Raw genomic sequence first — 54931 nt, forward strand, 5'->3', positions numbered from 1 at the left:
GCGCCAGCGACAGGAGGGCGGCCTTGCTCGCGGCATACACGCTGCTGGTGGGCAGGCCGATGCGTGCGCTCACGGAGCCGCAGAGGATCACCGACGACGGGTTATTCAGCAGCGGCAGCAGCGCCTGAATTAAAAAGAACGGTCCCTTCAGGTTGATGCCCATCAGGCGGTCCCACGCATCCTCCTGCCAGGCTTCCAGCGGCGCGTGCGTCACGTCGCCAGCGTTGAGAAACACCGCGTCCAGGCGTGGCCAGCGGGCGGCGAGGGTTTCCGCCAGCGCTTTTTGCGACGCGATATCGCCTGCGTCGGTTGGGATCACCCAGGCCTTATCGCCCAGAATGCGCTCTGCTTCGGCGAGGGTGTCCGGGTTGCGTCCGGTCACGGCGACGCGCGCGCCTTCGGCGATAAACGCCTGCGCGGTGGCAAGACCAATGCCGCTGGTGCCGCCGGTAATCAGCGTATATTTATCGGTTAAACGACCCATGTTCTTCTCCTGAAATGTCACTGGAGAAAGCACTATAGAAACGTTAGTATCGAAAGGAAACCAGGTACCAAATGGATACTAACGAGGCAAGAGGTGTGCTATGGCAGAAATGCTGGAGGTGTGCTGCGAAAAAAAATCTGAGGCGTATACCTGCCCGATGACGCAGTTTGTCAACCTGATATCCGGTAAGTGGGCGATCCCCATTCTCTATCGCCTGATTGTGTTCAACACGCCCGTACGCTTTGGCGATCTGCTGCGTGCCGCTGCCCCCATCACGCAGAAAGAGCTGACGAAGCAGCTCCGCCTGTTTGAGCAGCGCGGGCTGGTGACGCGGACGGTCTACCCGGAGATCCCCCCGCGCGTGGAGTATCAAATTACCGAGCTGGGGTTAACCCTGCAGGACGCACTTTCGCCGCTGGCCGCCTGGATGAGCGAGTACGGCGACCAGCTTGAGCGTTAGGCTACTGTTTAACGTAGCGCGGTGCTGGAACCCCGGTGCGCGCGCTGTTAAACAGCTCAAGGCGCGCCGCTTCGTAGCGATCCCACAGGGCGGCGTCATGCATCGGCGGAATAGTGATCTGTTCGCCCTGATCCAGACCCGCCAGTGACGCATCGACCATATCGTCGGTGGTCATCACCGACCCTTCCTGCAGATCGTTCACCGTAACCCCTGAATGGCTCCAGATCTCCGTCGCCGTCGCGGCGGGCAGCACGGCCTGAATGCGCACGCTGCTATCGGCAAATTCTTCCTGCAGTCCGCGGGTAAAGCTCAGTACCCAGGCTTTGGTGGCGCTGTACAGCGCGCTGCCCGCACGGACATGGAGCGATAACACCGAGGCGATATTGATCAGCGTCCCGCGATTGTTCTGCGCCAGGCGGGGCAGGATGGCGTAGGTCAGACGCATCAGCGCCGTGGTGTTGAGGGTGTTGATGGCCTGATGCTGCGCCACATCGCCCGTGAGGAACGGGGCCATCTGCGCGGTGCCCGCGTTGTTTACCAGCGTATCGATGGCGGTATTGTGACGCAGTTCATTTTCCACGGCGCGGATCCCGGCTTCATCGCTGAGATCGGCCACCAGTATAGCGACGGCCACGCCATAGCGCGCGCGCAGGTCGGCGGCGAGGGTTTTCAGGCGATCCTCGCGGCGGGCGACCAGGACCAGGTTAGCGCCGCGCGCGGCCAGGCGATCGGCATAGACGGCCCCGATCCCGGAAGAGGCGCCGGTAATTAAGGCGGTGGTGATTTGCGTAGTCATTGTGTGTTACCTCAAAGCAAAGTGGGTTATCTGGTTTCAATATGAAACTGAATTAACTCTCTGCCATTTGGTTTTATAATGCAACCATTTTGCCGGGCATTTTGTGCTTTTGCCGTTGGGAACGATCAGGAGGGGAGTTTAGCCACGATCTCTTCAGGCGTCAGTTTGCGCCCATCGTCGGCGATAAGCGCCAGTTTACGCAGGGGTTTGCGCTGTTCGCTATCGACGAGAACGGTGCCGCATTCGTTTTCCGCGAACAAAAATTCATTGCCCCACTGGGAGAGAGCAACCAGCACCGTCTGGAGCGCGCGTCCCTTGTCGGTCAGAACGTATTCCTGCCAGGCGCTGCCGTCGGAGGCGGGCTGAAGCCGGAGGATGCCTTCATCGACCAGCAGCTTCAGCCGCGAGGTGAGCATGTTTTTCGCGATACCGAGGCTTTTCTGAAACTCGCCGAAGCGTTTAATTCCGCGCAGCGCGTCGCGAACGATCAGCAGCGACCACCAGTCGCCAATGATATCCAGCGAACGGGCGACGGGGCAGGTGCTCTCTTCAAGGCGGGTGCGTTTCACGGTCAGGTCTCCGGTGGGTGTGGTTTTATTATAAAACTAATTAGCGCCCACCGTAAGCACGTTAATCATCAGTTTGAGAAATGCTTCCCGAAAAAACTGTCACGAATCTGTCACACTCACTGGAACATTAAAAAAACGTGAGGAACGAGGGATGAGAAAAGCACTACTCGCAGTGGCCGTGGCAGGTACCCTTTCAATGACCTTTGGCGCACAGGCGCAGGAGACGCCGAAAGGCTATCAGCTGGAGCAGGTGTTAATCATGAGCCGTCACAACCTGCGCGCGCCGCTCGCCAACAACGGCAGCGTGCTGGAGCAGTCCACGCCGAAGCAGTGGCCGGAGTGGGACGTGCCGGGCGGTCAGCTCACCACCAAAGGCGGCGTGCTGGAAGTCTATATGGGCCATTACATGCGCGAGTGGCTGGCAGAGCAGGGGATGGTGAAGACGGGAGAGTGTCCGCCAGCGGATAGCGTTTATGCTTACGCCAACAGCCTGCAGCGTACTGTCGCCACCGCGCAGTTCTTTATTACCGGCGCGTTCCCGGGGTGCGACGTCCCCGTGCATCATCAGGAAAAAATGGGCACCATGGATCCGACCTTTAATCCGGTGATTACCGACAACTCGCCGGAATTCCGCGAAAAAGCGCTCAAGGCGATGGAGACCGAGCGGCAGAAAATGCAGCTTGGCGAAAGCTATAAGCTGCTGGAGCAGATGACAAATTACGCCGATTCCCCGTCCTGCAAAGAGAAAAAAGTCTGCTCGCTGGCAGACGCGAAAGATACCTTCAGCGCCGACTATGAAAAAGAGCCTGGCGTATCCGGGCCGCTGAAGGTGGGTAACTCGCTGGTGGACGCGTTCACGCTGCAGTATTACGAAGGTTTCCCGGCCGACCAGGTGGCCTGGGGTGAAATCAAGACCGACCAGCAGTGGCGCGTGCTGTCGAAGCTGAAGAACGGCTATCAGGACTCGCTGTTTACCTCCACCGAGGTGGCGCAAAACGTGGCGAAGCCGCTGGTGAAATATATCGATAAAACGCTGGTCACCGAACAGGCGAAAGCGCCTAAGATTACTCTGCTGGTAGGGCACGATTCGAACATCGCTTCACTGCTCACCGCGCTGGATTTCAAGCCGTATCAGCTGCATGACCAGCAGGAACGGACCCCGATTGGCGGCAAGATTGTCTTCCAGCGTTGGCACGACAAAAACAGCAATCAGGAGCTGATGAAAATTGAGTATGTCTACCAGAGCGCGGAGCAGCTGCGCAACGCCAGCGTGCTGTCATTGCAGTCACCCGCGCAGCGCGTGACGCTGGAGCTGAAGGGCTGTCCGGTGGACGCGAACGGCTTCTGTCCGGTTGATAAATTCAATGCGGTCATGAATAACGCGGCGAAGTAAAAGAGAACCCCCCGCTGCGGCGGGGGGAAACGCTTAGACGTTTTTACGTTCGATGGTTTGCTCGCCCCAGAAGAGCGAGTCTTTGTCCGTTTTTTCGAAGGCGCGAATCAGCACTTCATCGTTGCCTTCTTCCCAAATCTGCTCGGCCAGCTTTTCGTCGTAGTTCGCGACTTCAAAGATGGCTTCGGCAATCTCCGGAGAGGTGTTGCGTAAACTTGCCCATTCGCCCACGTGGTGAGCTTTGGATTCCTGTGTTGGCATACTTTTCCTCCTGTTGGGTTAGCCGTTCAGTTTTTTAGCGAGACCCGCGACGTATTCACCCTGATAGCGGGCGATAGAGAGTTCTTCATTGCTTGGCTGACGTGAGCCATCCCCACCGGCAATGGTGGTTGCGCCGTACGGCGTCCCGCCGCGCACCTGAGAAACGTCAAACAGCTCCTGCGCGCCGTAGCCAATTGGCACAATCACCATTCCATGATGAGCAAGGGTAGTCCAGGTTGAGGTAATCGTCTGCTCCTGGCCGCCGCCGGTGCCGGTAGAGCTGAATACGCTGGCGAGTTTGCCGTACAGCGCCCCGGATGCCCAGAGCCCGCCGGTTTGATCGAGGAAGGTACGCATCTGGCCTGACATATTGCCGAAGCGGGTCGGGGTGCCGAAGATAATGGCATCATACTCCGCCAGCTCCTGCGGGGTCGCGACCGGGGCATTTTGTGTTTTTCCCCCGGCTTTGGCGAACGCTTCCGCCTGCATGGTTTCCGGTACGCGTTTTACCACAACCTCAACGCCGTCCACTCTGTTTGCACCTTCTGCTACCGCGTGAGCCATGGTTTCAATGTGTCCATACATGGAATAATAGAGCACCAGAACTTTTGCCATTTTGCATCACTCCTCGTTGGTTTTTCTGACAGCGGATCGCTGCGTTCATTTAAAGATATGACATCACGGCCAGACTGCAAAAATGAACGGCATTTCTTTGATTTATAACAACATGGTTACAATAAGGTGCTGTAGCAAAATGAAACAACTTTCTCGTCGTCGAATTTTAAAATGATAAGAAAGGCTTATAGATTTCCGTCGCGTTATCTGACCCGAAAGGCGGATATCATGTTGCAGAATATTACCCGTGGCTTGCCGGATAGCCTCAGTCCACTAAGCTTAGTTTCACGCGGCACAGATAAAGGCCCTGTCCTTTAGCCGCGAGGTGAAAGAATCCTCTTTTACTGAATGCAATATGATGTCTAATGTTTCACACTCTGGAGGTTAGAGATGGCAAACCATCGTGGTGGTTCAGGTAATTTCGCTGAAGACCGTGAAAGAGCATCAGAAGCAGGTCGTAAAGGTGGCCAGTCTAGCGGGGGTAACTTCAAGAACGACCCTCAGCGCGCATCAGAGGCTGGTAAAAAAGGGGGTAAAAATAGCCACGGCAGCAATAAGTAGTACGCCGGGTTGACTCCCTGCCGCCGGGTTTCCCGGCGGTTTTTTTTATGTCTGCAACATTGAACTGTAACCAAAGGCAACGCACACTACAGAATTGATCTCACTTGTTGGTGTCGCATGTCCGTCTCACGCTTTAAATTCTCCATAAAACCGCAGGAAGCCATCCTTATTCTCATCACCATGTTCTGGGGCGGGACCTTTCTTGCCGTCCAGTACGCGGTGACCCTCAGCGATCCGTTCTTTTTTGTCGGCCTGCGCTTTGCGACGGCGGCGATAGCCGTGGGGCTGATCTCGCTTAAAACGCTGCGGGGTCTGACGCTGAAGGAACTCAAGGCCGGCGTAGCGATTGGAGTTGCGATAGCGATGGGCTACAGCCTGCAGACGTGGGGATTGCAGACCATCTCCAGCAGCAAATCCGCTTTTATTACCGCCATGTACGTGCCGCTGGTGCCGCTGCTGCAATGGTTATGCCTCGGGCGGCTACCGGGGGTGATGTCCTGCATTGGCATCGTGCTGGCGTTTATCGGCCTGATTTTATTAGCCGGGCCGGAAAATAACCTGCTGGCGCTGGGGCCGGGCGAGATCATTACCCTCGTCGGGGCCATTGCCATCGCGGCGGAAATTATTCTGATCAGCGCCTGGGCTGGGAAAGTGGACGTCAAGCGCGTGACGGTGGTGCAGCTCGCGACGGCGTCGCTGGTGGCCTTCGCGACGATGGTGCCAGCCGGGGAATCCGTGCCGCCGATGTCCACGGGGCTGGTGGTGGTCGCGCTGGGGCTTGGCATCTTCAGCGCCATTATCCAGGTGACTATGAACTGGGCGCAGCGCAGCGTATCGCCAACGCGGGCGACGGTGATCTACACCGGTGAACCGGTCTGGGCGGGGATTTTCGGACGACTGGCCGGCGAGCGTTTACCGCTGCTGGCGCTGGTGGGCGCGGCGTTTATTGTCGCCGGGGTGCTGGTGAGCGAACTAAAGCTCAGAAAGCGGGGGCGTGAAGCGAGTCATTTGACTGCTGAAAAAGGTTTAGATTGAAAAAAAGCGCAACGTTACTTAGGATGTGTACGGATTAAAACCGTACACGGTGATGTAAACCATGCCAGCACTTAAAAAACAGCGTATCGATCTTCGCTTAACGGACGAAGACAAAACAATGATTGAAGAAGCGGCGGCGATGACGAATCAAACGATCACCCAGTTTATGGTGAACAGTGCGTCAGAGCGTGCTGCAGAGGTCATCGAGCAGCACCGTCGTCTCGTGTTAAACGAAGCCTCCTGGAATGCAGTGATGGATGCCATCGACAATCCGCCAGAGCCAAATGAACGCCTCAAGCGCGCGGCAAAACGTCTTCGAAACATGGAGTGAAGCGTCTTGGCAAATCTCACGATTGAAATGTTATCAGAGGGAACCGACTATGATTTCGGGGATTTTGATTGTGGTGAACCCTCGCTAAATGCCTTCCTGAGAGAACACCTGGTGCGCCAGCACAATGGACGTATTCTACGAGCCTACCTGCTTAAAGAGCGCGACCATCCGCGCGTGCTGGGCTATTACACGCTATCGGGAAGTTGCTTTGAGAGAGCGATGCTTCCTTCTAAGGCTCAGCAGCGTCGGATCCCTTATCTCAACGTACCCAGCGTGACGCTGGGACGTCTGGCTATTCATAAAGAACTACAGGGAAACGAGTGGGGAACAACGCTTGTTGCACACGCTATGCGGGTGGTTTACCTGGCGTCGCAGGCTGTGGGAGTACACGGAATATTTGTTGATGCACTCAATGACCGGGCAAAACGATTTTATCTGAAGCTGGGTTTTATTCCGCTGACGGGTGAAAACAGCCATTCTCTTTTCTTCCCTACAAAATCTATCGAACGACTGTTTGATCAAGCGTGTTCTTACGGAACATAAAGGTCGGGTAAGGCATAGCCGTCACCCGACTTTGAGATTTCACGACTCCTGATGTACCACCTCGCCCTGCGGCGCAGCAGCCATCCGGCGGCTCAGCAGGGCGTTAAGCAGGATCGCACCGAAGGTCGCCGTGCCAATCCCGCCGATCGTAAACCCGCCCAGCGTCAGGGCAAAATCGCCCGCGCCCAGCACCAGCGTGACCGCCACCATAATCAGGTTGCCGTTCTGGCTGAGATCGACCCGATGCTGCACCCAGATGCGTGCGCCAGCCACGGCGATCAGCCCAAACACCACGATTGAGGCCCCGCCGATAACCGGTGACGGAATGGTGTGGATCAGCGCGCCGAACTTCGGCGAAAAGCCGAGCAGTATCGCCATCATCGCCGCCGCCACGAAGACCAGCGTCGAGTAGACTTTGGTCACCGCCATTACGCCGATGTTTTCGGCATAGGTGGTGACGCCGCTGCCGCCCACGGAACCGGAGAGCATGGTTGCCAGCCCGTCGCCGACGAACGCGCGGCCCATATATGGGTCCATGCTGCGTCCGGTCATCCCCGCGACCGCCTTCAGGTGGCCCAGGTTCTCCGCCACCAGGATTACCGCCACCGGTGCGATAAGCATCATCGCCTGGGTGTTAAAGGTGGGCGAGGTGATCTGCGGCAGGCCGAACCAGGCGGCCTGATGGAGCAGCGTAAAATCAACCGGCTTGCCGAGACCAACAACGTTCGCCAGCAGGGCATAGATCAGACAGGCGGCAATCAGCCCGACCAGGATCAGCAGCCGCTGGATCATGCCTCGCGTAAACACCGCCACCAGGCCGATGCACAGCACGGTCACGACGGCCATCCAGCTTTCAAACGGCGAGGCGGAGACGCTTTTCACCGCAATCGGCGCGAGGTTCAGGCCTATCGCCATCACCACCGCGCCGGTGACCACGGGAGGCATCATGCGCTCGATCCAGCGCGTGCCGATCTTCATTACCACCAGACCAATCAGGGTATACACCAGACCGCAGGCGATAATGCCGCCGAGGGCCACGCTCAGATTGGGGTTGATTCCCTGGCCGTTAAAGCCGGTGGTGGCGATCACCACGCCGACAAAGGCGGCGCTGGAGCCCAGATAGCTCGGCACGCGCCCGCCGGTGACAAAAAAGAACAGCAGGGTGCCGATACCCGACATCAGAATCGAGAGGTTGGGATCCAGTCCCATCAGCATCGGCATCAGCACCGTGGCGCCAAACATGGCGACCGCGTGCTGGACGCCCATCACCATCGTCTGCCCGAGCGGGAGTCGTTCATCCGGCGCGATCACGCCTGCTTCGGTGGAGGTCGATTTCAACTGCCAGTGGGGAAATCCGAACATGGTCTGTCTCCTTAGAGCGCCTTAACAGGCGGGTCGCATAAGCGCGTGGTAGCCGCGGTCAAACCACACCAGTCCTTGCGGCGCGGGGTGGCGAATAATTGAAACGATGTCGCAAAACAGAATGTCATGCGTACCGACGCTCACCACCAGGCTGATGCGGCAGTCAAACGAGGCCAGCGCATCCTCCAGGCGCGGGCAGCCGGTGTCGCCCGTCTGCCAGCGGGCGGCGGCAAAGCGTTCCGCCATCGGCGTTTTGCCGCCAAACAGATTGGATAGCGGCTCCTGTCCGGCGCTCAGGGTATTCACGCAAAGGGTGCGGTTTTCGCTGAACGTGGGCCAGACGGACGCGCCGCGGTTCAGGCACACCAGCAGGGTGGGAGGGGAATCCGTGACGCTGCATACCGCGCTGGCGGTAAAGCCCGCCATCCCCGCCGGGCCGTCGGTGGTGATAATGTTCACCGCCGCGCCGACGCAGGCCATGGCATCGCGAAAGGTTTGTTTATCCGGTGTCGTCATCATCGCTCCTTACGCCAGCCCGCAGGCATCGTCGAAGGTCAGGCGCGGCAGGCGCCCGTAAAGTTTGCCCGGGTCGCCGTAGCCAATATTGATCAGCAGATTGCTTTTAAGCGTCGTGCCGGTGAAAAAGGCCTCGTCGACCTTTTGTCGGTCAAAGCCCGACATCGGGCCGGTGTCCAGCCCCAGCGCGCGACAGGCGAAAATCAGGTAGGCGGCCTGCAGCGAGCTGTTGCGAAAGGCGGTCTCTTCCGCCAGCGCGGGGCTTGCGGTAAACCAGCTTCTGGCATCTCCGTGCGGGAACAGTTCAGGCAGGCGCTCGTAGAATTCACCGTCCCAGGCGACAATCGCCGTGACCGGGGCGGTGAGCGTTTTCTCCAGGTTGCCGCTGGAGAGCGCCGGGCGCAGCTTCTCTTTTCCCTCCGCGCTTCGCACAAACACAATGCGCGCCGGGGAGCAGTTGGCGGAGGTTGGCCCCCATTTCATCAGGTCGTAAATTTCGCGCAGCGTCTCGTCGCTGACGGCAATATCCTGCCAGCCGTTATGGGTTCGGGCGCCGGTGAACAGCGTTTCCAGCGCGGTGGGATTAATGGCTTCGCTCATTACAGCTCCTTATAAAGCGGGTTCATGACTGTGCAGCAGGCTGGCCAGCCCGTTCAGCAGCAGGGTGTTAAAGGTGTCCGGCTCGGTGACGTTGCAGGCATGTCCGCCCTGGCGCATTACCGCGCACTGGCTGTGCGGGATCGCTGCCTGCAGTTCTGATGAGCAGAGCGAAGGCACCAGCATGTCGTCGGCGGAACAGATAATCTGGATCGGGCAGCGGATGCGTGCGGCGTGGCGGCTAAAGTCGGCCTTTTTCAGTGCGCTGAGCCGGTGCAGCAGGTTGGCTTTTCCCTGAAAGTGGGCCAGCGCCAGCGCCTCTTCGGCCTCCAGACGGGGGGCGCGAGCGGCCATCCAGTCTGCCGGGTAGAGAAACAGGGGCTGCGACTCAACCCACGCCTGCGGGCCGCCGTAATGCAGCAGGCGCTCGCGGATCTGAAAGCAGCGGCGTGTATGGGCGTTGAGGGTTAACCAGCCGTTGACGCACACCAGCGCGGTGAGGGCGTCGGGTCTGTCGAGGGCCAGCTGCAGGCCGACCAGCGCTCCCAGCGCGTGGCCGACGATGCTGTAGCGCACGATCCCGGCCTCAGCCAGCGCCTGGGCCAGCTCGTCCGCCATCTGTGCCAGGCTGTAGCCTTCCGGCAGGGCGTCGGGGTTATTGCCCGTTCCGCGCTGGTCATAACACACCACCTGATACTCCGGTTCCAGCGCGGCCAGCTGGGGCAGCCAGTAGCTGCCGCTGCCGCCGAGGCCGGCAATAAGAACCACCACGGGTGCACCCTCATACGGGGGCGGTGAGACGGAGAGTTTCATGGCAGCCTCACTTCGCGATGTGCGCAACGGTGGCGATCTCAACCAGCGCCTCCGGCTTCACCAGCCCGCACTGAATGCAGAACCGGGCTGGCTTATCGCCGGGGAAGAACTCCGCGTAGATTTCGTTAATCGCGGCGTAGTTTTTCCAGTCGGTGATAAAGATGCTGTTGAAGGTCACATCCTCCATCGTGCCACCCGCCGTTTCGATCACGGTTTTGATCGTCTCCAGCACGTGGCGGGTTTGCGCCTTTGGGTCGTTGATAAACACCACATTGTTGTCTTTATCAAACGGCAGCGTGCCGGAAACATACACCACGCCGTCGGCAAGGGTACCGGGAACAAACGGGGCGATGGGCGTGCTGGTGCCCGGCGGGATGATTACGGATTTCGGCATCGTGTGTCTCCTCAGGCGATACGGGCGAGCGGAGGATTCAGGGCATCGCAAAACTCGGCGACGCTGCTGACCCAGCCAAAAAAGGTTTCGATATTGAACAGGGCCGCCTTCTGTGCGAATTCCGGCCCGGCCTGGTGGGTGGCGTCTTCCAGCACCACGCCGAAATACTCGAGGAAAAAGCCGTCGCGCAGGGTCGACTCCACGCAGACGTTGGTGGCAATGCCGGTGAACACCAGGTGGCGAATGCCCCGGCTGCGCAGGAGGCTGTCGAGCGGGGTGTTGAAAAAGCCGCTGTAGCGTGGTTTCGGCAGGACGATATCGCCCGCCTGCGGGACCAGCTCATCCACCAGCTGATAGTCCCAGCCGCCCTTCGCCAGCAGCTTGCCCTGCAGCTCGGGCCGCTTGCGCATGGTTTTCAGGGCGTTTGACTTGTGGAAGTTGGGCGAGCCGGGGCCGCCGGCCTCGACGTACTGGTCATCCCAGCCGTTCTGGAACCATATAATGAGCATGCCCGCAGCGCGCGCGGCGGCGACGGCGGTTTTGATGTTCTCGATCACAGGCCTTGTGGCGGAGACGTCGAACCCCGCCAGATCGAGATAACCGCCCTGGCTGGCATAGGCGTTTTGCATGTCCACCACGATCAGCGCGCTCTGCTGCGGCGCAAAGGTGATGGCTTCCGGGCGAGCGTTTAAGGTCGTCATTACGCCACCTCCTTCGTGACGGCAGGAACGTGGGCGCGGCACTGCATCAGCGGCTGGATGCGCTCGCCGAAGGTTTCTACGCCGGTGAGGAAATCATCGAAGGTCAGCAGGACGCCCTCCGCGCCGGGTACGGCAGCCACTTCGTCCAGCATCCTGGCAACGCTGGCGTACGAGCCAACCAGCGTGCCCATGTTGATATTGACGGCGGAGGTCGGGTCGGCCATCTGACGCACGTTGGTGTCTGCGCCGGAACGGGTGTCTTTCTGGCTCTGCTCGGTAAGCCAGCTCAGGGCTTCGTCGTCAGCGCCGTCCTTATACCGCTCCCATTTGGCGCGCGCGGCGTCGTCCGTTTCGTCGGCAATGACCATGAACAGCACGTACGAGCCCACGTCGCGCCCGGTTTTGTCGGCGGCCTCCTTCATGCGTGCCGCGGTCGGGGCAAAGGCGGCAGGGGTGTTAACGCCTTTGCCGAAGCAGAAGTTAAAGTCGGCGTATTTCGCGGAGAATTCCATCCCCGCGTCGCTCTGCCCGGCGCAAATCACCTTCATCGGCACCGACGGCTGCGGGCTGACGCGGCAGTCGTTCATGGTAAAGAAGTCGCCTTTGAAGTCGCTTTTGCCGGTGCCCCACAGGTCGCGCAGGACCTGCACGTATTCGGTCAGGTAGTCGTAGCGACGGGAGAAGTAATCGTCACCCGGCCAGAGCCCCATCTGCTCGTACTCCGGTTTTTGCCAGCCGGTGACCAGGTTAACGCCAAAGCGCCCGCCGGAGATGGAGTCGATGGTGGAGGCCATGCGTGCCACGATCGCGGGCGGAAGGGTGAGGGTGGCCGCGGTGGCGTAGATCTGGATCCGCGAGGTAACCGCTGCCAGCCCGGCCATCAGAGTGAAGGACTCCAAGTTGTGATCCCAGAATTCCGTTTTGCCGCCAAAGCCGCGCAGCTTGATCATCGAAAGCGCAAAGTCGAAATGGTAGTGCTCCGCTTTCTGCACGATGGCTTTGTTCAACTCAAAGGTCGGCATGTACTGCGGTGCAGTGGTCGAGATAAGCCAGCCGTTGTTGCCGATGGGTACAAATACGCCAATTTTCATCACGAACCTCTCTTCATTACGTCGCAGGTGTAACGGTGGTTTTGCAAAGGCAATGCCAGTTTTGAAAACGCTTGTGTTATTAATGTTTTAATGGGAAGTTGGGGAATTGATGCCGCTAAATGTGGACTAAATGGTCAAAAACATTGCACAGAAAACAGGCACTCATGCGCGATGGGAGTGCAGAAGGTCGTGGCGAGGCGGGGGTTTTGCTATGCTGAGCGCAGGAAAGAAAATGGAGAGCGGAAATGACACAAGGCGCAGTGAAAACACCCGGAAAACGTTCGCAGGCGGTGAGCGCCAAAAAGCAGGCGATCCTCAGCGCCGCGCTGGAGACCTTTTCACAGTTTGGCATTCACGGCACGCGCCTGGAGCAGGTGGCGGAGCAGTCCGGGGTGTCTAAAACCAATCTGCTCTACTATTACCCGTCGAAAGAGGCGCTGTATGTGGCGGTGATGCAGCAGATCCTCGATATCTGGCTGGCGCCGCTCAAGGCATTTCGCGAAGAGCTGGCCCCGCTGGTGGCTATCGAGGAGTACATTCGCCTGAAGCTCGAGGTGTCGCGCGATTACCCGCAGGCGTCAAGGCTGTTTTGTCTTGAGATGCTGCAGGGCGCGCCGCTGCTACAGGCGGAGCTGACGGGGGATTTAAAGCAGCTGGTGGACGATAAGTCGGCGATTATCGCCGGATGGGTTGCCAGCGGAAAGCTGGCCCCGGTCGACCCGCAGCACCTGATCTTTATGATCTGGGCCGCTACCCAGCATTACGCTGACTTTGCGGCCCAGGTCGAGGCGGTGACCGGTAAAACGCTTCAGGACGAGGCGTTTTTCCAGAGCACCCTCGAAAACGTGCAGCGGATGATTATCGAAGGGATCCGCGTGCGTTAATTGCCCGGCGGGAGAGGGCAGCTTAAGTCGCCCTCTTCACACTGCATCAGCGAGGCCAGAAACGCCTCGCGCTCCACGGTTTTTTCCGCCAGGCACTGGTTAACAATCATTGGCTGGACGCTCCCGCCTTCCGTCCCCGAACCGATAAACGCGCAGTCCGCGTCGCGCAGGGTAATCCACGCCTGTTGCGCTTTTTTCAGCAGGTCGCGCTGGGGGGCCGCCGCGCGTTTGATGGCGGCCTGGTAGGTCTGGTTGAGTTTTTTATCGGCTGCCTGGTACTGCTGCGCGCTACAGGTGTTCAGTTCAAGCTGCGTAGTGGCGTTGTCGCACTCGTTGGCCAGCGCGCTGGTGCTGAGCAGCAGTGCCGCACCGGCGATAAGATATCGTTTCATATACTCCCCAATAAAATAAGGCTCCGTCTCCGGAGCCTTATTAGCACAGCGTTAGCCGATTGTCATCAGGCTGGCGTTACCGCCCGCCGCCGCGGTGTTGACGCTGAGCGAGCGCTCCACGTACAGACGCTCCAGCAGCAGGTTGGTTTCCCCGCGGGCGAAGCCCTGCACGGAAACAATCGCCCCGCTGCGGGCCGCCACCTGCTCGCACAGCTCGCGCAGCTGGTCGGAATCACCGTGGTAGATCACCGCGTCAAACGGCTGGGTCAGCAGGGCATCGGCCTTCGCAAAGCGAATGCGGGCCGAAACCGCTTTCGGCAGCTGTTTGGCGAGATCGCGATGCAGCGCATCGTCCGGCCACAGCACTTCACACCCGGAGGCCATCGCCGCGGCTAGCTGTACCAGCGCGTCCTGCTCGTTATCCGCCACGCACAGTACGTGCTCGCGCGGCATCAGCGTCCAGGTGTTGCGCTCGCCGGTTGGCCCCGGCAGCAGACGCTGGGTACCGGCCTGCGCCAGCTCGCCGTACTGCTGGGCAACCGCACGCAGCTCAGGACGTTTTTCCGCCCAGGCGATCAGCGCCTCCAGCGGTTGCGTCAGCACGGTTTTCAGCTGCGCATCCACCGGATACTCCGCATCCTGACGCGCCAGGGTGACTCCCAGTGCGTTCTCAGGACGGTTCGCCAGCAGACGATACAGGTAGAGCGGGCCGCCCGCTTTCGGACCCGTACCGGAGAGGCCTTCGCCGCCGAACGGCTGCACGCCCACGACCGCGCCAACCATGTTGCGGTTGACGTACAGGTTGCCGACTTTGGCCGTGCCGGTGACCTGCGCAATGGTCTCGTCGATACGGGTATGTACGCCGAGCGTCAGGCCGTAGCCGGAGGCGTTGATCTGGTCGATAAGCGCGTTGAGGTTGTTACGGTTGTAACGCACCACGTGCAGCACCGGGCCGAAGACCTCTTTTTTCAGCTCGTCGAAGCTTGCCAGCTCAATCAGCGTAGGCGGCACGAAGGTGCCAGTCTGCCACTCGCGGGCATCTTCGCTGTTCTCGCGCACCGCCTGGAACACCGGACGGCCTTTGGCGCGCATGGCCTGAATATGGTTTTCAATGTTGGCTTTGGCTTCCGCGTCGATCACCGGCCCGATGTCGGTGGTGAGACGGCCCGGGTTGCCCATGCGGCATTCCGCCATCGCGCCGCGCAGCATCTTCAGCGTGTGGTCAGCCACGTCATCCTGTAAGCACAGCACGCGCAGGGCGGAGCAGCGTTGACCGGCGCTGTCGAAGGCGGAGGCCAGCACGTCAACAACCACCTGCTCGGTGAGCGCGGAGGAGTCAACAATCATGGCGTTCATGCCGCCAGTTTCGGCGATAAGCGGGGTAGGACGACCCTGCGCATCCAGACGGGTGGCGATGTTGCGTTGCAGCAGGGAGGCCACTTCGGTCGAACCGGTAAACATCACGCCGCGCACGCGGTTATCGGAGGTGAGTTTGGCGCCCACCGTTTCACCGCGCCCTGGCAGCAGTTGCACCACGCCCGCCGGAACGCCTGCTTCCAGAAGAATGTTGATGCCCTGGGCGGCAATCAGCGGGGTTTGCTCTGCCGGTTTCGCCAGCACGCTGTTGCCTGCGGCAAGGGCGGCGGCAATCTGGCCGGTGAAGATCGCCAGCGGGAAGTTCCACGGGCTGATACAGACCACCGGACCGAGCGGGCGGTGCGTTTCGTTGTCGAAATCATCGCGCACCTGACCGGCGTAGTAGTGCAGGAAGTCGACCGCCTCACGCACTTCGGCGATGGCGTTGCTGAAGGTTTTACCCGCTTCGCGCACCAGAATGCCGATGAGCTGCTGCATCTGATCTTCCATTAGCACCGCGGCGCGTTCCAGAATGGCGGCACGCTCCTGCGGCGGGGTGGCGAACCAGATTGGCGCGTTGTTCACCGCGCTCTCCAGCGCCTGTTCCACTTCCGCTTCGGTTGCTTCACGCGCGTAGCCGACGATGTCCTTCGGCTCTGCCGGGTTGATCACCGGCTGCATTTCACCGTCCTCAACGGACTGCTCAAGGATCGGTTTGGCCTGCCACTTCTGCAATGCGCTGTTGAGCAGGGCAGAGGAGAGCGACGCCAGACGGTGTTCGTTCGCCAGATCCAGGCCCGCCGAGTTGACGCGGCCCGCGCCGTACAGCTCGCGCGGCAGGGCAATTTTCGGATGCGGCAGACCAATCTGGCCTTCCTGCGCCGCCAGCTTCTCTACGGCCTGCACCGGATCGGCCACCAGTTCGTCAAGCGGCAGGGTGGTGTCGGCGATGCGGTTAACGAAGGAGGTGTTCGCCCCGTTCTCCAGCAGACGACGCACCAGGTACGCCAGCAGGGTTTCGTGGGTGCCCACCGGGGCATAGATACGGCACGGACGGTTCAGCTTGCCGTCCGCCACTTTCCCGGTGACCTGCTCGTACAGCGGCTCACCCATGCCGTGCAGGCACTGGAACTCGTACTGGCCCGGATAGTAGTTCTGCCCGGCCAGGCTGTAGATTGCCGCCAGGGTATGGGCGTTGTGGGTCGCGAACTGCGGATAAATCAGGTTCGGCACGCCGAGCAGTTTTTTCGCGCACGCGAGGTAAGAGACGTCGGTGTAGACCTTGCGGGTATATACCGGATAGCCTTCCAGACCTTCCATCTGGGCGCGTTTGATTTCGCTGTCCCAGTAGGCGCCTTTCACCAGGCGGATCATCAGGCGGCGACGGCTGCGGCTGGCCAGGTCAATCAGGTAATCAATGACGAACGGACAGCGTTTCTGGTAGGCCTGAATAACGAAACCAATCCCGTTCCAGCCTGCCAGCTCCGGTTCGAAGCACAATTTTTCCAGCAGATCGAGGGAGATCTCCAGACGGTCAGCCTCTTCGGCGTCGATATTAATGCCGATATCATACTGGCGCGCCAGCAGGGTCAGGGACTTCAGGCGCGGATAGAGCTCTTCCATCACCCGGTCATACTGCGCACGGCTGTAGCGCGGGTGCAGGGCAGAGAGCTTAATAGAGATGCCCGGACCTTCATAAATACCGCGACCGTTGGACGCTTTACCGATGGCGTGGATCGCCTGCTGGTAAGAGACCATGTAGGCCTGCGCGTCGGCGGCGGTCAGCGCCGCTTCACCCAGCATGTCGTAGGAGTAGCGGAAACCTTTGTCTTCCAGCTTGCGGGCATTCGCCAGCGCTTCGGCAATGGTTTCCCCGGTGACGAACTGCTCGCCCATCAGGCGCATCGCCATGTCCACGCCTTTGCGGATCAGCGGCTCGCCGCTCTTGCCGATAATGCGGTTCAGAGAGCGTGACAGGTTGGCTTCGTTATGGGTGGAGACCAGCTTGCCGGTAAACAGCAGACCCCAGGTGGCGGCGTTGACGAACAGCGACGGGCTGCGGCCAATGTGGGAGTGCCAGTTGCCGTTGCTGATCTTGTCGCGGATCAGCGCGTCGCGGGTAGCTTTATCCGGAATACGCAGCAGCGCTTCAGCCAGGCACATCAGCGCCACGCCTTCCTGTGAGGAGAGGGAGAACTCCTGCAACAGGCCCTGCACCATCCCGGCGCGGCCGGTGGCGGTTTTCTGGTTGCGCAGCTTGTCGGCTAACTGATACGCCAGGCTGTGCGCCTGGGCGGCAATGGCTTCCGGCAGGCGGGCCTGCTCCAGCAGCATCGGCACGGCGTCGGTTTCGGCGCGGCGGTAAGCCCCGGTAATGGCGGCGCGGCTGACGGACTGCGGCAGGATCTGCTCGGCAAATTCGAGGAACGGCTGGTGGTTTTCTTCCACCGCCGTCGCGGCGTCGTCGCTTTCGTTCGCTGCGCCCGCCAGCAGGGCAGGCAGCTCAGGCAGGCCATCTTCACTCTCCAGCCTTTCCAGATAGTTAAAAATCGCCTGCTTGATTAACCAGTGCGGTGTGCGGTCAATGCGGGTTGCTGCGGTCTTAATCCGTTCGCGGGTCGCGTCATCCAGCTTAACCCCCATGGTGGTCATCCCCATGCCAAAACTCCTGTTGTTCTGTAATAGCGTTCTGTTGATAGCGTGAAATATCTACCATGTTGCAACTTTGTGCAACCGTGTTAAATGTGACCTGGTTTGCAAGCTGGAAAATGAATGGATTGTTAACGATTAGTTAGCTGCGAAAAAGAACGCGCGACGGTTTACGAAGCCAGTTTTTATGCGGTGCTTAACACTTTTTAAAGGTGCAACCCGTAAAAGCGTGAGCGAGTGCAACCTATAGGAAAGACGTATAAAACCAGGGATGAAATTCATGTAAATGCAGTGTTAAATCGTTTGTCAGTGGGAAGCGTATACGGCAGGATAGCGCGCCCAACGGAAACACATACACACATCACTACGTTCCGGTGATGACATAACAAGGCAACCCGGACGGTTGTCGCTCGACATTTTGGAGAATTTGAATGGCTATTAGCACACCGATGCTGGTGACATTTCTCGTTTATATTTTTGGCATGATCCTGATAGGGTTTTTGGCATGGCGTTCCACTAAAAACTTTGACGACTACATCCTTGGCGGGCGCAGCTTAGGCCCAATGGTCACCGCGCTCTCTGCGGGCGCATCCGACATGAGCGGCTGGCTGCTGATGGGGCTGCCGGGCGCGATTTTCATCTCTGGTATTTCCGAAAGCTGGATCGCCATCGGCCTGACCGTCGGCGCGTGGATCAACTGGAAGCTGGTGGCAGGCCGTCTGCGCGTACATACCGAGGCCAACAACAACGCCCTGACGCTGCCGGACTACTTCACCGGACGCTTTGAAGATAACAGCCGCGTGCTGCGCATTATCTCCGCGGTGGTGATCCTGGTGTTCTTCACCATCTACTGTGCCTCCGGCATCGTGGCCGGTGCGCGTCTGTTCGAAAGCACCTTCGGCATGAGCTACGAAACCGCCCTGTGGGCCGGTGCGGCGGCAACCATCCTCTATACCTTCGTGGGCGGCTTCCTGGCCGTCAGCTGGACCGACACCGTGCAGGCGAGCCTGATGATCTTCGCCCTGATCCTGACCCCGGTGATTGTGATTTTCACCGTTGGCGGCTTTGGCGATTCACTGGAAGTGATCAAGCAGAAGAGCATCGAAAACGTCGATATGCTGAAAGGGCTGAACTTTGTCGCCATCGTTTCCCTGATGGGCTGGGGGCTGGGCTACTTCGGTCAGCCGCACATTCTGGCGCGCTTTATGGCGGCGGATTCTCACCACACCATCGTTCACGCGCGTCGCATTAGCATGACGTGGATGATCCTGTGTCTGGCGGGGGCGTGTGCGGTCGGCTTCTTCGGTATCGCCTACTTCAGCAACAACCCGGCGCAGGCGGGTGCGGTGAACCAGAACGCCGAGCGCGTGTTCATCGAGCTGGCGCAGATCCTGTTTAACCCGTGGATTGCCGGTATTCTGCTCTCCGCGATCCTGGCGGCGGTGATGTCCACCCTGAGCTGCCAGCTGCTGGTTTGCTCCAGTGCAATCACCGAAGACCTCTACAAGGCCTTCCTGCGTAAAAATGCGAGCCAGAAAGAGCTGGTGTGGGTAGGGCGCTTTATGGTGCTGGTGGTGGCGCTGGTGGCCATTGCGCTGGCAGCCAACCCGGAAAACCGCGTGCTGGGTCTCGTGAGCTACGCGTGGGCGGGCTTCGGTGCCGCGTTTGGGCCGGTGGTGCTGTTCTCCGTCATGTGGTCACGCATGACCCGCAACGGCGCGCTGGCGGGGATGATCATCGGTGCGGTGACCGTCATCGTCTGGAAGCAGTTCGCGTGGCTGGGCCTGTACGAAATCATTCCGGGCTTCATCTTCGGCAGCATCGGTATTGTGGTGTTCAGCCTGCTGGGTAAAGCGCCGTCTGCCTCTATGCAGAAGCGCTTTGCGGAAGCGGATGCGCACTACCACACTGCGCCGCCGACTAAGCTTCAGGCAGAATAATTTTCTCACGCAGTACCGTAGGCCGGGTAAGCGCAAGCGCCACCCGGCTTTTTTCTTGCCAAAATCCGTATTTTCCTGTGATATCCATGTGCTTATAACAATGAGGATAGCGACACATGACAATCAAAACAGGGTTAATGGCGGTGGCATTATTGATGCTGGCGGGTTGTAACACACCCTCGCAGCGTGCGGCGGTGGAGACCTGCAAAGCGGATAACCAGATGCAGCAGACCACGCTCTATTTTGGCTTGAATCGCCCGGCAGGGGCGCAGATTACCGACAGCGAGTGGCAGCAGTTTGTTGACCAGGACGTGACGCCGCGTTTTCGCGATGGCTTAACGGTGTTTGATGCGCGCGGGCAGTGGCTGGGGAACGACGGGAAAGTGGCGCGTGAATCCAGCAAAGCGTTAATGCTGATCCACGGTAAAGATGCGCAGAGCGAGAAGAACATCGAAGCGTTGCGCGGGATCTATAAGTCTCGTTTCGCGCAGGAATCGGTGATGCGTGTCGACCAGCCGGTGTGCGTGCAGTTTTAATAAAAAACGGCGGGATAACCCGCCGTTGTTGTTTTGTAGCAAAGCTATTTACAGCACTAATCCCGCAAAGCTCGCCGACAGCAGGCTCACCAGCGTCGCACCGTATACCAGGCGCAGACCAAACCGCGACACCACGTTGCCCTGCTGCTCGTTCAGCCCCTTAATCGCCCCGGCGACGATGCCGATGGAGGCGAAGTTGGCAAACGACACCAGGAAGACGGACAAAATACCCAGCCCGCGCGGTGACATTTCATGAGCAATTTTTTGCAACTCAATCATCGCTACAAATTCATTCGCCACCAGCTTGGTTGCCATAATGCTGCCCGCGTTTAACGCATCGCTGAGCGGAATCCCGATAAGCCACGCCAGCGGATAAAACACATAGCCCAGGATCTGCTGGAAGCTCATGCCGAATACGCTGGAGAAGAGGGCGTTAACGGCGCTGATGAGGGCGATAAAGCCAATCAGCATCGCCAGAATAATCATCGCCACCTTAAAACCGGCCAGAATATACTCGCCCAGCATTTCAAAGAAGCTCTGGGATTCGTGCAGTTTTTCCAGCTTGATATCCGGCTCGGCTTCCGGACGTACCGGGTTAATGACCGAGAGAATAATAAAGGTGCTGAACATGTTCAGGATCAGCGCGGCAACGACAAATTTGGCGTCGAGCATGGTCATATAGGCACCGACAATCGACAGGGAGACCGTCGACATGGCCGTGGCCGCCATAGTGAACAAACGACGCGAGGAGAGATCACCCAGCACGCCTTTATAGGCAATGAAGTTTTCCGACTGGCCAAGGATCAGCGAGCTCACCGCGTTGAACGATTCCAGCTTGCCCATGCCGTTCAGCTTTGACAGCAGCGTCCCGATGATTCGAATAAAAATCGGCAGGATCCGCCAGTGCTGGAGAATACCAATCAGTGCGGAAATAAAAATAATCGGACACAGCACGCCGAGGAAAATAAACGCCAGCCCTTTTTCTCCCATTCCGCCAAAGACGAAATTCGTTCCTTCCGAGGCAAATTTCAGCAGTGACTCAAAGAAGCCGGAAACGTATTTAATCAGGAATAGCCCGCTTTCGGCGTGCAGGAAAAAGAACGCCAGGGCAATTTCAATAACAATCAGCTGTAAAACATAACGAATGCGAATTTTTCGGCGGTCGAAACTCACCAGCCAGGCAAGCGCAAGAATAATCACCAGCGCCAGCAGGAAATGGACAATCTTAAACATGGAATATTTTCGGTTGGTTTTTGAGGCGGATATTTAGCCACAGCACTGGTTAACCGTAAATGGGCATTTTTATTATAACTTATAAACTTAACGGTAACGGTGGCAACTATTAACAGGCTTTGCGTTTACAACTCGTCATCAAATCACCACACATTTCGCTTGTGTTTCCTTCCGCCGTAATGATAATCACTATCACAAGAATTTACCTTTCTTTGCATCAGTTGACCGCGATAAACATTTAAGGTGTCGGCATGTTTGTTCCATTTCTCATTATGTTACGTGAAGGCCTTGAAGCGGCCCTGATTGTCAGCCTTATCGCCAGCTATCTGAAGCGCACCCAGCGTGGGCGCTGGATTGGCGTGATGTGGGTTGGCGTCTTCCTTGCCGCGGCGCTCTGCCTGGGCTTAGGTATCCTCATCAATGAAACCACCGGCGAATTCCCGCAGAAAGAGCAGGAGCTGTTTGAAGGTATCGTCGCCGTGATTGCGGTGTTCATCCTGACGTGGATGGTCTTCTGGATGCGCAAAGTTTCCCGCAACGTGAAGGTGCAGCTGGAGCAGGCGGTGGATAACGCCCTGCAGAAGGGGAATCACCACGGCTGGGCGCTGATCATGATGGTCTTTTTCGCCGTGGCGCGCGAGGGTCTGGAATCGGTTTTCTTCCTGCTGGCGGCATTCCAGCAGGACGTGGGCATCTGGCCGCCGCTGGGCGCCATGCTCGGTCTGGCAACGGCGGTGGTGCTGGGCTTTCTGCTCTACTGGGGCGGCATTCGCCTCAACCTGGGCGCCTTCTTTAAGTGGACCAGCCTGTTCATTCTGCTGGTGGCCGCGGGGCTGGCAGCAGGGGCGATCCGCGCCTTCCACGAGGCGGGCCTGTGGAACCACTTCCAGGACGTGGCGTTCGATCTTAGCAACGTTCTCTCCACCCATTCACTGACCGGCACCCTGCTCGAAGGCATCTTCGGCTACCAGGAAACGCCGAGCGTCAGCGAAGTGGCGATGTACTTTATCTATCTGGTTCCGGCGCTGGTGCTGTTCGCGATGCCGCCGCGTACCGGTTCGCAGGCGTCGCGCGTTGCGCCGTAATTATTGTTTTAGTTACAACATACTTTTTAAGGGAAGAGTCATGGCAATTCAGTTTCGTCGTAGTGCATTGTGCGCAGGCATTGCCGCGCTGTTCGCTTCTGCATTCGCTGCGCAGGCTGCGGATATTCCGCAGGTAAAAGTCACCGTTAACGATAAGCAGTGTGAGCCGATGACCATCACGGTTAACAGCGGTAAAACCCAGTTTATCATTCAGAACCACAGCCAGAAGGCGCTGGAGTGGGAGATCCTCAAAGGCGTGATGGTGGTGGAAGAGCGCGAGAACATCGCGCCAGGCTTCAGTCAGAAGATGACCGCCAACCTGCAGCCGGGTGAATACGACATGACCTGCGGCCTGCTGACCAACCCTAAAGGCAAGCTGATCGTCAAAGGTGCTGCGACGGCGGACGCGGCCAAAGGCACGGCCCTGCTGAGCCTGGGCGACGCTATCACCGCCTATAAAGCCTACGTCACCAAAGAGACGGCGGACCTGGTCACGGGTACCAAAGCCTTCACCGACGCCGTGAAAGCGGGCGATATCGAAAAAGCGAAATCCCTGTACGCGCCAACCCGTCAGCACTACGAGCACATCGAGCCGATTGCCGAGCTGTTCTCTGACCTCGACGGCAGCATTGATGCCCGCGAAGATGACTACGAGCAGAAGGCCGCCGATCCGAAATTCACCGGCTTCCACCGTCTGGAAAAAGCCCTGTTTGGCGATAACTCCACCAAAGGAATGGAGAAATACGCCGGGCAGCTGAACACCGACGTGCTGGAGCTGCAAAAGCGCATCAGCGAGCTTGCCTTCCCGCCGTCGAAGGTGGTGGGCGGCGCGGCCGGTCTGATTGAAGAAGTGGCCGCGAGCAAAATCAGCGGTGAAGAAGATCGCTACAGCCACACTGACCTGTGGGACTTCCAGGCCAACGTCGACGGTGCGCAGAAGATTGTCGAGCTGCTGCGTCCTCAGCTGCAGAAAGAGAACGGCGAACTGCTGGCGAAAGTAGATGCCAACTTCAAAAAGGTCGATACCATCCTGGCGAAGTACCGTACCAAAGACGGGTTCGAAACCTACGACAAGCTGACCGACGCCGACCGTAACGCGCTGAAAGGCCCGATTACGACGCTGGCGGAAGATCTCTCCCTGCTGCGCGGCGTACTGGGTCTGGACTAAGCACGATGAACAAGCATGACGAGTACGACGTCGCTGAACCTTCACGGCGTCGGTTGTTAAAAGGGGTAGGGGCGCTGGGCGGCGCGTTTGCCCTGGCGGGAGGTTGCCCGGTGGCGCATGCGGCGAAACCGCAGAGCGCACCCGGTACGCTCTCGCCGGATGCCCGCATGGAGACCCAGCCGTTTTATGGCGCGCACCAGGCGGGTATTCTCACGCCGCAGCAGGCTTCCATGATGCTGGTGGCCTTTGATTCGCTGGCCAGCGATAAGGCGGATCTGGAGCGTCTGTTCCGCCTGCTGACGGCGCGCATCGCGTTTCTTACCGCGGGCGGGCCGGCACCGGATACGCCGAACCCGCGTCTGCCGCCGATGGATTCCGGTATCCTCGGGGCGTTTATCGCGCCGGATAACCTGACCATTACCGTGTCGGTAGGGGAGTCGCTGTTTGACGGCCGCTACGGCCTGGCAAAACAGAAGCCGAACGCGCTGCAGAAGATGACGCGCTTCCCGAATGACTCCCTCGACGCGGCGCTGTGCCACGGCGATCTGCTCCTGCAGATTTGTGCCAATACCCAGGACACGGTGATCCACGCCCTGCGCGATATCATCAAGCACACGCCGGATCTGCTGAGCGTGCGCTGGAAGCGGGAAGGGTTTATCTCTGACCACGCCGCCCGCAGCAAAGGCAAAGAGACGCCGGTTAACCTGCTGGGCTTTAAGGACGGCACGGCCAACCCGGACAGCAGCGATGCGGCGCTGATGAAAGACGTGGTGTGGGTGACGGCAGATCAGGGGGAACCCGCATGGGCGGTGGGCGGCAGCTACCAGGCTGTGCGCATTATTCAGTTCCACGTGGAGTTCTGGGACCGCACGCCGTTGAAAGAGCAGCAGACGATTTTTGGCCGCGACAAGCAGAGCGGGGCGCCGCTGGGCATGAAGCACGAGCATGATGTGCCGGACTACGCGAACGACCCGGATGGCGACATTATCGCGCTCGACAGCCATATTCGCCTTGCCAACCCCCGCACCCAAGAGACGCAGTCCAGCCTGATGATGCGCCGTGGCTACAGCTATTCGCTGGGCGTGACCAATTCCGGCCAGCTTGATATGGGGCTACTGTTCGTCTGCTATCAGCACGATCTGGAGAAAGGCTTCCTGACCGTGCAGAAGCGGTTAAACGGCGAAGCGCTGGAAGAGTACATTAAGCCCATCGGCGGCGGCTATTTCTTTGCCCTGCCCGGCGCGCGCGATGCTGGCGCGTATCTCGCACAAGGTCTGATGGAAGCCTGATAATCGTCCCTGCGATAGTTCGCGGGGACATTATTTTTTCATATGACTATCTTATTGTTATATTTCTGTAATATTCATATATAAGACTGATTCCGCTGCAGGAACAGTCTTAAAAGTTGCATTCAGGTAAAATAAATGTTGCATTTATGATAACTCCTGATGTACTTAAGATAAGACAGCGGTAGTTCCCGGCAGTGATGCTGAATCACTATGGAGATCGCGAATGGTTGCGTCCTGTACTGGACAAGGTAAACATAACAACCGCAGCACCCGGCGCGGAGGCTCAGACTCCGGCAGCGATTTCCTCACCACTAAATTCTCCCCCACATCTCAAGAACCTGATTCGACCGACGTGCAGACCGGTGCGCGTAGCCGTTCTGTATCGTCATCTGATAAAGCAAGCAATGGCTTACAAGGAAGCCAACCCTCTGATGTTCGTGCGCATAATCGTGCCGAAGCTGGCGCGTGTGATGAATACCAACAACTCAAGGTGCTATCCATGGGAAGACAAAAAGCAGTGATCAAAGCTCGTCGCGAAGCAAAACGTGTGCTGAGACGGGACTCACGTAGCCATAAACAGCGTGAAGAAGAATCGGTCACCTCGCTTGTGCAGATGAGTGGCGTAGAAGCAATTGGCATGGCCAGAGACAGCCGTGATAATTCTCCAATTGTGGCGCGCAATGAGGCTCAGGCGCACTACCTGAATGCTATCGAGAGTAAACAGCTCATCTTTGCAGCCGGCGAAGCCGGATGCGGGAAAACCTGGATCAGTGCAGCCAAAGCAGCGGAAGCGCTGATCCATAAGGACGTGGAGCGCATTATTGTTACCCGTCCTGTACTGCAAGCTGATGAAGATCTCGGCTTCCTGCCCGGCGATATTTCGGAGAAGTTTGCTCCGTACTTCAGGCCCGTCTATGACGTGCTGGTGAAGCGACTGGGTGCATCCTTTATGCAGTACTGCCTGCGACCAGAGATTGGCAAGGTGGAAATCGCGCCGTTCGCCTATATGCGCGGACGTACATTTGAAAATGCGGTCGTTATTCTCGACGAGGCTCAGAACGTGACCGCTGCGCAAATGAAGATGTTTTTAACGCGCCTCGGGGAGAACGTGACGGTTATCGTCAACGGCGATATTACCCAGTGTGACCTGCCGTCGGGCGTGAAGTCCGGCCTCAGCGACGCCATGTCACGTTTTGAGGAAGATGAGATGATTGGGGTGGTACGCTTCACCAAAGAGGACTGCGTGCGCTCGGCGCTCTGTCAGCGCACGCTGCAAGCGTATTACTGAGTTTGCTGTTGTGTTCAAGGCCCGGGAAACCGGGCTTTGTTTTATGTGCAGGCATAAAGAGCGCAGGGAGTCTCAAGGTTCGAATCCCCAGGTGCGATCCAAAAGAAAAAAGCCCGTACTTTCGTACGAGCTCTCATCTCAAATATGGCGGTGAGGGGGGGATTCGAACCCCCGATACGTTGCCGTATACACACTTTCCAGGCGTGCTCCTTCAGCCACTCGGACACCTCACCATATTGTTTTGCTGCCTGACCGCTTGGGGGGCAACGGGGCGCTACTATAGGGAGTTGCGCGAAAGCGGTCAAGCAGATTTTCTGCATTCGTGCTTGTTCGGTTAAGCCTTAATCAGCTTATGTCGTACAGCGCAGGATTAACGCTGCGAATCGAGCACTTCGCTGTTTTTCACCACCTCCTGCGCTTTGCCGTAGCTTTCGATCAGCAGCTGGTAGGCCGGGAAGATGTGGGTGTATACCTCAGCCCATTCAGCCGCATCTTCACGGTTCCAGGTTCGCTGGATCTCAGAGGCCACAGCGGCGGTATCCATCGGCACCACGCCTGCCTGGACCACGCGGGCCAGGGTGATCTCCTGCGCCATTTTGCTGTAGGTGCCGGAGGCATCAATCACCGCAAACACTTTATATCCGTCCGCCACCGCGCTGATGGACGGGAAGGCCATGCAGACGCTGGTGATCGTGCCTGCAATAATTAACGTCTTGCGACCGGTAGCTTTTATCGCCGCCACGAATTCCGGGTTATCCCAGGCGTTGATCTCACCTTTGCGGGCCACATACTGCGCATGCGGCGCGTTGGCGTGGATCTCCGGGATAAGCGGGCCGTTCGGTCCCTGTGGAACGGAGGCGGTGGTGATCACCGGGATCTTCGCCAGCGTGGCGATCTTTGCCAGCGCCGCCGCACGGGCGCGCAGCTCCGGCATGGGCATGTCGCCGACGGTCTGGAACAGCCCGCTCTGGTGGTCGATAAGCAGCATGACGGCATCATTTACGTCAATGACGGGACGTGCACCGTTGAAGTTTGCAGGGGTAGACATATTGCGCTCCTTAATTACGTTCAGATCTGGCCAAAGCGGCCGGAGTTGAAATCACGAATGGCTTCCGCGATCTCGGTTTTACTGTTCATCACAAACGGGCCGTAGCCCACAATCGGTTCATTCAGCGGCTCACCGGCCATCAGCAGCAATTTCGCGTCGCTGTTCGCTTCCAGATGCAGCTTTTCACCGCTCTGACTTAGCACAACCAGCTGCGCTTCACCCGCTGGCGTGGTGCCGTTCACCGTTACGCTGCCCTCAAGTACCACCAGCGCCGTGCTCCAGCCTTCGGGCTGGTTGAGCGTCAGATGGCTGCCCTGGTTAAGCGCGATGTCCCAGACGTTCAGCGGTGAGAAGGTATGGGCCGGGCCCGTCACGTCCTCAAGGCGACCGGCGATGACCCGCAGCGTGCCGCTGTTATCCGGCAGCGTGACCACCGGGATATCCGCTTTGGTGATGCTCTGGTAGCCGGGCGTCGCCATTTTGTCTTTGGCGGGCAGGTTGACCCACAACTGCATCATTTTTAGTTCACCGCCTTTCTGCGCGAAGGCGCTGGAGTGGAACTCCTCGTGCAGGATGCCTGCGCCCGCCGTCATCCACTGCACGTCGCCGGGGCCAATAATGCCGCCTCTGCCGGTGGAGTCGCGATGCTCCACTTCGCCGGCGTAAACGATGGTCACCGTTTCAAAGCCGCGATGAGGATGCTCGCCCACGCCGCGTTTCGCGCCGTCCGCCGGGAAGGTGTACGGTCCGGCATAGTCCAGCAGCAGAAACGGGCTCAGCGGCTCGCCGTGCGTCTGGTAAGAAAACATTGAACGAACCGGGAAACCGTCACCGACCCAGTGCGGACGAGGTGCGGTATAAACGCCTGTTACGTTTTTCATGATGAACTCCTGATGTTCTGTTGATGTAATTAGCTTATATTCAGGGTTAATATCCCGGTAGATAGTGAAAATGACATTCACTGTTCTGAATATGGAACGATGAGGGCGTATGCAGGATCTCAATGATTTCGCGTGGTTTGTGAAGGTGGTGGACCATGGTGGATTTGCGGCGGCGGGTCGGGCGCTCGATCAGCCCAAGTCAAAACTGAGCCGCCGGATTGCCCAGCTGGAAGAGCGCCTTGGCGTGCGGTTGATCCAGCGCACCACCCGGCAGTTTACGGTGACGGAAGTGGGGCAGACGTTCTATCAGCACTGTAAAGCCATGCTGGTAGAGGCCGAAGCTGCGGAAGAGGCGGTGGCGGCGTTGCAGGCCGAGCCACGCGGCGTGGTCAGGATCACCTGTCCGGTCACCTTGCTGCACGTGCACGTGGGGCCCATGCTGGCGCGGTTTATGGCGCGCTATCCGGGGATCAATCTTCAGCTTGAGGCCACCAACCGACGGGTTGATCTGGTGGGAGAGGGCATCGACGTGGCGATCCGCGTTCGTCCACGTCCGTTTGATGACAGCGACCTGGTGTTAAGAGTGCTGGCAGACAGGGGACACTGCCTGGTGGCAAGCCCTGCGCTGATTGAGCGGATGGGTCACCCTGCCGTGCCCTCTGAGCTGAGCGAGTGGCCGGGTTTGAGCATGGGGGTGGGAAAGCAGCTGCACAGATGGGAACTGAGCGGGCCGGAGGGAGCGAAAGCCGCGATTCATTACACGCCGCGCTTTATTACCACCGACATGCTGGCGCTGCGTGAAGCGGCGATGGCGGGGGTGGGCGTGGTGCAGCTGCCGATTTTGATGGTCAAGGATCAGCTGGCATCCGGGGAACTGGTAAGGGTGCTGGACGCATGGGAACCCCGACGGGAAGTGATTCACGCTGTTTATCCTTCCAGGCGAGGTTTGCTGCCGTCCGTCAGAACGCTGGTGGATTTTCTTACTGAAGAGTATGCGCGGATGGTGGAGGAGTAACGATCCCCTCGCCCCTCTGGGCAGTTTCCTCGCAGGTTCGTCATCTGTCCAACTGGCTGCGCCAGTTGTCGAACCCCGGTCGGGGGTTCTCATCCCCCCTTAAGGAGAATATAAAAGAAAAAAGCCCGTACTTTCGTACGAGCTCTCATCTCAAATATGGCGGTGAGGGGGGGATTGACTCGCTTCGCTCGCCCTGCGGGCAGCCTGTTCGCTTCGCTCTCAGTCTGTCCAACTGGCTGCGCCAGTTGTCGAACCCCGGTCGGGGGTTCTCATCCCCCCTTACGGAGAATATAAAAGAAAAAAGCCCGTACTTTCGTACGAGCTCTCATCTCAAATATGGCGGTGAGGGGGGGATTCGAACCCCCGATACGTTGCCGTATACACACTTTCCAGGCGTGCTCCTTCAGCCACTCGGACACCTCACCATATTGTCATCCCGTTGTTGCTGGGACGGGCGCTAATGTAAGGAAAAGCCGAACTGCCGTCAACCCACTTTTTCAGTAATTTAGCGCGTTTAGACAAACTTCAGGCAACATGATTCTTAAATGTGCTGAAAGCGTCTTTTTTATCAACAACACGGTCACGCAATAAATTTGCTATGCTGACCGTCCAGTTAAAAAGCAAAATAAATCAGCGCAATAAAAGGCAGGATTGACTATGGATATACTCTTCTATCACCCCACTTTTGATACGGCTTACTGGATTAAGGCACTTTCTGCGGCACTGCCGGGCGCTCGCGTTCGTGAGTGGAAGCGGGGCGATAACGAACATGCTGACTACGCGCTGGTCTGGCATCCGCCGGTAGAAATGCTCCAGGGCCGTAAGCTGAAGGCCGTGTTCGCGCTTGGAGCCGGCGTGGATTCCATTCTGAGCAAGCTGAAAGCACACCCTGAAATGCTGCCGGAAGATATTCCTCTGTTCCGCCTGGAAGATACCGGTATGGGCCAGCAAATGCAGGAATATGCCGTCAGCCAGGTGCTGCACTGGTTCCGCCGCTTTGATGACTATCAGGCGCTTAAGCAGCAATCCCGCTGGGAGCCGCTGCCTGAATATCCGCGCGAAGCGTTTACCGTTGGTATCCTCGGCGCGGGCGTGCTGGGTTCGAAAGTGGCTGAAGCGCTCGCGCCGTGGGGTTTCCCGCTGCGCTGCTGGAGCCGCAGCCGTAAAGACTATCCGGGCGTTGAGAGCTTTGCCGGAACGGATGAGCTTCCGGCCTTCCTGAACGGCACGCGTGTGCTGATTAACCTGCTGCCCAATACGGCGGAAACGGTGGGAATTATCAATGATGGCCTGCTCAACCAGCTGGACGACCAGAGCTACCTGATGAATCTGGCGCGCGGCGTGCATCTGGTCGAGCCAGATCTGCTGAAGGCGCTGGACAGCGGGAAGCTTAAAGGCGCCATGCTGGATGTCTACAGCCGTGAGCCGCTACCGGAGGAAAGCCCGCTGTGGCGACACCCGCGCGTGGCAATGACTCCGCACGTTGCCGCCGTGACGCGACCTGCCGAGGCGGTGGCCTATATCTCGCACACGATCGGTGAAATAGAGAAGGGTAACCCGGTCACCGGACAGGTCGACCGACAGCGCGGCTACTGAGAGAAACCCGGCGTTCGCCGGGTTTTTGCTAATATTCGCCGCTGATAACTGCTATCCTTTGGAAAAAACGCAGAGGAGAGAAAGATGTATCCCGTTGACCTGCATATGCACACCGTCGCCAGCACCCACGCGTATAGCAACCTCCATGATTATATTGCCCAGGCGAAGCTTAAGGGCATCAAGCTGTTCGCGATAACCGATCACGGCCCGGATATGGCGGATGCGCCGCACTACTGGCATTTTGTGAATATGCGTATCTGGCCACGTCTGGTGGACGGCATTGGGATACTGCGCGGCATTGAGGCGAACATCAAAAACACCGACGGTGAAATTGACTGTACCGGCCCGATGCTGACCTCCTTAGATCTGATCCTTGCCGGCTTCCATGAGCCGGTTTTCCCGCCGCAGGATAAAGAGACCAATACCGCGGCGATGATTGCCACTATTGCCAGCGGCAATGTGCACATCATCAGCCATCCGGGCAATCCGAAATACCCGATTGATATTCCGGCCGTGGCGCAGGCCGCGGCGAAACACCGCGTGGCGCTGGAGATTAATAACTCCTCGTTCGTGCACTCGCGTAAAGGCAGTGAAGCCAACTGTCGCGAAGTGGCTGCCGCCGTGCGTGATGCGGGTGGCATGGTGGCGCTGGGCTCTGATTCGCACACGGCCTTCACGCTGGGGGATTTTAGCGAGTGCCTGAAAATATTGCAGGATGTGGATTTCCCGGAAGAGCGCATCCTGAACGTCACGCCGCGTCGTATGCTTGATTTCCTCGAGTCGCGCGGCATGGCGCCGATTGATGAATTTGCCGATCTTTAATTGAATAACGGAATAAAACAATGAATGAATTTTCCATCCTTTGCCGCGTGCTGGGCTCCCTGTATTACCGCCAGCCGCAGGACCCGCTGCTGGTGCCGCTGTTTACGCTGATTCGCGAAGGTAAACTGGCGCAGAACTGGCCGCTGGAACAGGATGAGTTACTGGAGCGCCTGCAGAAAAACTGCGATATGCAGCAGATCTCAACGGACTACAATGCTCTGTTCGTGGGCGAAGAGTGCCGCGTGTCGCCGTATCGTTCCGCCTGGCAGGAAGGCGCGACCGAAGCGGAAGTGCGGGCATTCCTTTCAGAACGCGGGATGCCGCTGAGCGATACCCCAGCCGATCATATCGGTACGCTGCTGCTGGCCGCGTCCTGGATCGAAGACAACGCTGGCGACGATGAAAATGAAGCCATCGGGATCCTCTTCGAAACGTATCTGCTGCCGTGGGTGGGGACCTTCCTGGGAAAAGTGGAAGCCCATGCCACCTCTCCGTTCTGGCGAACGCTGGCCCCGCTGACGCGTGACGCCATTGCAGCAATGTGGGACGAGCTGGAAGAAGAGAGTGAAGAGTGATGTAAATCACAAAAATCCTGCAACGATACATTTCAACTTGCACGTAATGTGCTTCTGATCTCATTTCTATGGCGCGCTTCTGCTAAGATGCGCGCCATGAACATATTACTTTGTATTGCAATCACGACGGGCATCCTCTCCGGTATTTGGGGATGGGTAGCGGTGTCTCTCGGTCTGTTAAGCTGGGCTGGCTTCCTGGGCTGCACGGCCTATTTCGCCTGTCCTCAGGGCGGGCTGAAAGGGCTCTTTATCTCAGGCTGCACGCTGATGAGCGGCGTTATCTGGGCGCTGGTCATCATGAAAGGCAGCGCGCTGGCGCCGCATCTGGATATGCTGGGGTACGTCATGACGGGTGTCGTCGCCTTCCTGATGTGCATCCAGGCGAAGCATCTGTTGCTGTCGTTTGTGCCGGGAACCTTTATGGGGGCCTGCGCAACCTTTGCCGGGCAGGGGGACTGGAAGCTGGTGGTTCCTTCCCTGGCGCTGGGGCTGCTGTTTGGCTACGCCATGAAGAACAGCGGTCTTTGGCTGGCGGCGCGACGGGAAAAAACGCAAAACATCACCGCGGTGAGTGAATAAAAAAAAGGCGAGATAATCATCTCGCCTTTTTTTATGCGCTGCCCGTCAGGATTCCGGAGGCACCGACATATCACGGTATTTCACCAGGATCGGGTTCTGTACGTCCGCTTTGTTTTGCAGATCCCACAGCCCGCGATCGATACCATCGTTGATTAAGAAGATCACGCCGGTTTCAATGGCTGACATCAGACACATCATGACCGGTTCGTTAGAGGTGTAGCCAATTTCTCCCTCCAGCAGGCGCTGGTAATCAATAAAGCGGAATACCCCAGCCTGAACTTCATAAGACAATATCGTTTTGCTGGTGTTGACCGAAGAGAGCACTTCACCGGTACTGACGTTCACGACGCGCAGGTTAACCGCAATTTGGTCGAGCTGGTACTGGGTATCTGCGCCGATACCGAAGTAGCGCGCGCCCACGCCACCCGATTTCACATTGCTCTCGTAACCGATAATCGACCCTTCAATCATCACGTTTGCGGCGGCCAGAGACTGCAGAGGCATCCGGTTATTGTCCGCAACGGTGCCATTCTCCTGCGCGGCACGAATGATTTTTCGTTCATTTAACAGATTCTGAAGCCCCTGGCGTTCCAGCGGAATAAACCAGTGCGAATCTTTAAGTGCAGTCACCAGCATGGCGGTGGCGCTTTGCGGCACCGCGGTGGAGAAGTTACTTGCCGGATAAGGCTTAAATTGTCCGGTTTCATCCTGAATGTTGTATACCGAGACAAATATCTTGCCCGTAGGTGAAGGCAAATGGGTTAAATCACGGTAACTCTGGGCCCGCGGCATTAATGTGGGTTTTGCAGCTTCTTTAGGCGGAGCAGTTAAACAACCGCTCAATAAGCACACTGCAACAAATATCAGGAAGCGCTGCATGGTCGTTGTCCTTATTTAGCTATTGTTTAAAAGTCAGTTGAATTATTTTGCAGGCCGGAAACCTCTATGGTGGAAGTTTTTCCGGTTTTACGATCGGTCACATTCAACTGGAGCTGTCCGTCCCTGTTGGCGATGTCGACGATAAAGTCGTTGGTCATCATTCGGCCGGGTTTGCCGGTATTAATGTTGGTCAGCAATCCCCCTAAAATCTGCGACTGGATAGCCTGGGTGAAGTTATCCAGTGCGGAAGGGGTATCAACGGTAAAATCCTGAAAGCTCGGATCTTTATAGGAGTTTTGTGCCTGAGCTTGATTCAGCAGAAAGGCACCGTTGTTGGGGTTACCGCCAAAGTTAGGGTTACGGAACTGGAAGGTCATATTTCCGGCCCAGCTCAGGGGAGCAATAAGCATGATCGAAACAACTGCATATGCAATACGCATGACAGCCTCCGCATATCGGTTCGCTAGAACTCATCTTTTGCTAAATCGCTGGTGCTTAATAGGGCTTTATCTATTTGCAGGCGATTAATAGCGTCTTCAGTTTGAGCCAGTGCTAAGGCTACGTTTTTATCGAAGTCTGTTTTCGAGGGGAATAAAAACGTTTGATAAATAACGTCCTGATTGGCCGTTATGGTTATCCAGCTTCCCCAACGTGCACTGGGCCGCTCGTTGATTGTTAAATTACCCGTGTAAGGACTGTCCCATTTATCGCTGAAGGCCCGGTAAAAACTGTGCCCGATCGATGAGACAGTGTGGTCAGTTAACAATCCGGGAACTTCGACCTCAACGGCCTGCAGGTTCCCTGCAGCGAGCAGGAGACTCGCTGCGGCGATCCAACTCAACGTGCGCTTCATGTGATTAACGCCTGAGGTTATCGTTTGCCCATGAAACCGCCTGAGTTCGGTTTTTAACAGCTATCTTCTTGAAAAGATTATAAAGGTGCGTCTTTACCGTATTTTCGCTGATAAATAACGAACGGGCGATTTCAATATTTGAAGCACCAATGCGTAATTTGTTCAGGATCTCTTTCTCACGGTGGGTGAGCAGCGCTGATTCCGAACTGTTATAGCGGTAATTTCCGGAGTGCGTGATGAGGTAGCTGGCCAGCTTTTGCGAGAAATAGCATTCGCCGCGCAATATGCCTTGCAGACCATCTACCACCCGAACCTCTTCTTCAGTGACGTAGAACACGCCATTGATATGCGGCCAGCTTTCAATATCTCTGAAAGGATATTCATCAGGCGTATTCAATAATAACACGCGGATATTATTGTTTTTCCTGCTTAAGTTATCTTGCCAGTAATGGATAAGCTTTTTATCGGCTTCCATCATATCAAACAGAATGATGCTGCCAGGCGCAATATCATCAAAAGAACGTTGAATATTATGCAATTTCCCGTTCAGTGATAGAGATTGCTTTAAATGTTGTAATAAAGCTGTCGCTTGCAGAGAAGGTTTTGTGATCAACAGTAATGTATGACCATGTAAACTATGGACTTCATTATACATGATGAAACCCCACTTATTTTTGGCACCTGACAGCCGCCCTCTCTGTAAAGAAGAGGGCACCAGAAGTACTGACAGATGTTGCACTGCTGTGTGTAGAATCAGAACATAACCTCCACAGGGAGGTAAATATAAAACCAATTTCGTACATCTAATTTCAATCTAGCTTTTACGAATTTTAAAGCAAGTGTTAATCATGTAACAAGATGTAAAAATTAATATTAATTTGTGAAAATTGCAGATTTTGAATGTTGCTATTTGATATGAAAGTTGTACATGGAAATAGTAGTGCATAGATTTTAAAAATCATACAAATATAATTAACCAGTTAATATTTATAAGTATTTATTATTTTATTTAGTTTGTACCCAGGTATGAGTAACTGATACTTTCTAAGTCATGCCGTTCTGGTTTTTCTGGCTTAAGAAAACTCGCCTTGTGTCACGCCCTGAAGAAAATGTCATCCTGGCGTTACGCTTAAACAACGCGGGAAGGGGCATGGACGGCTTTCGCGCCGTTGTACAACATGTCGCGCATAAATATTTCATAAAAAATAAAAACGGCCTGTGTCATGCCTTTTATGGTGCAAATTAAAACTTTGTGGTGACCTGAAAAATAAAAATAAGCCGCGCGGGTGAGATATTTAAAATGTTTCAGCGGACATACTCTTCACCGTAACGACGCGTTAACAAAAACGAGTCGTTTAATACGAAATACGATCAGGGTGTTTTCAGGTAGCCGGGTCCAGGGTGACAACATGAAAAACACATCGTTATTTTTGATGTTTACATTACTGGGTGCGCCTGGATTTGTAACCGCCGCGAATTCAGATTTAGCAAACGCTGAATATAATTTTGCGGTTAATGAATTAAGTTATTCATCATTAAATCAGGCAGCCATTATTGGTCAACAGGGCGTATTTAATGACGCTCAGCTTCGCCAGGAAGGATCGAAACTCTTGTCCGTCATTTCTCAGGATGGGGCAGGCAACAGAGCGAGAGTTGATCAATCAGGGACTTACAATATTGCCTGGATCGATCAGAGCGGTAACGGGAACGATGCAGGTATTACGCAGGATGGATATGGTAATAGTGCGAAAATTATCCAGAAAGGGTCGGGTAATAGAGCAAATATTACGCAGTACGGTACGCAGAAAACCGCAGTTGTAGTGCAGAAACAGTCGCAGATGGCAATTCGCGTTATTCAGCGCTAGCTATTTCGCGACGACGTTAATCAATCCGATGGGGGTTTACCATGAAATTTATCAAAGTGGCAGCACTTGCAGCAATCGTCGTTTCTGGTAGTGCTATGGCTGGTATGATTAATCAGGGCGGATGGGGTCATGGACACGGTCATGGCGGAAACAGTGGTCCAAATTCAACCCTGAATATTTATCAGAACGGTGGCGGTAACTCCGCGCTGGCGTTGCAGACAGATGCCAGAAATTCCGTTCTTAATATTAGCCAGACCGGTGGCGGTAACGGGGCTGATGTCGGTCAGGGTTCTGACGACAGCAAAATCAACCTGACCCAGAACGGCTTTGGCAACAGTGCGACACTCGATCAGTGGAACAGCAAAAAATCCGTTATGAATGTTAGCCAGTACGGCGGCCTTAACGGTGCGCTCGTAGACCAGACGGCGTCTAACTCCACCGTCAACGTTACCCAGATCGGCTTTGGTAACCACGCGACAGCGCATCAGTACTGATACTGAAATCTGTACTACAAAAAACAGGGCCGATGCCCTGTTTTTTTTCGGGAGTTCCTCATGAATACCTTCATTCTCCTTGCCGCGCTTTCCGGGCAGATAACCTTTCAAACGTCACAGCAGGGAAATATGACGACCATTATTCCGCAGGTCATTTTGACGGAACCGTGTGATTGTCAGGTTCAGATCCTCTCTTTGAAGGAAGGGCAGAGTGGGCAAAGTGCTTCGCGACAGCAAAATACCCTTTTTATTCCCGCTAATCAGCCGATTGATTTAACGCGGTTGAGTTTAACTATTTCTGCGGAAGACACGATCAACATCGTTGTCACCGTCACGGATGGAAAAGCGCTTCATTTATCACAGCAGTGGTCGCCAGCCGGGGGTGCGCTGTAAATATTCATGAAATCAATGCATTGTGAATATTTGCCGTTGAACTAAGCTGTTATCAGGAACTGCGTTGTTAGGTTCCGTAACGTCAGCCTTCGTTTGCATAATGAAGCGCGTTTGCCCCTCATGGACGATTTTCATTGAGGAGTACATATCGTGACCCACTCTTTTGGACATCTTATTTCAGGTCTGGGCCTGCTTGTTTCGGCATTTATCGCTCCAGCTTATTCGGCCACGCTCGCGCAGGGCGGCGTTATTCACTTTCGCGGCGCAATCGTTGCTGACCCTTGCGAAGTTACACAGCAGCAGCGGCAGCTGGCGGTGTCGTGTCCGGAAAAAAATCGTATGCAAACGCGTATGGTGAGTTACGGCGACGCGCTGAACGGCAAGGCGACGGCTTCTGGCCTGGCGACAGTGAATATGACGTACCTGAATCCTGAAAAAACGCTCGCGGTTGTTCAGATCCAGTACCGTTAATACCCGTGCACGCCCGTCGGTGGGCGTGGTTTTATGCCTATCGTTTTTCTCAATAACCCCTCTGCGATACACTTATAAAAAAGGCGGGCAGCAGAGGGGCTTTATGAAACCGCAAATTGAAGTTATTCATGGCGATATTACGACAGTTCATGTCGACGTCATCGTCAATGCGGCCAATCCTTCTCTGATGGGGGGAGGAGGCGTAGACGGCGCTATTCACCGGGCTGCCGGACCGCAGTTACTGGAAGCCTGTAAAATGGTGCGTCAGCAACAGGGTGAATGCCCTCCGGGCCATGCGGTGATTACGCTGGCGGGCAACCTTCCTGCCAAAGCGGTGATTCATGCTGTCGGGCCCGTGTGGCACGGCGGAGACCAGCATGAAGCGAGCCTTCTGGAGGAGGCATACCGAAACTGTCTGCGGCTTGCCGCCGACAACGGCTATAAAACGATGGCGTTCCCGGCCATCAGCACCGGCGTGTATGGATATCCTAAGGCGGCAGCGGCGACCATCGCCGTCGAAACGGTTTACCGCTATTTGTCGCTTAAACCGCTGCCAGAGAAGGTGATTTTTGTCTGCTTCGATGAAGACACCACGCATCTTTATCAGCGGCTTTTGACTCAGCGCAGACAAGAGCTGGAGAGCTGAAGCGAAGGCGGCGCACCGTGAGTGCGCCGCGCTGCTCAGGCGGCTTTCGGCTGAGGTTTTCCTGAAAACAGGAAGCGCAGAAGAGGGATCCGCAGATGGATCTCGTAGAGTACGACGGCAATCCCCACCACAAACACCAGCCCGGTAAAGAAGCCCAGCGTGTTGGATGCGATATGCGGCGTGATGTATGCCCCGAAGAACAGCGTCAACGGGTGGTGCACCAGATAGATAAACAGTGAGGCATTGACGAAGTAGGTCACGCGGCTGGACTTAAAGTTCAGCAAACGGTGGCCGAGCGCGAACACCACGTTCACCATCCACAAGCCCAACAGCATGGTGATCACGCTTTCCGTTTCATACATCCAGGCGTCGCCACTCCCGTAGCGCTGGTTCAGCAGGTAGGCCACAAAGGCAATGGCCGCACCCACCGCGCACCACGGTGACGGGGTGGTAAACAGCGCTTTAAGCCTCGGATGAATAAAGGCCAGCGCGCCAATCAAAAAGAACGGAATGTAGAACAGCGACTGCATCACCACAAAATTGAACAGGCCGTCGCTCAGTATCGGTGGATAGACAATAAACAGCGTGCGTCTCACCGCGGCATAGGCGATCCCCAGCAGTAAAAAGAGCACCGACAGCTTGCCCAGCGTGACGTTAGCGAAGAAAGAGTCTGCTGTCGTGCTGAGATGACGGCGCAGGCGGCTGAAAATCACCAGACTGACCGTGGTCAGCACCACCAGAACCAGCAGGAACCAGAGGTGAGACACCAGCTCCCAGACCAGCGTGTTGTACTTTTCATACAGCGAGAGATTCGGCCAGTTCTCCGCCTTGCCTTTAACGTATTGCAGCATAATGAACTGCGGCAGCGTCAGCAGCGGTATGGCGGTTAACATGGGAATACCTACGCGCTCCACGCGCACTTTCCACCAGCGCTTAAGCGGATAGCGTAAAAAAAGCATGTACGAGAAATAGCCGGAGATGACAAAAAACACCTGCATGCGGAAGGCGTGAATAAAGTCATTAAACAGCGTCAGCCACCAGGAGGGCATCTGGCTATTAACATGCCACGTGTGGCTGGAGTAAATCAGTGAAATATGAAAGGGGATCCCCAATAGCATCAGCCATGCCCGGATCGAGTCGAGGAAATATTCCCGTTGTGTCGGTGTTGTGCTCATATAACGTTGCGCATTCTCAGACTTTTCGCCTTATCCCTAAGGCTCATAATGGTTACATTCGACGCCAACCCTACACCAAGACCGACACACTGTCTCCAGGATAAGCACGCAAAGTGAATAACGGGTTCTTTCATTTGCTTAATCCATGAGCCAGCAGCTGAACAAAGCAGTGATTATGTTGTCGGATTGCCTGAGTTTCCATTAAAATGGATCGGATCGATATAAGCACACAAAGGGGGAAGTGCTTACTTATTATGAAACATAAACCACAGATGATGAAAATGCGTTGGTTGGGTGTTGCGGTGGTGTTATCACTGTATACCTCATCGGCACTGGCCTTTAACATCGACGATGTCGCAAAACAGGCAAAATCGATGGCAGGCAAGAGCTACGAAGCGCCGAAAAGTAACCTGCCCTCCGTTTTCCGCGACATGAAGTATGCGGACTATCAGCAGATCCAGTTCAACCACGATAAAGCGTACTGGAACAACGTTAAAACCCCGTTCAAGCTTGAATTTTATCATCAGGGTATGTACTTCGACACGCCTGTTGCCATCAATGAAGTGACGGCGACCGCGGTACGTAAGATCAAGTACAGCCCGGATTACTTCAATTTTGGCAATGTGCAGCACGACAAAGATACGGTGAAAGACCTGGGCTTCGCAGGCTTCAAGGTGCTTTACCCGATCAACAGCAAAGATAAAAACGACGAAATCGTTAGCATGCTTGGCGCCAGCTACTTCCGCGTGATTGGCGCGGGGCAGGTATACGGGCTTTCTGCGCGCGGTCTGGCTATTGATACCGCGCTGCCATCAGGTGAAGAGTTCCCGCGTTTCCGCGAGTTCTGGATTGAGCGTCCAAAACCAACGGACAAACGTCTGACTATTTATGCGCTGCTGGATTCCCCACGCGCAACCGGTGCCTATCGCTTTGTGATTATGCCAGGTCGTGACACGGTCGTTGACGTGCAGTCTAAGGTTTACCTGCGTGACAAAGTGGGCAAACTGGGCGTCGCTCCGCTGACCAGTATGTTCCTGTTTGGGCCGAACCAGCCGTCACCGGCAACCAACTTCCGCCCGGAACTGCATGACTCCAACGGTCTGTCTATTCATGCCGGTAACGGTGAGTGGATCTGGCGTCCGCTGAATAACCCGAAACATCTGGCGGTCAGCAGCTTTGCGATGGAAAACCCGCAGGGCTTTGGCCTGCTGCAACGTGGTCGTCAGTTCTCTCGCTTTGAAGATCTCGACGACCGCTATGACCTGCGTCCAAGCGCCTGGGTTACGCCGAAAGGCGACTGGGGTAAAGGCAAGGTAGAGCTGGTTGAAATTCCAACCAACGACGAAACCAACGACAACATCGTCGCATACTGGACGCCGGATCAGCTGCCGGAAGCCGGTAAAGAGATGAACTTCAAGTACACCATTACCTTCAGCCGCGATGAAGATAAGCTGCATGCGCCGGATAACGCGTATGTGACGCAGACTCGCCGATCTACGGGTGACGTGAAGCAGTCTAACCTGATCCGTCAGCCTGACGGTACGGTAGCGTTTGTCGTGGACTTCACCGGCCAGGATATGAAGAAACTGTCTCCTGATACTGCGGTGTCGGCCCAGGCCAGCATCGGTGACAACGGTGAAATCGTAGAGAACACCGTGCGTTACAACCCGGTAACCAAAGGCTGGCGTCTGACCCTGCGCGTGAAAGTGAAAGATCCGAAACAGACCACTGAAATGCGTGCTGCGCTGGTCAGTGAAGATCAGCCGCTGAGTGAAACCTGGAGCTACCAGCTACCTGCCAATGAATAATACATCTGAATATATTGATGCCATGCCGCTGACGGATATCGAAAAAGCGGCGCTGCCTAAGAGCGACATCCGCGCGGTTCATACCGCGCTGGATGGCGAACATCGTCAGTTTTCCCGTGATGATGATACGCCGCTGGGGTCAGTCAAGGCGCGTCTGGAGCAGGCCTGGCCGGACTCGCTGGCAGAAGGGCAGTTGATTAAAGACGACGAAGAACGCGATCAGCTTCAGGCGATGCCGAAAGCGACGCGTTCCTCAATGTTCCCCGATCCATGGCGCACCAACCCGGTTGGCCGCTTCTGGGATCGCTTGCGCGGGCGTGACGTCACGCCGCGCTATCTGTCGCGCCTGACGAAAGAAGAGCAGGCCTCCGAACAGAAATGGCGTACCGTGGGGACAATTCGCCGTTATATCCTGCTGCTTCTGACGCTGGCGCAGACGGTTGTCGCGACCTGGTATATGAAAACCATTCTGCCTTACCAGGGCTGGGCGTTTATCAACCCGACGGACATGATGGGCCAGGATCTCTGGGTCTCCTTCATGCAGCTGCTGCCGTATATCCTGCAGAGCGGCATTCTCCTGCTGTTCGCGGTCCTCTTCTGCTGGGTCTCGGCCGGTTTCTGGACCGCGCTGATGGGCTTCCTGCAGCTGCTGATGGGACGGGACAAGTACAGCATTTCGGCGTCAACGGTCGGGGATGAACCCCTCAATCCCGAGCACCGTACCGCACTGATTATGCCTATCTGTAACGAAGACGTTGACCGCGTATTTGCGGGGCTGCGTGCAACCTGGGAGTCCGTAAAGGCAACCGGTAATGCGGCGCATTTTGACGTTTACATCCTGAGTGACAGTTACAACCCAGATATCTGCGTTGCAGAACAAAAAGCCTGGATGGAGCTGATTGCAGAAGTGCAGGGCGAAGGACAGATCTTCTACCGCCGCCGCCGCCGTCGCGTGAAGCGTAAAAGCGGCAACATCGATGACTTCTGCCGCCGCTGGGGTAACCAGTACAGCTACATGGTCGTGCTGGATGCTGACTCCGTCATGAGCGGTGACTGCCTGAGCGGTCTGGTGCGTCTGATGGAAGCCAACCCGAACGCGGGGATCATTCAGTCTTCGCCAAAAGCATCCGGCATGGACACCCTGTACGCGCGCTGCCAGCAGTTCGCCACCCGTGTTTACGGCCCGCTGTTTACCGCCGGTCTGCACTTCTGGCAGTTGGGTGAGTCGCACTACTGGGGCCACAACGCCATTATCCGCGTGAAGCCGTTCATCGAACACTGTGCGCTGGCGCCGCTGCCGGGCGAGGGTTCGTTTGCCGGTTCGATTCTGTCGCATGACTTCGTGGAAGCGGCGCTGATGCGTCGTGCTGGCTGGGGCGTCTGGATTGCCTACGACCTGCCGGGATCGTACGAAGAGCTGCCGCCGAACCTGCTGGACGAGCTCAAGCGCGACCGCCGCTGGTGTCACGGTAACCTGATGAACTTCCGCCTGTTCCTCGTAAAAGGGATGCACCCGGTTCACCGTGCGGTGTTCCTGACGGGCGTAATGTCTTATCTCTCCGCACCGCTGTGGTTTATGTTCCTCGCGCTCTCCACTGCGCTGCAGGTCGTCCATGCCCTGACGGAGCCGCAATACTTCCTGCAACCGCGCCAGCTGTTCCCGGTGTGGCCGCAGTGGCGTCCGGAGCTGGCGATTGCGCTGTTTGCTTCCACCATGGTGCTGCTGTTCCTGCCTAAGCTGCTCAGTATCATCCTGATCTGGTGCAAAGGCTCGAAAGAGTACGGCGGATTCTTCCGCGTCACCCTTTCGCTGCTGCTGGAAGTGCTGTTCTCCGTGCTGCTGGCGCCGGTGCGTATGCTGTTCCACACCGTGTTTGTGGTCAGTGCCTTCCTGGGCTGGGAAGTGGTCTGGAACTCACCGCAGCGTGATGACGACTCCACGCCGTGGAGTGAAGCCTTCATGCGTCACGGGTCTCAGCTGCTGCTGGGCCTGGTGTGGGCGGCCGGAATGGCCTGGCTGGATCTGCGCTTCCTGTTCTGGCTGGCGCCGATTGTCTTCTCGCTGATCCTGTCGCCGTTTGTGTCCGTGATCTCCAGCCGTTCAACGGTAGGGCTGCGTACCAAACGCTGGAAACTGTTCCTGATCCCGGAAGAGTATTCCCCGCCGCAGGTGCTGGTGGATACCGATACCTATCTGGAGCAGAACCGTAACCGCACGCTGGACGATGGCTTTATGCACGCCGTGTTTAATCCGTCATTCAACGCTCTGGCGACGGCAATGGCCACTGCGCGCCACCGCGCAAGCCAGGTACTGGAGATTGCCCGCGATCGTCACGTTGAGCAGGCGCTTAACGAGACCCCGGAAAAACTCAATCGCGACCGTCGTCTGGTGCTGCTGAGCGATCCGGTCACGATGGCAAGACTTCACTATCGCGTATGGTCCGCTCCGGAGAAGTACTCTTCGTGGGTGAACTACTACAAAGAGCTGAAGCTGAACCCGCTGGCGCTGAAGGCGAAGTAAGCGGTTAAGCAAGGCGGGTAAGCAAAGCGCCACCCGCCAGATAAAATACCGGCTGTGAGGCCGGTATTTTTTTAGAGGTTACTGATGAAAATAATCATCGTCGTCATGATGGCATGCCTGCTGAGCGGCTGCGGCAGCATCATCAGCCGCACTATTCCAGGTCAGGGCCATGGCAACCAGTACTACCCGGGCGTAAAATGGGATGTCCGTGATTCCGCATGGCGCTACCTGACGGTGCTCGATCTGCCGTTCTCGCTGATTTTCGACACGCTGTTGCTGCCCATCGATGCCAGCCACGGCCCGTACGAGTAGCGTAAATTAACGCTCGTCCCATTCATCGGCTGCGGTTTGACCTTCTTCCGTATCCAGCGGTGGCTCGAGCTGAAATTCGCCCTCATCCCACTCGTGCAGCGTATTCTCCTCCAGCCATTCCTGGCGTAACTCGATTTCATCATAGTCGCCATCAAACACGGCCTGCGCACCTGCACCGCTCAGGACCGGCAAACATTCCCCTTCTTCACCTTCGTCGGCAAAGAATTCGGCCTGCCACATAATATCCCCATCCTGCAGAACATATTTTTGGATATTAAGTTGTTGCACGTCAGCATCTTCTTCCTCAACGCCGGGATTATCGGCAAGGAACTCTTCACGAGCGGCATCAATAGCTTCTTCCAGCGTGGCGTACATGGTCATTGGTGTCTCCCTGTTTTCCAGAAGGTTTCAGGGAAAGAATAGCTGAATATCAGATTCTGCAAGTATGAATGCGAAAATAAGCCGTCAGGCGTTCTTCTTATTCCGTCACCGGCCGTAACGCGCGGGATAAACTGAACCACGAGTAAATCGCGTTGAACAGCACCACGCCTGCCGTCACGATAAAGACGGCGCGAAAACCGAAGCTGGCGGAAATACCCGCCCCGAGAAGCGGCCCGGTGACGTTACCGATATCGCGAAACGACTGGTTATAGCTAAAGATACGCCCGGCAATCTGATTCGTGGAGTTGTAGACCAGCAGGGTCTGTACGGCGGGCAGCAACGCCCCGTCGGCGGCACCCAGCAAAAAGCGAAGCACGCCCAGCTGCCACGGAGAGTGCACCATCGACATGGGGATAAGCAGCAGGACGGAAATGATCAGTGCCCAGATCAGGATCTTTTCCGGGCCGACCCGGTCACCCAATTTCCCCAGTCTCGGTGCGCTAACCAGCGCCGCCACGCCGGGCACAGAAGCAATCAGTCCGCTGATAAATGCAATATTGCTGACGGTACCCGCCAGGTCGCGAACGTATAGGGTGAGAATAGGAGCGATCGATCCGGTTGCCACCTGAATGATCAATGTCGTTACGAACAGGCTCAGCACCAGTCTGGGATTTTTAAGCGAGGTCAGCACGTCTCTGGCGTGAAGCATCTCTTTTTTGGCGACGGGCGTAAATTTTTCACGGATGCAGACCAGGGTGACGATAAAGCACAGGAACAACACGCTGGCGGTGATGAAAAAGACCGGGCGCAGGCCGTAGTTATCCGCCAGTAATCCCCCCGCCAGCGGCCCAAGCAGGGCGCCGCTCACGCCACCGGTTGAGAGCGTGCCAAGCGCCCAGCCGCTCTTATGGCGAGGAATTTGCGTAGCGATCAGGGCGTTCGCGTTGGGAATAAATCCGCCCAACAAGCCCAGTAATGCGCGCAATATCAGGAACTGCCAGACGTTCTGCGCCACGCCCATCAGCGCCATGATAATCGCCATCCCCAGCGCTGAACGCAGCAGCATGATTTTACGTCCCTTGCGGTCGGCAAGGCCGCCCCAGAAGGGGGAGGCAATGGCGGAAAAGAGAAACGTGATGCTGAATACCAGGCCAGACCACATGTTGAGTGCGCTATGGCCCGTCACGCCCAGCTGTTCGACGTAGAGCGGCAGGAAAGGCATGACCAGGCTAAACGCCGCGCCGGTAAGAAAACAGCCAAGCCACGCAACCGTGAGGTTACGCTTCCAGTTTATGGGGGCATCTGAGGGTGTCATAACAATCCGCATAGTGAGGTGCAGAGCACCTGAGGCATGAAGTAATAAGCCTGCTAATTATGCGCCTGGGTTATGATTGCCGCAATGAGGGGGAGCTTTTAAAGCTAAAATAGCATGCGGCCCTGAGGGCCGCATGAGGATCAATAGCGGGAAGGCGTGCCTTCTGGCCGCGTTTTAAAGCGTCGATGCAGCCACATGTACTGCTCGGGTGCCAGCATGATGCACTTCTCCACAACGCCGTTCATCCAGCGCGCGGTAGTTTCCGCATCTTCCAGCGGTGGCGCGAGTTCCGGCTCAAGCATCATCAGCTCGTAGCCTGAGCCATCCGGCATACGGCGGGGAACAAAGGGAACGATGGCGGCTTTGGACATCCGCGCCAGCATCCAGGTGCCGGTCGTGGTGGCGGCCTCATCAACGGCGAAGAAGGGGACAAAGACGCTGGCCTGGGGGCCATAGTCGTGATCGGGGGCATACCAGACCACTTCACCGGACTTCAGCGCGCGGATCATGCCCTTCAGATCCTTACGGTCGATCATGCTTTTGTTGGAGCGCATGCGGCCGTTGGTCTGGATGAGATCGATAACCGGGTTGTCGTTAGGACGGTAAACCCCGATGCCGGGCGCCTGCATGCCAAACATACGCGCCCCGATTTCGAGCGTCAGGAAATGGACGCCGATCAGCAGCACGCCGGTCTGATTGGCCTGAAGCGTATGCACCGGCTCCATGCCGGTGCCTGTAACCTTGCTCCAGCGGGCCATACGTTTGTCCGACCAGAACCACGCCATGCCGGTCTCCATGAGACCCATGCCGACGGATTCGAAATTCTTCGAGACCATATCATGGCGCTCTGCCTCGCTCATCTGCGGAAAGCACAGCTCAAGGTTACGATACGCGATGCGGGCGCGGCGCTTCATAAGCGTTTGCGCGAGTCGGCCTAATGATGTACCTAACCGGAAGATAACAGGGTAGGGAAGCTGTACCAGTAGCCATAAAAAGCCAATGCCAAGCCAGGTCATCCAATAGCGGGGGTGCAAAAGGGCGACGGTAAATTTTGGTAACTGGGTCATGTCTTTCCTGTGTTCAAACGTCCTGTTTCGCTATTGTCGCATTTTTTGAGACGTAGCCAAAATATCTGCCGTCGAAACCTGCACGACGACGGCAATTGTTAAGCCTGATTCATCAGGGTGTGTGAAATGTAGCGTAAATTGTGTGGATGTAAATTGGTTTTGTTTGCTATATGATGCCGACCGATTTTGATTCTCTCTGACGATTGCAGGACTTGTACACCATGCCAGTGTTACACAACCGCGTTTCGAATGAGATGTTAAAGGCGCGCATGTTGGCTGAAACCGAACCGCGCACGACCATCTCCTTCTACAAATACTTCACCATCGACGATCCGCAGGCGACCCGCGATGCGCTTTATCAGGCCTTCACGGCGCTGAACGTTTTCGGGCGCGTCTACCTTGCCCGCGAAGGCATTAACGCGCAGATTAGCGTGCCGGAAAGCAAAGTGAATGCGTTCCGCGACGCGCTTTATAGCTTCGATCCGGCCCTCAACGGCTTACGCCTGAACATTGCCCTGGATGACGATGGAAAATCGTTCTGGGTGCTGCGCATGAAGGTGCGTGAACGCATCGTGGCGGACGGTATTGACGATCCTGAGTTTAACCCGGCGGACGTCGGCGAATATCTGAAGGCCGCGGAAGTGAATGCGATGCTGGACGATCCGGATGCCGTGTTCATTGATATGCGTAACCACTACGAGTACGAAGTGGGGCATTTCGAAAACGCGATGGAGATTCCGGCCGATACCTTCCGCGAGCAGCTGCCTAAAGCGGTGGAGATGATGCAGGAGCATAAGGATAAAAAAATCGTTATGTACTGCACCGGCGGTATCCGCTGCGAGAAGGCCAGCGCGTGGATGAAGCACAATGGGTTCAACAAGGTCTGGCACATTGAAGGCGGTATTATTGAGTACGCCCGCCGCGCCCGTGAGCAGGGCTTACCGGTACGCTTTATCGGTAAAAACTTCGTCTTTGACGAGCGCATGGGCGAGCGCATTTCAGAAGATGTGATTGCCCAGTGCCACCAGTGCGGCGCGCCGTGCGATACCCACACCAACTGCAAAAACGACGGGTGTCATCTGCTGTTTATTCAGTGCCCGGCCTGTGCCGAGAAGTTTAACGGCTGCTGTAGCGAGCTGTGCAGCGAAGAGAGCGTCCTGCCGGAAGAAGAGCAGCGTCGTCGTCGCGCGGGGCGTGAAAACGGTAATAAGATTTTTAATAAATCACGCGGCCGTCTGAATACCAAACTGGGTATTCCTGACCCGGAATGATAATAACGCCCGGCACGGCGAAAGCCTGCCGGGCGAATCTATTACGACTTCTGCTGCACACCTTCAACGGAAATAACCAGCTCAACGTCCTGCGACGCCGGGCCTAAATCCGTTGTGATATTAAAATCTTTCAGGTGAATTTTACCCGCCGCTTCAAAACCTGCGCGTTTTCCGCCCCACGGATCGTCGCCCTGACCGACCAATTTCGCATCCAGAGTAACGGGTTTGGTTACGCCATTCAGCGTCAGATTCCCGGTAATAGCCAATTTATCACCGTCTTTCTTAACTTCCGTGGAGGTGAAGGTGGCCTGTGGGAATTTTGTGACGTTGAGGAACTCTGCGCTGCGCAGGTGTTTATCGCGCTCAGCATGGTTCGTGTCGACGCTGTTCGTATTAATGGTCACATTGACTTTATCTGCCGCAGGATTTTTCTCGTCAAAAGTAAATGTGCCGTCGAAATCTTTAAAGGTGCCGTACAGCCAGCTGTATCCCAGGTGCTGAATGCGGAAATTGACGAAAGCGTGCTGGCCCTCTTTATCAATTTTATAGTCAGCCGCTACGGCAGAACCGGTGGTAAATAACAGAGAACCGAGGGCAATACCCAGCAGGTGTTTTTTCATTTTATGCTCCAGAGTCAACTGACGAGCGGCCAAGCATGCGCTTGAGCGTATCGTCTTTATCAATAAAATGGTGTTTAAGGGCGGCGAGCCCGTGCAGTACGGACAGGATCACCACGCTCCAGGCAAGCCAGAGGTGAACGACGCCTGCCGTATCGGCCTGAGCCCCGGCATCGCTGAGCGTTGCCGGAACCTCGAACAGGCCAAAAACGCTAATTGGTTTGCCGTCTGCCGTTGAAATGAGATAGCCGCTGATCAGAATGGCGAAGAGCAGTGCGTAAAGCGCAATATGCGCGGCAACGGCGCTGACGCGGGTTATTTTTCCGTATGTCTTTAGTGGCGCGGGCGGTGGGGAAATATGTCGCCAGATGGCGCGAAATACCAGCCCCAGCATCAGCAGAACCCCGATGCTTTTATGCAGCTCGGGTGCCTGATGATACCAGCCATCGTAATAGCTGAGCGTGACCATCCAGAGTCCAAGTCCGAACATACCGTAGACGGCAATGGCAAATATCCAGTGCAAACTTATGGATATTATTCCGTAGCGCCGGGAGGAGTTACGCAATTGCATCAGAATGTCCATTTTCAAATTAACCGAAAGGTAAAAATGAACGGGAAGACGCGATATTGCAACTGAAATAATTGACTATTGATTTTTATTTTATTTATTTCAGCGATTTTGAAAAGAAACGGCGAGATTAATTCAATGGCTTCGTGCAAGACGTATTTAGCAGAAGAAAAAATCTTAAATAAACATAAAGTAACGTCAGTTAACGTCAATTGTCACTTTCAATAAAACACAATGTATATAACATCAACGATAGCGAGCAGCGCCCACAATAAGATATAGAGCATAAAGTGTTCGCGAATGTTATTGATGAGGAAATCCACTATCCTGCGCATAACGCCCCACAATTGAGTACGAAGAAAACGGGCCCCGATACCGCCGGAGCCCGTGGCCGATTATCCGTTAAAACGCGAGAGTGAGAACGGCGTCAGATCAAACTGTGGCGTGATACCCTGGGCAAACTGCGCGGCGATTTCACCCAACACCGAAGCGAACTTAAAGCCGTGGCCACTCAGCCCGGTAATCAGCAGGGTGTTGTCATGTCCCGGCAGCGTATCAATGATAAAGTCTTCATCCGGCGTGTTGTCATAGGTGCAGGCCGCGCCATAAAGCAGGCCGCCGACGCCCGGGAGAATATTGCGCAGGAACGAGAAGGCTTCTGAGCCGTCCTGCGGGCAGGCGCCAAACGGCTTGCGCTCCTCAGGTGAGGAGATGACCTGCCCGCCGTTGTGTTTTCCAATCTTGAGAGCGTCCTTCTCGGAAGGGAAACCGTAGAACTGATCGCCGTTGGGTAACTCGCCGGTAAACGCCGGGAATTTATTTTGCGCGCTGTAACGCCCGTCCGACTGGAACCAGGAGAAGACCTTGCGTACCGGCTGGATCGGCAGGTCCGGGAGCAGGCGGGTAACCCAGGTTCCTGCGCTAATTAGCAGGCGGGAAGCCGAATATTCCCCGTCTACGGTTTTCACCGTAACGCCGTTTGCATCATGCGTGATGGCCTCTACGGGGCAATTGAACAGCTGCGCACAGCCCGCTTTGGCGGCAAGATCGACCCAGGTTTTGATCGCCGTTTCACAGTGCAGCACACCGGAGTTGGCTTCAAAGAGGCCAATATAATCCTCAGGGACGGTAATTTCGGGCCAACGCGCGCTAATGCCCGTCGCGTCCAGCTTTTCAACGTCCAGATTGTAGGCTTTCGCGCTGCGTTCGACGCCTGCGAGAAATTCAGAGTGGGCCGGGCCCAGATTGATAACGCCGGTACGTTCGAAAATGCGCTCTTCAGTCTGTTTTGCCAGCTCGTCCCACAGCGTCTGGGCGCGAAGCACCAGCGGAACGTAGCGCTCCCCCTCGCCATAGGCATGGCGAATGAGACGGGTGTCGCCATGATGGCTACCTTCGCTATGCGGCGGCAGGTGGGCGTCAATCATCAGGACGTTTAGCCCTGCCTGCGTTGCGTAATAACCGGCGGCCGATCCAACGGAGCCGCTACCAATAATGATTAAGTCGTATCTCATATGCATCTCGTAAACTTACGGTTTGTTAGCAGAGTAATTAACAACGCGGGCGTAAACAAGCGGGAAATAAATAAGGCACCGCGAGGGTGCCTGTTGAGTGAAAAGTGGGCATAAGGTTAGTGCCGTTTATACTCATTTTCCTGATAGTCGCCAGATTCTATTTTTGCAATGCCTGCCTCTAAAATAGAAATAAACTGACGGGCGACGTCTGTTGTTAGCCACAGCGTCTGTCCCACTTCCGCTTCGTCACGGTTGAGTTGATTTGGGGTCTGGTAGTGCAAACGCAGCATCAGTGCATCGTAGCTATCTACGGTACTGATATCCCAGCCTACAAGCGGATGGGTCTGGATGACTTCGTTATTCTTTTCCATTATAACCCCCTTAATGCGTGTTAGAAGACAACGGCTCTGAGGTTCAATGCATGTTTTTCTGAAAGCTTCTTCAGTATACCAAGTAATAAGGGTTCCAAAGGGAAAAATAAACAGGTAGCAACACATTTTTCTGCTTTTTAGGATTGTTCGAACAATAAAACACCATCTCGTTCACGATTTTTTAAGAACACGCTGAATTAATTTGAACTTTCGAAATTAGAGGCAAAAAAAAGCCGGGGCGACCCGGCAAAAAACACAATGAGGGAGCAGTGTTAATCGGTAATGAACCAGTCGTCTGCGCTTTCCCACGTCTCCTGCAGGATTTCGCTGATGCGATCTTTATCTTCTTTTGCGGCACCCATGACGGAGAGGTTGTTCGCTGCGGCGTAACGCACCGTTACGGCGCCCGCGTTGTCGGGACAGGTGTTGTTAATACGACGGGATAATTCGCCTGCCAGAGCGTCAAGCGCGCCGGCAGGCAGAACGGTAGTTTTGGCTATGGTGACTTCAATACGCATAAATGCCCCCTGTGTAATATACTGTTTATTTATACAGGCATATTATCGGTTTGACAACAAGGGGCGTTGATTTTTTAGCGTTTTACCGTCCAGCTTACGGTTTCACCTGCCAGGAAGGGGATCAGCGTGTCATCCGTCAGCGCGATAGACTCCTCAACCTGGCTCGCTTTGCGCTCCAGCTCAATAAAAGTGTCATTGACCGGCAGGCCGTAGAAGCGCGGGCCGTTGAGGGAGCAGAACGCTTCGAAATGTTCCAGCGCGTTTATCTCTTCAAATACGGTTGCGTAGCTGGCAAGCGCCGTTGGGGCGTTGAAACAGCCCGCGCAGCCGCAGCTTGCCTCTTTGCGATGGCGGGCGTGAGGCGCGGAGTCTGTGCCCAGGAACGCACGCGTGAATCCGCTGGCGACCAGCTCGCGCAGCGCCTGCTGGTGAACGTTGCGCTTGAGGATCGGCAGGCAGTACAGGTGAGGGCGCACTCCGCCCACCAGCATATGGTTACGGTTAAACATCAGATGCTGGGGGGTAATGGTCGCAGCGATCAGCTCGTTACCGTCGCGAACATACTCTGCCGCGTCTTTGGTGGTGATATGCTCAAAGACCACCTTAAGCGCCGGCAGGCGCTGGCGCAGGGGCTCCATCACGGTTTCGATAAAACGGGCTTCACGGTCAAAGATGTCAATCTCCGCATGCGTTACTTCACCGTGTACCAGCAGCGGCATGCCCAGTTTCTGCATGCGCTCCAGCACCGGCATGATGGCATCAATACTGGTGACGCCGTGACTGGAGTTGGTGGTGGCGTTCGCCGGGTAGAGTTTCGCCGCCGTAAATACGCCTTCGTTAAACCCGCGTTCCACTTCGTTCGGATCCAGTGAATCGGTCAGGTAGCAGGTCATCAACGGGGTGAAATCATGTCCCGCCGGAACGGCATCCAGAATGCGCTGACGGTAGGCAATGGCGGCATCGACGGTGGTGACTGGCGGAACCAGGTTTGGCATGACAATCGCGCGGCCATAAATTTCACTGGTATAGGGCACGACGGTTTTCAGCATATCGCCATCGCGCAGATGGATATGCCAGTCGTCTGGGCGGCGGATTTTAAGAACCTGGGGTTGTGCAGTCATGGAAGCTCCGGCTTGTCAGGAATCAGTCATAAGGATGGCTGTTTTTGCCGGACACAAATCATAAGCGGAAACGTTTTCGTTTGCACACTTTTCCGTAAAAAAAAGGGCGCCGCAGCGCCCTTCAGGTTAATCGGTGAAAGGTATAACGATCTCTCCGGGTTTCACCTCTATCCCTTTTGCGTATTTCTTCGCGAGGGCTTCACCCTTGCTGTTGTCTTCGCTTAAGACGTACGCCGGCTGCTGGTTAAAGTAGTTTCGCAGCGACTGGTTCAGATAGGGCATCAGGTTTTGCAGTACCGGCGCCATTTTGTCCGGCGAAACCTGCGCATCGACCACTTCCATCTCCTGCAGGAATATCGCCCCTTTCTCTTTGTTGAAAACGGGGAGCGCCTTCAGCTTGAGCTTGATGTTGGCTTTCTGATTGCCAAAAAGGGACGTCATATCAAGCGCGGCATCGCCTGCGAGAGTGACTTTATTCGGCTCTTCGCGACCAATCTGGCTGGTGAGATTGGTGAGAACGATGTGGGCATCGGCCAGCCCCGGCACGCCAATGTCTTTAGAGAAATTGTTATGTTTTTCCAGCGCCTGATTAATTTCCTGCTCACTGACGGTATATTGCGTAAGCTGGTTACAGCCCACCAGCAGACCGCTGACAACGAATGCCGCGGCTAAGACAATTTTCTTCATAGTGCTCCTCAACGAAAAATCGGCGCTTCTGTCCTGTTACGCCAGTATGTCAGCGTGAATGGGCAGAAACCAGCAGAAAAAACTGAGAAGTGGGGCGGGAGAGGCTCCCGCCCGAGGGAAAGGCTACGCGCCAGGCTCCAGCATGCCGCTCGCGCTGCGCTTCTGGCTAAACTGCCACCACAGGGCGAGAAGCGTCATGACGCCCACCACGCCGAGCATCATCCAGGGGAGTTCCGGCTGGTTCAGCGCTTTGCCGGCATCGAACAGCCAGCCGCCGCCGGCGTAACCCAGCGCACCGCCAAAGGCCAGACCCAGGCGGCTGAAGCCCATATAGCTGCCGCGCGCACGCGCATCCGCAAGCGAGGCGCTCAGCGTTTCGCGGGCGGGCTCGGCGATGATGGAGCCGATATAGAAGGTGCAGATCAGCGTAAAAAGCTGCTGAAGCGTGTTTACCAGACCGATCGGCATCATGCTCAGCGTCATCAGAAATAGCCCGGCCATCAGGCGATGCTCCAGGCGAAAACGCCGTTCACTCCAGCGGGCAATCGGATAAAGCAGCGTTAATGACAGGCAGGCTTCGATGGCGTACATCCATTTTACGGCAGCAGGCGTGCCCGCAATATCGTTCACCATGATTGGCAGCATCAGCATCACCTGTACGGCGAGCATGTAATAGCCGGTCAGGGTCAACACGTAGGTGACAAAACGCCTGTCGCGCAGGACGCGTCCTAGCCCCTCCCGCACCGGGGCTTTTACCGTCGACAGCTTCCAGGCCGGAAGGTAGAGGCCGTTAAACAGGGCGCACAGAATAAACAGCACCGCCCCAGCCGCGCAAACCAGACGGAAATCGTACTGCAGCAGCCAGCTGCCCAGCAGGGCGCCAACAACCGCCCCGGCGCTGTCCTGCATCATCAGAATGGAGAAGAAGCGGCCGCGGTGCTGAGGACGAATCAGCTTTACCACCAGCGCGGTGCGCGGCGGGTCAAACAGGGTGCCCCCGATGCCGGAGAGAAAGCAGGAGAACCACAGCAGCCAGGGCTCGTGGGCGATCGCCATCGTGGCAAAGCCTGCCGCGCGGAGCAGCATACCGGTAACGATCATCGGTTTAGCGCCAAAGCGGTCAGCGATCGCGCCGCCAAAGACGCCCAGCCCCTGCTGGACAAACTGGCGTAACCCCAGGGCAATCCCAACCATTAATGCCGCCCAGCCCATTTGATCAACAAAGC

The 54931-nt window shown here is 56.2% G+C and carries 61 protein-coding genes, 2 tRNA genes and 1 other RNA gene (2 of these 64 only partly in view); 27 read left to right on the forward strand and 37 right to left on the reverse strand.

The window, feature by feature from the left end:
• A protein-coding gene (locus IM303_RS01030) for an SDR family oxidoreductase (protein WP_192985928.1) crosses the window boundary here: on the reverse strand, positions 1-484 show its 5' portion. It extends 266 nt beyond the left edge of the window; 484 of the gene's 750 nt are visible here — the first part of the coding sequence; it begins with the start codon at positions 482-484; its stop codon lies off the left edge, out of view.
• A gap of 100 nt (positions 485-584) precedes the next feature.
• On the opposite strand from IM303_RS01030, the gene IM303_RS01035 reads away from it, so the two are divergent.
• On the forward strand, positions 585-944 hold the full coding sequence (locus tag IM303_RS01035; protein ID WP_023335206.1) for a helix-turn-helix domain-containing protein: 360 nt from the start codon (positions 585-587) through the stop codon (positions 942-944).
• Position 945: 1 nt separating this feature from the next.
• Here the strand turns inward: IM303_RS01035 and IM303_RS01040 are convergent, their stop codons facing one another.
• Positions 946-1740, reverse strand: coding sequence for an SDR family oxidoreductase (locus IM303_RS01040; protein WP_193359505.1), 795 nt, complete (start codon positions 1738-1740; stop codon positions 946-948).
• 125 nt (positions 1741-1865) lie between these two features.
• Positions 1866-2309, reverse strand: coding sequence for a helix-turn-helix domain-containing protein (locus IM303_RS01045; protein ID WP_193359506.1), 444 nt, complete (start codon positions 2307-2309; stop codon positions 1866-1868).
• 151 nt (positions 2310-2460) lie between these two features.
• On the opposite strand from IM303_RS01045, the gene agp reads away from it, so the two are divergent.
• Positions 2461-3702, forward strand: a complete 1242-nt coding sequence (gene agp / locus IM303_RS01050; protein ID WP_193359507.1) for a bifunctional glucose-1-phosphatase/inositol phosphatase — start codon at positions 2461-2463, stop codon at positions 3700-3702.
• Between the two features lie 33 nt (positions 3703-3735).
• Here the strand turns inward: agp and IM303_RS01055 are convergent, their stop codons facing one another.
• Both IM303_RS01055 and wrbA read right to left on the reverse strand, forming a co-directional pair.
• A complete protein-coding gene (locus IM303_RS01055) occupies positions 3736-3963 on the reverse strand; it encodes a YccJ family protein (RefSeq protein WP_028012649.1) in 228 nt (75 codons plus the stop codon).
• Between the two features lie 18 nt (positions 3964-3981).
• Positions 3982-4578 (reverse strand): NAD(P)H:quinone oxidoreductase, encoded by a 597-nt coding sequence (wrbA, locus tag IM303_RS01060; protein WP_041910554.1) that lies wholly within the window; start codon positions 4576-4578, stop codon positions 3982-3984.
• Positions 4579-4968: 390 nt separating this feature from the next.
• Here wrbA and IM303_RS01065 point away from each other — a divergent pair, with 390 nt between their 5' ends.
• The 4 genes from IM303_RS01065 to IM303_RS01080 all read left to right on the forward strand — a co-directional run bounded on the left by IM303_RS01065 (position 4969) and on the right by IM303_RS01080 (position 7048).
• Positions 4969-5139: a general stress protein gene (locus tag IM303_RS01065; RefSeq protein WP_001273664.1), complete on the forward strand. Its 171-nt coding sequence runs from the start codon at positions 4969-4971 to the stop codon at positions 5137-5139.
• Between the two features lie 117 nt (positions 5140-5256).
• Complete coding sequence (locus IM303_RS01070) at positions 5257-6174, forward strand: DMT family transporter (protein WP_049001630.1); 918 nt, start codon at positions 5257-5259, stop codon at positions 6172-6174.
• 61 nt (positions 6175-6235) lie between these two features.
• Positions 6236-6505 carry a DUF1778 domain-containing protein gene (locus IM303_RS01075; RefSeq protein ID WP_008499829.1) on the forward strand — a complete coding sequence of 90 codons (270 nt, stop codon included), beginning with the start codon at positions 6236-6238 and terminating at the stop codon, positions 6503-6505.
• A 27-nt stretch (positions 6506-6532) separates the two neighbouring features.
• The gene (locus IM303_RS01080) at positions 6533-7048 is read left to right on the forward strand and encodes a GNAT family N-acetyltransferase (RefSeq protein ID WP_192831218.1); all 516 of its coding nucleotides are present in this window, start codon (positions 6533-6535) and stop codon (positions 7046-7048) included.
• 39 nt (positions 7049-7087) lie between these two features.
• Here the strand turns inward: IM303_RS01080 and rutG are convergent, their stop codons facing one another.
• Genes rutG through rutA form a run of 7 tightly spaced genes read right to left on the reverse strand, consistent with a single transcriptional unit; the run spans position 7088 to position 12522 of the window.
• Positions 7088-8410: a pyrimidine utilization transport protein G gene (rutG, locus tag IM303_RS01085; RefSeq protein WP_049001636.1), complete on the reverse strand. Its 1323-nt coding sequence runs from the start codon at positions 8408-8410 to the stop codon at positions 7088-7090.
• Positions 8411-8431: 21 nt separating this feature from the next.
• On the reverse strand, positions 8432-8926 hold the full coding sequence (rutF, locus tag IM303_RS01090; RefSeq protein ID WP_049001637.1) for an NADH-dependent FMN reductase RutF: 495 nt from the start codon (positions 8924-8926) through the stop codon (positions 8432-8434).
• Between the two features lie 9 nt (positions 8927-8935).
• A complete protein-coding gene (locus tag IM303_RS01095) occupies positions 8936-9526 on the reverse strand; it encodes a malonic semialdehyde reductase (protein ID WP_049001640.1) in 591 nt (196 codons plus the stop codon).
• A 9-nt stretch (positions 9527-9535) separates the two neighbouring features.
• Entirely contained in the window at positions 9536-10336 is an 801-nt protein-coding gene (gene rutD, locus IM303_RS01100; protein ID WP_049001641.1) for a pyrimidine utilization protein D, read from the reverse strand.
• A 7-nt stretch (positions 10337-10343) separates the two neighbouring features.
• A complete protein-coding gene (gene rutC / locus IM303_RS01105; RefSeq protein ID WP_010429508.1) occupies positions 10344-10730 on the reverse strand; it encodes a pyrimidine utilization protein C in 387 nt (128 codons plus the stop codon).
• Between the two features lie 11 nt (positions 10731-10741).
• Positions 10742-11431, reverse strand: coding sequence for a pyrimidine utilization protein B (gene rutB, locus IM303_RS01110; protein WP_048989847.1), 690 nt, complete (start codon positions 11429-11431; stop codon positions 10742-10744).
• Positions 11431-12522, reverse strand: coding sequence for a pyrimidine utilization protein A (gene rutA, locus IM303_RS01115; protein ID WP_049001644.1), 1092 nt, complete (start codon positions 12520-12522; stop codon positions 11431-11433). Before rutA ends, rutB begins: the two co-directional genes overlap by 1 nt.
• Before the next feature lie 245 nt (positions 12523-12767).
• On the opposite strand from rutA, the gene rutR reads away from it, so the two are divergent.
• The gene (rutR, locus tag IM303_RS01120) at positions 12768-13406 is read left to right on the forward strand and encodes an HTH-type transcriptional regulator RutR (protein WP_028012659.1); all 639 of its coding nucleotides are present in this window, start codon (positions 12768-12770) and stop codon (positions 13404-13406) included.
• Here the strand turns inward: rutR and IM303_RS01125 are convergent.
• Both IM303_RS01125 and putA read right to left on the reverse strand, forming a co-directional pair.
• Positions 13403-13798: a lysozyme inhibitor LprI family protein gene (locus IM303_RS01125; protein WP_041910548.1), complete on the reverse strand. Its 396-nt coding sequence runs from the start codon at positions 13796-13798 to the stop codon at positions 13403-13405. The two genes, rutR and IM303_RS01125, sit on opposite strands and share 4 nt — an antisense overlap.
• Before the next feature lie 51 nt (positions 13799-13849).
• On the reverse strand, positions 13850-17812 hold the full coding sequence (putA, locus tag IM303_RS01130; protein WP_193359508.1) for a trifunctional transcriptional regulator/proline dehydrogenase/L-glutamate gamma-semialdehyde dehydrogenase: 3963 nt from the start codon (positions 17810-17812) through the stop codon (positions 13850-13852).
• A gap of 422 nt (positions 17813-18234) precedes the next feature.
• Between putA and putP the strand changes: the two genes are divergently transcribed.
• A complete protein-coding gene (gene putP, locus IM303_RS01135; RefSeq protein ID WP_049001648.1) occupies positions 18235-19743 on the forward strand; it encodes a sodium/proline symporter PutP in 1509 nt (502 codons plus the stop codon).
• Positions 19744-19859: 116 nt separating this feature from the next.
• A complete protein-coding gene (locus IM303_RS01140; protein WP_049001649.1) occupies positions 19860-20279 on the forward strand; it encodes a DUF3574 domain-containing protein in 420 nt (139 codons plus the stop codon).
• A 48-nt stretch (positions 20280-20327) separates the two neighbouring features.
• Here IM303_RS01140 and IM303_RS01145 read toward each other — a convergent pair whose 3' ends face one another.
• A complete protein-coding gene (locus IM303_RS01145) occupies positions 20328-21512 on the reverse strand; it encodes a NupC/NupG family nucleoside CNT transporter (RefSeq protein ID WP_047368266.1) in 1185 nt (394 codons plus the stop codon).
• Between the two features lie 251 nt (positions 21513-21763).
• Between IM303_RS01145 and efeU the strand changes: the two genes are divergently transcribed.
• The 4 genes from efeU to phoH all read left to right on the forward strand — a co-directional run bounded on the left by efeU (position 21764) and on the right by phoH (position 26342).
• A complete protein-coding gene (gene efeU, locus IM303_RS01150; RefSeq protein WP_028012665.1) occupies positions 21764-22597 on the forward strand; it encodes an iron uptake transporter permease EfeU in 834 nt (277 codons plus the stop codon).
• 40 nt (positions 22598-22637) lie between these two features.
• Complete coding sequence (gene efeO, locus IM303_RS01155) at positions 22638-23765, forward strand: iron uptake system protein EfeO (RefSeq protein ID WP_193359509.1); 1128 nt, start codon at positions 22638-22640, stop codon at positions 23763-23765.
• Between the two features lie 5 nt (positions 23766-23770).
• Positions 23771-25054, forward strand: a complete 1284-nt coding sequence (gene efeB, locus IM303_RS01160) for an iron uptake transporter deferrochelatase/peroxidase subunit (protein WP_049001652.1) — start codon at positions 23771-23773, stop codon at positions 25052-25054.
• Positions 25055-25553: 499 nt separating this feature from the next.
• The gene (phoH, locus tag IM303_RS01165; RefSeq protein ID WP_193359594.1) at positions 25554-26342 is read left to right on the forward strand and encodes a phosphate starvation-inducible protein PhoH; all 789 of its coding nucleotides are present in this window, start codon (positions 25554-25556) and stop codon (positions 26340-26342) included.
• 145 nt (positions 26343-26487) lie between these two features.
• On the opposite strand, the gene IM303_RS01170 is transcribed toward phoH, so the two are convergent.
• The 3 genes from IM303_RS01170 to IM303_RS01180 form a co-directional block, all read right to left on the reverse strand.
• Positions 26488-26575: transfer RNA gene (locus tag IM303_RS01170), tRNA-Ser, on the reverse strand.
• A 137-nt stretch (positions 26576-26712) separates the two neighbouring features.
• Positions 26713-27390 carry an isochorismatase family protein gene (locus tag IM303_RS01175; RefSeq protein ID WP_048999533.1) on the reverse strand — a complete coding sequence of 226 codons (678 nt, stop codon included), beginning with the start codon at positions 27388-27390 and terminating at the stop codon, positions 26713-26715.
• Positions 27391-27410: 20 nt separating this feature from the next.
• A complete protein-coding gene (locus IM303_RS01180) occupies positions 27411-28271 on the reverse strand; it encodes a pirin family protein (protein WP_048999532.1) in 861 nt (286 codons plus the stop codon).
• A gap of 109 nt (positions 28272-28380) precedes the next feature.
• On the opposite strand from IM303_RS01180, the gene IM303_RS01185 reads away from it, so the two are divergent.
• Entirely contained in the window at positions 28381-29286 is a 906-nt protein-coding gene (locus IM303_RS01185) for a LysR family transcriptional regulator (RefSeq protein WP_028012669.1), read from the forward strand.
• Positions 29287-29443: 157 nt separating this feature from the next.
• Here IM303_RS01185 and IM303_RS01190 read toward each other — a convergent pair.
• A non-coding RNA gene (locus IM303_RS01190) (RtT sRNA) lies at positions 29444-29579 on the reverse strand.
• Positions 29580-29623: 44 nt separating this feature from the next.
• Positions 29624-29711, reverse strand: a tRNA-Ser gene (locus IM303_RS01195).
• Between the two features lie 232 nt (positions 29712-29943).
• Here IM303_RS01195 and ghrA point away from each other — a divergent pair.
• The 4 genes from ghrA to IM303_RS01215 all read left to right on the forward strand — a co-directional run bounded on the left by ghrA (position 29944) and on the right by IM303_RS01215 (position 32858).
• On the forward strand, positions 29944-30882 hold the full coding sequence (ghrA, locus tag IM303_RS01200) for a glyoxylate/hydroxypyruvate reductase GhrA (RefSeq protein ID WP_048998816.1): 939 nt from the start codon (positions 29944-29946) through the stop codon (positions 30880-30882).
• An 84-nt stretch (positions 30883-30966) separates the two neighbouring features.
• Positions 30967-31704 carry a phosphatase gene (locus IM303_RS01205; RefSeq protein ID WP_048998815.1) on the forward strand — a complete coding sequence of 246 codons (738 nt, stop codon included), beginning with the start codon at positions 30967-30969 and terminating at the stop codon, positions 31702-31704.
• 20 nt (positions 31705-31724) lie between these two features.
• Positions 31725-32279 carry a molecular chaperone gene (locus IM303_RS01210; protein WP_048998814.1) on the forward strand — a complete coding sequence of 185 codons (555 nt, stop codon included), beginning with the start codon at positions 31725-31727 and terminating at the stop codon, positions 32277-32279.
• Positions 32280-32375: 96 nt separating this feature from the next.
• The gene (locus IM303_RS01215; protein WP_075206640.1) at positions 32376-32858 is read left to right on the forward strand and encodes a DUF1097 domain-containing protein; all 483 of its coding nucleotides are present in this window, start codon (positions 32376-32378) and stop codon (positions 32856-32858) included.
• Positions 32859-32903: 45 nt separating this feature from the next.
• On the opposite strand, the gene csgG is transcribed toward IM303_RS01215, so the two are convergent.
• The 4 genes from csgG to csgD are packed head-to-tail and all read right to left on the reverse strand — an operon-like array spanning position 32904 to position 35245.
• Positions 32904-33737: a curli production assembly/transport protein CsgG gene (csgG, locus tag IM303_RS01220; RefSeq protein ID WP_028012674.1), complete on the reverse strand. Its 834-nt coding sequence runs from the start codon at positions 33735-33737 to the stop codon at positions 32904-32906.
• Positions 33738-33763: 26 nt separating this feature from the next.
• Positions 33764-34177, reverse strand: a complete 414-nt coding sequence (gene csgF, locus IM303_RS01225) for a curli production assembly/transport protein CsgF (RefSeq protein ID WP_028012675.1) — start codon at positions 34175-34177, stop codon at positions 33764-33766.
• Between the two features lie 23 nt (positions 34178-34200).
• Positions 34201-34590 (reverse strand): curli production assembly/transport protein CsgE, encoded by a 390-nt coding sequence (gene csgE, locus IM303_RS01230; protein WP_048998812.1) that lies wholly within the window; start codon positions 34588-34590, stop codon positions 34201-34203.
• A gap of 4 nt (positions 34591-34594) precedes the next feature.
• Entirely contained in the window at positions 34595-35245 is a 651-nt protein-coding gene (gene csgD, locus IM303_RS01235; RefSeq protein ID WP_028012677.1) for a biofilm master transcriptional regulator CsgD, read from the reverse strand.
• 754 nt (positions 35246-35999) lie between these two features.
• Here csgD and csgB point away from each other — a divergent pair.
• From csgB to ymdB, 5 genes are all read left to right on the forward strand, one after another.
• Positions 36000-36455: a curli minor subunit CsgB gene (csgB, locus tag IM303_RS01240; protein WP_028012679.1), complete on the forward strand. Its 456-nt coding sequence runs from the start codon at positions 36000-36002 to the stop codon at positions 36453-36455.
• Positions 36456-36496: 41 nt separating this feature from the next.
• Positions 36497-36949, forward strand: coding sequence for a curli major subunit CsgA (gene csgA, locus IM303_RS01245; RefSeq protein WP_047368274.1), 453 nt, complete (start codon positions 36497-36499; stop codon positions 36947-36949).
• A gap of 60 nt (positions 36950-37009) precedes the next feature.
• Positions 37010-37342, forward strand: a complete 333-nt coding sequence (gene csgC, locus IM303_RS01250) for a curli assembly chaperone CsgC (protein WP_041910536.1) — start codon at positions 37010-37012, stop codon at positions 37340-37342.
• Positions 37343-37492: 150 nt separating this feature from the next.
• Positions 37493-37813, forward strand: coding sequence for a hypothetical protein (locus IM303_RS01255; protein ID WP_048998810.1), 321 nt, complete (start codon positions 37493-37495; stop codon positions 37811-37813).
• 103 nt (positions 37814-37916) lie between these two features.
• Complete coding sequence (ymdB, locus tag IM303_RS01260) at positions 37917-38459, forward strand: O-acetyl-ADP-ribose deacetylase (RefSeq protein WP_045630081.1); 543 nt, start codon at positions 37917-37919, stop codon at positions 38457-38459.
• 35 nt (positions 38460-38494) lie between these two features.
• Here ymdB and mdoC read toward each other — a convergent pair whose 3' ends face one another.
• Complete coding sequence (mdoC, locus tag IM303_RS01265; RefSeq protein ID WP_192970898.1) at positions 38495-39634, reverse strand: glucans biosynthesis protein MdoC; 1140 nt, start codon at positions 39632-39634, stop codon at positions 38495-38497.
• Positions 39635-39888: 254 nt separating this feature from the next.
• Between mdoC and mdoG the strand changes: the two genes are divergently transcribed.
• The 3 genes from mdoG to IM303_RS01280 all read left to right on the forward strand — a co-directional run bounded on the left by mdoG (position 39889) and on the right by IM303_RS01280 (position 44275).
• Positions 39889-41442 carry a glucans biosynthesis protein MdoG gene (mdoG, locus tag IM303_RS01270; protein WP_028012685.1) on the forward strand — a complete coding sequence of 518 codons (1554 nt, stop codon included), beginning with the start codon at positions 39889-39891 and terminating at the stop codon, positions 41440-41442.
• A complete protein-coding gene (gene mdoH, locus IM303_RS01275) occupies positions 41435-43963 on the forward strand; it encodes a glucans biosynthesis glucosyltransferase MdoH (protein ID WP_192970899.1) in 2529 nt (842 codons plus the stop codon). Before mdoG ends, mdoH begins: the two co-directional genes overlap by 8 nt.
• Positions 43964-44047: 84 nt before the next feature.
• Positions 44048-44275, forward strand: a complete 228-nt coding sequence (locus IM303_RS01280) for a YceK/YidQ family lipoprotein (RefSeq protein WP_013097162.1) — start codon at positions 44048-44050, stop codon at positions 44273-44275.
• Positions 44276-44281: 6 nt separating this feature from the next.
• On the opposite strand, the gene IM303_RS01285 is transcribed toward IM303_RS01280, so the two are convergent.
• From IM303_RS01285 to IM303_RS01295, 3 genes are all read right to left on the reverse strand, one after another.
• Positions 44282-44656 carry a MysB family protein gene (locus IM303_RS01285; protein ID WP_028012687.1) on the reverse strand — a complete coding sequence of 125 codons (375 nt, stop codon included), beginning with the start codon at positions 44654-44656 and terminating at the stop codon, positions 44282-44284.
• Positions 44657-44753: 97 nt separating this feature from the next.
• Complete coding sequence (mdtG, locus tag IM303_RS01290) at positions 44754-45971, reverse strand: multidrug efflux MFS transporter MdtG (RefSeq protein WP_048998807.1); 1218 nt, start codon at positions 45969-45971, stop codon at positions 44754-44756.
• 140 nt (positions 45972-46111) lie between these two features.
• Complete coding sequence (locus IM303_RS01295; RefSeq protein ID WP_028012689.1) at positions 46112-47038, reverse strand: Kdo(2)-lipid IV(A) acyltransferase; 927 nt, start codon at positions 47036-47038, stop codon at positions 46112-46114.
• Between the two features lie 221 nt (positions 47039-47259).
• On the opposite strand from IM303_RS01295, the gene IM303_RS01300 reads away from it, so the two are divergent.
• Positions 47260-48309, forward strand: coding sequence for a rhodanese-related sulfurtransferase (locus tag IM303_RS01300; RefSeq protein WP_028012690.1), 1050 nt, complete (start codon positions 47260-47262; stop codon positions 48307-48309).
• A gap of 41 nt (positions 48310-48350) precedes the next feature.
• On the opposite strand, the gene IM303_RS01305 is transcribed toward IM303_RS01300, so the two are convergent.
• The 9 genes from IM303_RS01305 to mdtH form a co-directional block, all read right to left on the reverse strand.
• The gene (locus IM303_RS01305; RefSeq protein WP_048998806.1) at positions 48351-48929 is read right to left on the reverse strand and encodes a YceI family protein; all 579 of its coding nucleotides are present in this window, start codon (positions 48927-48929) and stop codon (positions 48351-48353) included.
• 1 nt (position 48930) lies between these two features.
• On the reverse strand, positions 48931-49497 hold the full coding sequence (locus IM303_RS01310) for a cytochrome b (protein ID WP_028012692.1): 567 nt from the start codon (positions 49495-49497) through the stop codon (positions 48931-48933).
• Positions 49498-49715: 218 nt separating this feature from the next.
• Entirely contained in the window at positions 49716-49829 is a 114-nt protein-coding gene (locus IM303_RS01315; RefSeq protein WP_032644857.1) for a YceO family protein, read from the reverse strand.
• A gap of 60 nt (positions 49830-49889) precedes the next feature.
• Positions 49890-51008, reverse strand: a complete 1119-nt coding sequence (gene solA / locus IM303_RS01320) for an N-methyl-L-tryptophan oxidase (RefSeq protein ID WP_049120009.1) — start codon at positions 51006-51008, stop codon at positions 49890-49892.
• A 116-nt stretch (positions 51009-51124) separates the two neighbouring features.
• Entirely contained in the window at positions 51125-51379 is a 255-nt protein-coding gene (bssS, locus tag IM303_RS01325; RefSeq protein WP_023299782.1) for a biofilm formation regulator BssS, read from the reverse strand.
• A 272-nt stretch (positions 51380-51651) separates the two neighbouring features.
• On the reverse strand, positions 51652-51897 hold the full coding sequence (dinI, locus tag IM303_RS01330) for a DNA damage-inducible protein I (RefSeq protein ID WP_193359510.1): 246 nt from the start codon (positions 51895-51897) through the stop codon (positions 51652-51654).
• Positions 51898-51971: 74 nt separating this feature from the next.
• Complete coding sequence (gene pyrC / locus IM303_RS01335; RefSeq protein ID WP_049000012.1) at positions 51972-53018, reverse strand: dihydroorotase; 1047 nt, start codon at positions 53016-53018, stop codon at positions 51972-51974.
• A gap of 126 nt (positions 53019-53144) precedes the next feature.
• Entirely contained in the window at positions 53145-53705 is a 561-nt protein-coding gene (locus tag IM303_RS01340; RefSeq protein ID WP_049000011.1) for a lipoprotein, read from the reverse strand.
• Positions 53706-53828: 123 nt separating this feature from the next.
• Positions 53829-54931, reverse strand: the 3' portion of a protein-coding gene (gene mdtH, locus IM303_RS01345) for a multidrug efflux MFS transporter MdtH (RefSeq protein WP_049000010.1). 106 nt of this gene lie beyond the right edge of the window; 1103 of the gene's 1209 nt are visible here — the last part of the coding sequence; its start codon lies beyond the right edge, outside the window; the stop codon is at positions 53829-53831.

Origin of the sequence: Enterobacter cloacae complex sp. P38RS (assembly GCF_014930775.1) — a bacterium.
Lineage (GTDB): Bacteria > Pseudomonadota > Gammaproteobacteria > Enterobacterales > Enterobacteriaceae > Enterobacter > Enterobacter bugandensis.

Coding starts and splice junctions, on each gene's coding strand:
- agp (WP_193359507.1), top strand. CDS start 2,461: ATGAGAAAAGCACTACTCGCAGTGGCCGTGGCAGGTACCCTTTCAATG.
- IM303_RS01295 (WP_028012689.1), bottom strand. CDS start 47,038: ATGACCCAGTTACCAAAATTTACCGTCGCCCTTTTGCACCCCCGCTAT.
- rutD (WP_049001641.1), bottom strand. CDS start 10,336: ATGAAACTCTCCGTCTCACCGCCCCCGTATGAGGGTGCACCCGTGGTG.
- rutC (WP_010429508.1), bottom strand. CDS start 10,730: ATGCCGAAATCCGTAATCATCCCGCCGGGCACCAGCACGCCCATCGCC.
- rutF (WP_049001637.1), bottom strand. CDS start 8,926: ATGACGACACCGGATAAACAAACCTTTCGCGATGCCATGGCCTGCGTC.
- IM303_RS01340 (WP_049000011.1), bottom strand. CDS start 53,705: ATGAAGAAAATTGTCTTAGCCGCGGCATTCGTTGTCAGCGGTCTGCTG.
- IM303_RS01145 (WP_047368266.1), bottom strand. CDS start 21,512: ATGTTTAAGATTGTCCATTTCCTGCTGGCGCTGGTGATTATTCTTGCG.
- dinI (WP_193359510.1), bottom strand. CDS start 51,897: ATGCGTATTGAAGTCACCATAGCCAAAACTACCGTTCTGCCTGCCGGC.
- phoH (WP_193359594.1), top strand. CDS start 25,554: ATGGGAAGACAAAAAGCAGTGATCAAAGCTCGTCGCGAAGCAAAACGT.
- mdoG (WP_028012685.1), top strand. CDS start 39,889: ATGAAACATAAACCACAGATGATGAAAATGCGTTGGTTGGGTGTTGCG.
- ghrA (WP_048998816.1), top strand. CDS start 29,944: ATGGATATACTCTTCTATCACCCCACTTTTGATACGGCTTACTGGATT.
- csgA (WP_047368274.1), top strand. CDS start 36,497: ATGAAATTTATCAAAGTGGCAGCACTTGCAGCAATCGTCGTTTCTGGT.
- IM303_RS01080 (WP_192831218.1), top strand. CDS start 6,533: ATGTTATCAGAGGGAACCGACTATGATTTCGGGGATTTTGATTGTGGT.
- csgB (WP_028012679.1), top strand. CDS start 36,000: ATGAAAAACACATCGTTATTTTTGATGTTTACATTACTGGGTGCGCCT.
- IM303_RS01040 (WP_193359505.1), bottom strand. CDS start 1,740: ATGACTACGCAAATCACCACCGCCTTAATTACCGGCGCCTCTTCCGGG.
- efeU (WP_028012665.1), top strand. CDS start 21,764: ATGTTTGTTCCATTTCTCATTATGTTACGTGAAGGCCTTGAAGCGGCC.
- rutB (WP_048989847.1), bottom strand. CDS start 11,431: ATGACGACCTTAAACGCTCGCCCGGAAGCCATCACCTTTGCGCCGCAG.
- IM303_RS01070 (WP_049001630.1), top strand. CDS start 5,257: ATGTCCGTCTCACGCTTTAAATTCTCCATAAAACCGCAGGAAGCCATC.
- mdoC (WP_192970898.1), bottom strand. CDS start 39,634: ATGAGCACAACACCGACACAACGGGAATATTTCCTCGACTCGATCCGG.
- putP (WP_049001648.1), top strand. CDS start 18,235: ATGGCTATTAGCACACCGATGCTGGTGACATTTCTCGTTTATATTTTT.
- IM303_RS01180 (WP_048999532.1), bottom strand. CDS start 28,271: ATGAAAAACGTAACAGGCGTTTATACCGCACCTCGTCCGCACTGGGTC.
- IM303_RS01305 (WP_048998806.1), bottom strand. CDS start 48,929: ATGAAAAAACACCTGCTGGGTATTGCCCTCGGTTCTCTGTTATTTACC.
- csgG (WP_028012674.1), bottom strand. CDS start 33,737: ATGCAGCGCTTCCTGATATTTGTTGCAGTGTGCTTATTGAGCGGTTGT.
- rutA (WP_049001644.1), bottom strand. CDS start 12,522: ATGAAAATTGGCGTATTTGTACCCATCGGCAACAACGGCTGGCTTATC.
- rutR (WP_028012659.1), top strand. CDS start 12,768: ATGACACAAGGCGCAGTGAAAACACCCGGAAAACGTTCGCAGGCGGTG.
- bssS (WP_023299782.1), bottom strand. CDS start 51,379: ATGGAAAAGAATAACGAAGTCATCCAGACCCATCCGCTTGTAGGCTGG.
- ymdB (WP_045630081.1), top strand. CDS start 37,917: ATGAAACCGCAAATTGAAGTTATTCATGGCGATATTACGACAGTTCAT.
- IM303_RS01175 (WP_048999533.1), bottom strand. CDS start 27,390: ATGTCTACCCCTGCAAACTTCAACGGTGCACGTCCCGTCATTGACGTA.
- IM303_RS01210 (WP_048998814.1), top strand. CDS start 31,725: ATGAATGAATTTTCCATCCTTTGCCGCGTGCTGGGCTCCCTGTATTAC.
- IM303_RS01055 (WP_028012649.1), bottom strand. CDS start 3,963: ATGCCAACACAGGAATCCAAAGCTCACCACGTGGGCGAATGGGCAAGT.
- csgF (WP_028012675.1), bottom strand. CDS start 34,177: ATGCGTATTGCATATGCAGTTGTTTCGATCATGCTTATTGCTCCCCTG.
- IM303_RS01310 (WP_028012692.1), bottom strand. CDS start 49,497: ATGCAATTGCGTAACTCCTCCCGGCGCTACGGAATAATATCCATAAGT.
- csgD (WP_028012677.1), bottom strand. CDS start 35,245: ATGTATAATGAAGTCCATAGTTTACATGGTCATACATTACTGTTGATC.
- wrbA (WP_041910554.1), bottom strand. CDS start 4,578: ATGGCAAAAGTTCTGGTGCTCTATTATTCCATGTATGGACACATTGAA.
- IM303_RS01185 (WP_028012669.1), top strand. CDS start 28,381: ATGCAGGATCTCAATGATTTCGCGTGGTTTGTGAAGGTGGTGGACCAT.
- solA (WP_049120009.1), bottom strand. CDS start 51,008: ATGAGATACGACTTAATCATTATTGGTAGCGGCTCCGTTGGATCGGCC.
- IM303_RS01215 (WP_075206640.1), top strand. CDS start 32,376: ATGAACATATTACTTTGTATTGCAATCACGACGGGCATCCTCTCCGGT.
- putA (WP_193359508.1), bottom strand. CDS start 17,812: ATGGGGATGACCACCATGGGGGTTAAGCTGGATGACGCGACCCGCGAA.
- IM303_RS01065 (WP_001273664.1), top strand. CDS start 4,969: ATGGCAAACCATCGTGGTGGTTCAGGTAATTTCGCTGAAGACCGTGAA.
- efeO (WP_193359509.1), top strand. CDS start 22,638: ATGGCAATTCAGTTTCGTCGTAGTGCATTGTGCGCAGGCATTGCCGCG.
- IM303_RS01315 (WP_032644857.1), bottom strand. CDS start 49,829: ATGCGCAGGATAGTGGATTTCCTCATCAATAACATTCGCGAACACTTT.
- IM303_RS01205 (WP_048998815.1), top strand. CDS start 30,967: ATGTATCCCGTTGACCTGCATATGCACACCGTCGCCAGCACCCACGCG.
- IM303_RS01075 (WP_008499829.1), top strand. CDS start 6,236: ATGCCAGCACTTAAAAAACAGCGTATCGATCTTCGCTTAACGGACGAA.
- IM303_RS01095 (WP_049001640.1), bottom strand. CDS start 9,526: ATGAGCGAAGCCATTAATCCCACCGCGCTGGAAACGCTGTTCACCGGC.
- csgC (WP_041910536.1), top strand. CDS start 37,010: ATGAATACCTTCATTCTCCTTGCCGCGCTTTCCGGGCAGATAACCTTT.
- IM303_RS01035 (WP_023335206.1), top strand. CDS start 585: ATGGCAGAAATGCTGGAGGTGTGCTGCGAAAAAAAATCTGAGGCGTAT.
- IM303_RS01285 (WP_028012687.1), bottom strand. CDS start 44,656: ATGACCATGTACGCCACGCTGGAAGAAGCTATTGATGCCGCTCGTGAA.
- mdtG (WP_048998807.1), bottom strand. CDS start 45,971: ATGACACCCTCAGATGCCCCCATAAACTGGAAGCGTAACCTCACGGTT.
- csgE (WP_048998812.1), bottom strand. CDS start 34,590: ATGAAGCGCACGTTGAGTTGGATCGCCGCAGCGAGTCTCCTGCTCGCT.
- IM303_RS01300 (WP_028012690.1), top strand. CDS start 47,260: ATGCCAGTGTTACACAACCGCGTTTCGAATGAGATGTTAAAGGCGCGC.
- rutG (WP_049001636.1), bottom strand. CDS start 8,410: ATGTTCGGATTTCCCCACTGGCAGTTGAAATCGACCTCCACCGAAGCA.
- IM303_RS01280 (WP_013097162.1), top strand. CDS start 44,048: ATGAAAATAATCATCGTCGTCATGATGGCATGCCTGCTGAGCGGCTGC.
- IM303_RS01125 (WP_041910548.1), bottom strand. CDS start 13,798: ATGAAACGATATCTTATCGCCGGTGCGGCACTGCTGCTCAGCACCAGC.
- efeB (WP_049001652.1), top strand. CDS start 23,771: ATGAACAAGCATGACGAGTACGACGTCGCTGAACCTTCACGGCGTCGG.
- IM303_RS01140 (WP_049001649.1), top strand. CDS start 19,860: ATGACAATCAAAACAGGGTTAATGGCGGTGGCATTATTGATGCTGGCG.
- pyrC (WP_049000012.1), bottom strand. CDS start 53,018: ATGACTGCACAACCCCAGGTTCTTAAAATCCGCCGCCCAGACGACTGG.
- mdoH (WP_192970899.1), top strand. CDS start 41,435: ATGAATAATACATCTGAATATATTGATGCCATGCCGCTGACGGATATC.